59 protein-coding genes and 1 pseudogene (2 of these 60 running past the window's edge) are annotated in these 54,667 nt (G+C 70.1%); 26 read left to right on the top strand and 34 right to left on the bottom strand.

Annotated features, from left to right (window positions below):
• From AMYBE_RS0129275 to AMYBE_RS0129300, 6 genes are all read right to left on the bottom strand, one after another.
• Positions 1–280: the start of a sugar phosphate isomerase/epimerase family protein gene (locus AMYBE_RS0129275; protein ID WP_020662955.1), read on the bottom strand. Its footprint begins 524 nt before the window's first position; the window shows 280 of its 804 coding nt (coding positions 1–280); the start codon lies at positions 278–280; its stop codon lies off the left edge, out of view.
• Between the two features lie 34 nt (positions 281–314).
• Entirely contained in the window at positions 315–2,078 is a 1,764-nt protein-coding gene (locus tag AMYBE_RS45505; protein ID WP_027928138.1) for a hypothetical protein, read from the bottom strand.
• Positions 2,079–2,226: 148 nt separating this feature from the next.
• Positions 2,227–3,210 carry a Ppx/GppA family phosphatase gene (locus AMYBE_RS0129285; RefSeq protein WP_027928139.1) on the bottom strand — a complete coding sequence of 328 codons (984 nt, stop codon included), beginning with the start codon at positions 3,208–3,210 and terminating at the stop codon, positions 2,227–2,229.
• Positions 3,211–3,485: 275 nt separating this feature from the next.
• On the bottom strand, positions 3,486–4,175 hold the full coding sequence (locus AMYBE_RS0129290; protein ID WP_020662957.1) for a response regulator transcription factor: 690 nt from the start codon (positions 4,173–4,175) through the stop codon (positions 3,486–3,488).
• Positions 4,172–5,410, bottom strand: a complete 1,239-nt coding sequence (locus AMYBE_RS0129295; RefSeq protein ID WP_020662958.1) for a sensor histidine kinase — start codon at positions 5,408–5,410, stop codon at positions 4,172–4,174. Before AMYBE_RS0129295 ends, AMYBE_RS0129290 begins: the two co-directional genes overlap by 4 nt.
• 352 nt (positions 5,411–5,762) lie before the next feature.
• Entirely contained in the window at positions 5,763–6,620 is an 858-nt protein-coding gene (locus AMYBE_RS0129300) for an aldo/keto reductase (RefSeq protein WP_020662959.1), read from the bottom strand.
• 75 nt (positions 6,621–6,695) lie between these two features.
• Between AMYBE_RS0129300 and AMYBE_RS0129305 the strand changes: the two genes are divergently transcribed.
• Both AMYBE_RS0129305 and AMYBE_RS0129310 read left to right on the top strand, forming a co-directional pair.
• Positions 6,696–7,322, top strand: a complete 627-nt coding sequence (locus AMYBE_RS0129305) for a response regulator transcription factor (protein WP_020662960.1) — start codon at positions 6,696–6,698, stop codon at positions 7,320–7,322.
• A 116-nt stretch (positions 7,323–7,438) separates the two neighbouring features.
• Entirely contained in the window at positions 7,439–8,242 is an 804-nt protein-coding gene (locus tag AMYBE_RS0129310; RefSeq protein WP_020662961.1) for a hypothetical protein, read from the top strand.
• Between the two features lie 69 nt (positions 8,243–8,311).
• On the opposite strand, the gene AMYBE_RS0129315 is transcribed toward AMYBE_RS0129310, so the two are convergent.
• The 7 genes from AMYBE_RS0129315 to AMYBE_RS0129345 form a co-directional block, all read right to left on the bottom strand.
• A complete protein-coding gene (locus tag AMYBE_RS0129315; protein ID WP_034289358.1) occupies positions 8,312–9,070 on the bottom strand; it encodes a phosphoglyceromutase in 759 nt (252 codons plus the stop codon).
• Between the two features lie 422 nt (positions 9,071–9,492).
• A complete protein-coding gene (locus AMYBE_RS0129320; RefSeq protein ID WP_027928141.1) occupies positions 9,493–10,335 on the bottom strand; it encodes a DUF4349 domain-containing protein in 843 nt (280 codons plus the stop codon).
• A 64-nt stretch (positions 10,336–10,399) separates the two neighbouring features.
• Entirely contained in the window at positions 10,400–10,912 is a 513-nt protein-coding gene (locus tag AMYBE_RS0129325; RefSeq protein ID WP_020662964.1) for a type III secretion system chaperone family protein, read from the bottom strand.
• Positions 10,909–12,162: a D-inositol-3-phosphate glycosyltransferase gene (gene mshA, locus AMYBE_RS0129330; protein WP_034289360.1), complete on the bottom strand. Its 1,254-nt coding sequence runs from the start codon at positions 12,160–12,162 to the stop codon at positions 10,909–10,911. The genes AMYBE_RS0129325 and mshA overlap by 4 nt, the downstream gene beginning before the upstream one ends.
• Before the next feature lie 50 nt (positions 12,163–12,212).
• Positions 12,213–13,043: an alpha/beta fold hydrolase gene (locus tag AMYBE_RS0129335; RefSeq protein WP_020662966.1), complete on the bottom strand. Its 831-nt coding sequence runs from the start codon at positions 13,041–13,043 to the stop codon at positions 12,213–12,215.
• A 29-nt stretch (positions 13,044–13,072) separates the two neighbouring features.
• Positions 13,073–14,260 carry a L,D-transpeptidase gene (locus AMYBE_RS0129340; RefSeq protein WP_020662967.1) on the bottom strand — a complete coding sequence of 396 codons (1,188 nt, stop codon included), beginning with the start codon at positions 14,258–14,260 and terminating at the stop codon, positions 13,073–13,075.
• A gap of 165 nt (positions 14,261–14,425) precedes the next feature.
• Positions 14,426–15,481 (bottom strand): UDP-N-acetylmuramate dehydrogenase, encoded by a 1,056-nt coding sequence (locus AMYBE_RS0129345; protein WP_020662968.1) that lies wholly within the window; start codon positions 15,479–15,481, stop codon positions 14,426–14,428.
• Between the two features lie 145 nt (positions 15,482–15,626).
• Between AMYBE_RS0129345 and AMYBE_RS0129350 the strand changes: the two genes are divergently transcribed.
• The 6 genes and pseudogenes from AMYBE_RS0129350 (at position 15,627) to AMYBE_RS0129375 (ending at position 19,460) form a co-directional block, all read left to right on the top strand.
• Entirely contained in the window at positions 15,627–16,127 is a 501-nt protein-coding gene (locus tag AMYBE_RS0129350; protein ID WP_020662969.1) for a DUF2505 domain-containing protein, read from the top strand.
• Positions 16,106–16,906 carry a hypothetical protein gene (locus AMYBE_RS0129355; RefSeq protein WP_020662970.1) on the top strand — a complete coding sequence of 267 codons (801 nt, stop codon included), beginning with the start codon at positions 16,106–16,108 and terminating at the stop codon, positions 16,904–16,906. Before AMYBE_RS0129350 ends, AMYBE_RS0129355 begins: the two co-directional genes overlap by 22 nt.
• A 69-nt stretch (positions 16,907–16,975) precedes the next feature.
• A complete protein-coding gene (locus AMYBE_RS42485; protein ID WP_020662971.1) occupies positions 16,976–17,773 on the top strand; it encodes a DedA family protein in 798 nt (265 codons plus the stop codon).
• Positions 17,706–18,281 (top strand): annotated as a pseudogene (locus tag AMYBE_RS0129365) (maleylpyruvate isomerase family mycothiol-dependent enzyme); the annotation flags it as partial. The gene AMYBE_RS42485 and the pseudogene AMYBE_RS0129365, both read left to right, overlap by 68 nt.
• 16 nt (positions 18,282–18,297) lie before the next feature.
• Positions 18,298–19,179 carry a formyltetrahydrofolate deformylase gene (gene purU, locus AMYBE_RS0129370; protein ID WP_020662973.1) on the top strand — a complete coding sequence of 294 codons (882 nt, stop codon included), beginning with the start codon at positions 18,298–18,300 and terminating at the stop codon, positions 19,177–19,179.
• Complete coding sequence (locus AMYBE_RS0129375; RefSeq protein ID WP_020662974.1) at positions 19,179–19,460, top strand: hypothetical protein; 282 nt, start codon at positions 19,179–19,181, stop codon at positions 19,458–19,460. Before purU ends, AMYBE_RS0129375 begins: the two co-directional genes overlap by 1 nt.
• 42 nt (positions 19,461–19,502) lie before the next feature.
• Here the strand turns inward: AMYBE_RS0129375 and AMYBE_RS0129380 are convergent, their stop codons facing one another.
• Positions 19,503–20,552 (bottom strand): NAD(P)-dependent alcohol dehydrogenase, encoded by a 1,050-nt coding sequence (locus tag AMYBE_RS0129380; RefSeq protein ID WP_020662975.1) that lies wholly within the window; start codon positions 20,550–20,552, stop codon positions 19,503–19,505.
• 107 nt (positions 20,553–20,659) lie between these two features.
• On the opposite strand from AMYBE_RS0129380, the gene AMYBE_RS0129385 reads away from it, so the two are divergent.
• Complete coding sequence (locus tag AMYBE_RS0129385) at positions 20,660–21,277, top strand: TetR/AcrR family transcriptional regulator (RefSeq protein ID WP_020662976.1); 618 nt, start codon at positions 20,660–20,662, stop codon at positions 21,275–21,277.
• 264 nt (positions 21,278–21,541) lie between these two features.
• Positions 21,542–22,198 carry a haloacid dehalogenase type II gene (locus tag AMYBE_RS0129390; protein WP_020662977.1) on the top strand — a complete coding sequence of 219 codons (657 nt, stop codon included), beginning with the start codon at positions 21,542–21,544 and terminating at the stop codon, positions 22,196–22,198.
• On the opposite strand, the gene AMYBE_RS0129395 is transcribed toward AMYBE_RS0129390, so the two are convergent.
• The 3 genes from AMYBE_RS0129395 to AMYBE_RS0129405 form a co-directional block, all read right to left on the bottom strand.
• The gene (locus tag AMYBE_RS0129395) at positions 22,188–23,204 is read right to left on the bottom strand and encodes an NADP-dependent oxidoreductase (RefSeq protein WP_020662978.1); all 1,017 of its coding nucleotides are present in this window, start codon (positions 23,202–23,204) and stop codon (positions 22,188–22,190) included. The two genes, AMYBE_RS0129390 and AMYBE_RS0129395, sit on opposite strands and share 11 nt — an antisense overlap.
• A gap of 128 nt (positions 23,205–23,332) precedes the next feature.
• The gene (locus tag AMYBE_RS0129400; RefSeq protein ID WP_020662979.1) at positions 23,333–23,767 is read right to left on the bottom strand and encodes an SRPBCC family protein; all 435 of its coding nucleotides are present in this window, start codon (positions 23,765–23,767) and stop codon (positions 23,333–23,335) included.
• Positions 23,768–23,865: 98 nt separating this feature from the next.
• The gene (locus AMYBE_RS0129405; protein WP_020662980.1) at positions 23,866–24,783 is read right to left on the bottom strand and encodes an ABC transporter substrate-binding protein; all 918 of its coding nucleotides are present in this window, start codon (positions 24,781–24,783) and stop codon (positions 23,866–23,868) included.
• A gap of 141 nt (positions 24,784–24,924) precedes the next feature.
• On the opposite strand from AMYBE_RS0129405, the gene AMYBE_RS0129410 reads away from it, so the two are divergent.
• Both AMYBE_RS0129410 and AMYBE_RS0129415 read left to right on the top strand, forming a co-directional pair.
• Positions 24,925–25,617, top strand: coding sequence for an ABC transporter permease (locus AMYBE_RS0129410; protein WP_020662981.1), 693 nt, complete (start codon positions 24,925–24,927; stop codon positions 25,615–25,617).
• Positions 25,614–26,327: an ABC transporter permease gene (locus AMYBE_RS0129415; RefSeq protein ID WP_020662982.1), complete on the top strand. Its 714-nt coding sequence runs from the start codon at positions 25,614–25,616 to the stop codon at positions 26,325–26,327. The genes AMYBE_RS0129410 and AMYBE_RS0129415 overlap by 4 nt, the downstream gene beginning before the upstream one ends.
• Here the strand turns inward: AMYBE_RS0129415 and AMYBE_RS0129420 are convergent.
• The 5 genes from AMYBE_RS0129420 to AMYBE_RS0129440 all read right to left on the bottom strand — a co-directional run bounded on the left by AMYBE_RS0129420 (position 26,281) and on the right by AMYBE_RS0129440 (position 29,929).
• On the bottom strand, positions 26,281–27,666 hold the full coding sequence (locus AMYBE_RS0129420; RefSeq protein ID WP_245573264.1) for an aromatic amino acid lyase: 1,386 nt from the start codon (positions 27,664–27,666) through the stop codon (positions 26,281–26,283). The two genes, AMYBE_RS0129415 and AMYBE_RS0129420, sit on opposite strands and share 47 nt — an antisense overlap.
• A gap of 10 nt (positions 27,667–27,676) precedes the next feature.
• A complete protein-coding gene (locus tag AMYBE_RS0129425; RefSeq protein ID WP_020662984.1) occupies positions 27,677–28,222 on the bottom strand; it encodes a YbaK/EbsC family protein in 546 nt (181 codons plus the stop codon).
• Positions 28,223–28,253: 31 nt separating this feature from the next.
• Positions 28,254–28,547 carry a DUF2516 family protein gene (locus AMYBE_RS0129430; RefSeq protein WP_020662985.1) on the bottom strand — a complete coding sequence of 98 codons (294 nt, stop codon included), beginning with the start codon at positions 28,545–28,547 and terminating at the stop codon, positions 28,254–28,256.
• 288 nt (positions 28,548–28,835) lie between these two features.
• Positions 28,836–29,528, bottom strand: coding sequence for a hypothetical protein (locus AMYBE_RS0129435; RefSeq protein WP_020662986.1), 693 nt, complete (start codon positions 29,526–29,528; stop codon positions 28,836–28,838).
• Positions 29,525–29,929, bottom strand: coding sequence for a helix-turn-helix domain-containing protein (locus AMYBE_RS0129440; RefSeq protein WP_020662987.1), 405 nt, complete (start codon positions 29,927–29,929; stop codon positions 29,525–29,527). The genes AMYBE_RS0129435 and AMYBE_RS0129440 overlap by 4 nt, the downstream gene beginning before the upstream one ends.
• Before the next feature lie 140 nt (positions 29,930–30,069).
• On the opposite strand from AMYBE_RS0129440, the gene AMYBE_RS42490 reads away from it, so the two are divergent.
• Entirely contained in the window at positions 30,070–31,215 is a 1,146-nt protein-coding gene (locus AMYBE_RS42490; protein WP_034287356.1) for a methyltransferase domain-containing protein, read from the top strand.
• Between the two features lie 211 nt (positions 31,216–31,426).
• Here AMYBE_RS42490 and AMYBE_RS0129450 read toward each other — a convergent pair whose 3' ends face one another.
• Genes AMYBE_RS0129450 through AMYBE_RS0129460 form a run of 3 tightly spaced genes read right to left on the bottom strand, consistent with a single transcriptional unit; the run spans position 31,427 to position 32,807 of the window.
• The gene (locus AMYBE_RS0129450; protein ID WP_027928145.1) at positions 31,427–32,047 is read right to left on the bottom strand and encodes an AAA family ATPase; all 621 of its coding nucleotides are present in this window, start codon (positions 32,045–32,047) and stop codon (positions 31,427–31,429) included.
• Positions 32,048–32,063: 16 nt separating this feature from the next.
• On the bottom strand, positions 32,064–32,423 hold the full coding sequence (locus tag AMYBE_RS0129455; protein ID WP_084470178.1) for a TFIIB-type zinc ribbon-containing protein: 360 nt from the start codon (positions 32,421–32,423) through the stop codon (positions 32,064–32,066).
• A 15-nt stretch (positions 32,424–32,438) separates the two neighbouring features.
• Entirely contained in the window at positions 32,439–32,807 is a 369-nt protein-coding gene (locus AMYBE_RS0129460) for a VOC family protein (protein ID WP_020662991.1), read from the bottom strand.
• A gap of 91 nt (positions 32,808–32,898) precedes the next feature.
• On the opposite strand from AMYBE_RS0129460, the gene AMYBE_RS0129465 reads away from it, so the two are divergent.
• The gene (locus AMYBE_RS0129465) at positions 32,899–33,366 is read left to right on the top strand and encodes a CGNR zinc finger domain-containing protein (protein ID WP_020662992.1); all 468 of its coding nucleotides are present in this window, start codon (positions 32,899–32,901) and stop codon (positions 33,364–33,366) included.
• A gap of 365 nt (positions 33,367–33,731) precedes the next feature.
• Here the strand turns inward: AMYBE_RS0129465 and AMYBE_RS0129470 are convergent, their stop codons facing one another.
• Positions 33,732–35,030 carry a DUF445 domain-containing protein gene (locus tag AMYBE_RS0129470; RefSeq protein WP_020662993.1) on the bottom strand — a complete coding sequence of 433 codons (1,299 nt, stop codon included), beginning with the start codon at positions 35,028–35,030 and terminating at the stop codon, positions 33,732–33,734.
• Positions 35,031–35,059: 29 nt separating this feature from the next.
• Between AMYBE_RS0129470 and AMYBE_RS0129475 the strand changes: the two genes are divergently transcribed.
• Complete coding sequence (locus tag AMYBE_RS0129475; RefSeq protein WP_020662994.1) at positions 35,060–36,226, top strand: pyridoxal phosphate-dependent aminotransferase; 1,167 nt, start codon at positions 35,060–35,062, stop codon at positions 36,224–36,226.
• 355 nt (positions 36,227–36,581) lie between these two features.
• Complete coding sequence (locus tag AMYBE_RS43490; protein WP_020662995.1) at positions 36,582–38,078, top strand: hypothetical protein; 1,497 nt, start codon at positions 36,582–36,584, stop codon at positions 38,076–38,078.
• 417 nt (positions 38,079–38,495) lie between these two features.
• Here the strand turns inward: AMYBE_RS43490 and yczR are convergent, their stop codons facing one another.
• Entirely contained in the window at positions 38,496–39,935 is a 1,440-nt protein-coding gene (gene yczR, locus AMYBE_RS0129485) for a MocR-like transcription factor YczR (RefSeq protein WP_027928147.1), read from the bottom strand.
• 61 nt (positions 39,936–39,996) lie between these two features.
• On the opposite strand from yczR, the gene yczE reads away from it, so the two are divergent.
• A complete protein-coding gene (yczE, locus tag AMYBE_RS0129490; RefSeq protein ID WP_027928148.1) occupies positions 39,997–40,647 on the top strand; it encodes a membrane protein YczE in 651 nt (216 codons plus the stop codon).
• On the opposite strand, the gene AMYBE_RS0129495 is transcribed toward yczE, so the two are convergent.
• Both AMYBE_RS0129495 and AMYBE_RS0129500 read right to left on the bottom strand, forming a co-directional pair.
• On the bottom strand, positions 40,626–41,159 hold the full coding sequence (locus AMYBE_RS0129495) for a Clp protease N-terminal domain-containing protein (RefSeq protein ID WP_020662998.1): 534 nt from the start codon (positions 41,157–41,159) through the stop codon (positions 40,626–40,628). The genes yczE and AMYBE_RS0129495 overlap by 22 nt on opposite strands.
• Positions 41,160–41,369, bottom strand: coding sequence for an RNA polymerase sigma factor sigma-70 region 4 domain-containing protein (locus tag AMYBE_RS0129500; protein WP_020662999.1), 210 nt, complete (start codon positions 41,367–41,369; stop codon positions 41,160–41,162).
• Between the two features lie 145 nt (positions 41,370–41,514).
• Here AMYBE_RS0129500 and AMYBE_RS0129505 point away from each other — a divergent pair, with 145 nt between their 5' ends.
• On the top strand, positions 41,515–42,279 hold the full coding sequence (locus AMYBE_RS0129505; RefSeq protein WP_020663000.1) for a protein phosphatase 2C domain-containing protein: 765 nt from the start codon (positions 41,515–41,517) through the stop codon (positions 42,277–42,279).
• Positions 42,280–42,513: 234 nt separating this feature from the next.
• The gene (locus tag AMYBE_RS0129510) at positions 42,514–43,197 is read left to right on the top strand and encodes a DUF998 domain-containing protein (RefSeq protein ID WP_034287359.1); all 684 of its coding nucleotides are present in this window, start codon (positions 42,514–42,516) and stop codon (positions 43,195–43,197) included.
• On the opposite strand, the gene AMYBE_RS0129515 is transcribed toward AMYBE_RS0129510, so the two are convergent.
• Entirely contained in the window at positions 43,175–44,203 is a 1,029-nt protein-coding gene (locus AMYBE_RS0129515; RefSeq protein WP_020663002.1) for a D-cysteine desulfhydrase family protein, read from the bottom strand. The genes AMYBE_RS0129510 and AMYBE_RS0129515 overlap by 23 nt on opposite strands.
• A 102-nt stretch (positions 44,204–44,305) precedes the next feature.
• Here AMYBE_RS0129515 and AMYBE_RS0129520 point away from each other — a divergent pair, with 102 nt between their 5' ends.
• From AMYBE_RS0129520 to AMYBE_RS0129530, 3 genes are read left to right on the top strand one after another with little or no spacing between them, the layout of a single operon-like run.
• A complete protein-coding gene (locus AMYBE_RS0129520) occupies positions 44,306–45,682 on the top strand; it encodes an amidase (RefSeq protein WP_020663003.1) in 1,377 nt (458 codons plus the stop codon).
• Entirely contained in the window at positions 45,649–46,227 is a 579-nt protein-coding gene (locus AMYBE_RS0129525) for a TetR/AcrR family transcriptional regulator (RefSeq protein ID WP_020663004.1), read from the top strand. The genes AMYBE_RS0129520 and AMYBE_RS0129525 overlap by 34 nt, the downstream gene beginning before the upstream one ends.
• 1 nt (position 46,228) lies before the next feature.
• The gene (locus AMYBE_RS0129530; protein ID WP_020663005.1) at positions 46,229–47,080 is read left to right on the top strand and encodes an oxygenase MpaB family protein; all 852 of its coding nucleotides are present in this window, start codon (positions 46,229–46,231) and stop codon (positions 47,078–47,080) included.
• Here the strand turns inward: AMYBE_RS0129530 and AMYBE_RS0129535 are convergent.
• On the bottom strand, positions 47,056–47,586 hold the full coding sequence (locus AMYBE_RS0129535) for a CGNR zinc finger domain-containing protein (protein ID WP_027928150.1): 531 nt from the start codon (positions 47,584–47,586) through the stop codon (positions 47,056–47,058). The genes AMYBE_RS0129530 and AMYBE_RS0129535 overlap by 25 nt on opposite strands.
• A gap of 152 nt (positions 47,587–47,738) precedes the next feature.
• On the opposite strand from AMYBE_RS0129535, the gene AMYBE_RS0129540 reads away from it, so the two are divergent.
• Positions 47,739–48,551, top strand: coding sequence for an alpha/beta fold hydrolase (locus AMYBE_RS0129540; protein WP_020663007.1), 813 nt, complete (start codon positions 47,739–47,741; stop codon positions 48,549–48,551).
• Between the two features lie 316 nt (positions 48,552–48,867).
• Here AMYBE_RS0129540 and AMYBE_RS0129545 read toward each other — a convergent pair whose 3' ends face one another.
• The gene (locus tag AMYBE_RS0129545; RefSeq protein ID WP_020663008.1) at positions 48,868–49,128 is read right to left on the bottom strand and encodes a DUF397 domain-containing protein; all 261 of its coding nucleotides are present in this window, start codon (positions 49,126–49,128) and stop codon (positions 48,868–48,870) included.
• Between the two features lie 482 nt (positions 49,129–49,610).
• Between AMYBE_RS0129545 and AMYBE_RS0129550 the strand changes: the two genes are divergently transcribed.
• A complete protein-coding gene (locus AMYBE_RS0129550; RefSeq protein ID WP_020663009.1) occupies positions 49,611–49,844 on the top strand; it encodes a hypothetical protein in 234 nt (77 codons plus the stop codon).
• A gap of 783 nt (positions 49,845–50,627) precedes the next feature.
• On the opposite strand, the gene AMYBE_RS0129555 is transcribed toward AMYBE_RS0129550, so the two are convergent.
• Positions 50,628–51,476 (bottom strand): SAM-dependent methyltransferase, encoded by an 849-nt coding sequence (locus AMYBE_RS0129555; RefSeq protein ID WP_020663010.1) that lies wholly within the window; start codon positions 51,474–51,476, stop codon positions 50,628–50,630.
• 120 nt (positions 51,477–51,596) lie between these two features.
• Between AMYBE_RS0129555 and AMYBE_RS0129560 the strand changes: the two genes are divergently transcribed.
• Positions 51,597–52,742 (top strand): glycosyltransferase, encoded by a 1,146-nt coding sequence (locus tag AMYBE_RS0129560; protein ID WP_020663011.1) that lies wholly within the window; start codon positions 51,597–51,599, stop codon positions 52,740–52,742.
• On the opposite strand, the gene AMYBE_RS0129565 is transcribed toward AMYBE_RS0129560, so the two are convergent.
• Positions 52,702–53,556, bottom strand: coding sequence for a helix-turn-helix domain-containing protein (locus tag AMYBE_RS0129565; protein WP_020663012.1), 855 nt, complete (start codon positions 53,554–53,556; stop codon positions 52,702–52,704). The two genes, AMYBE_RS0129560 and AMYBE_RS0129565, sit on opposite strands and share 41 nt — an antisense overlap.
• Positions 53,557–53,853: 297 nt before the next feature.
• On the opposite strand from AMYBE_RS0129565, the gene AMYBE_RS0129570 reads away from it, so the two are divergent.
• Positions 53,854–54,667, top strand: the 5' portion of a protein-coding gene (locus tag AMYBE_RS0129570) for an MBL fold metallo-hydrolase (RefSeq protein WP_027928152.1). It continues 104 nt past the right edge of the window; 814 of the gene's 918 nt are visible here — the first part of the coding sequence; its start codon is at positions 53,854–53,856; its stop codon lies off the right edge, out of view.

The following is a 54,667-nucleotide window of genomic DNA, read 5'->3' on the forward strand; positions in this document are numbered from 1 at the left end:
GCGCGGCGTCCACCGACCGCCGCAGCCGGACCTCCGGGTCCGGCGACCAGATCCGCTGGGTGATCAGCAGCGACGGCGAATGCACGGACAGCACCGGCATTCCGGTCCGTCGCGACCAGCGCCGGACCGCCGAGACGTCCTGGCTGATCGGATCAGCCCAGACCATGACCTCGACCCCGTCATAGCCGAGGTCGGCCGCTATCTCGAACGCCGCGCCAGCGCGCAGCGGCCACACCGACGCGGTACTCAGTCCGACGGGGACAGACGCGCTTTCAGTCACGCGATCATCCTGCCCCAGCCGTGCCCGACCGCGGCTACTTGGCTACCAGCAGCAAGGCCGCCGGCGACACGGTGACCACCAGGCCGACCAGGATCGCCAGCAAGGTGGTCTGCAGGTCCTCGGCGCGCCGGATCTTTCGCACGATCCACACCAGCGCGACGATCACCAGCAGCGCGCCCACGAGCGCGGCCGGCGCGAGGTTGACCCACAGCCAGTTGAAGCCGAGCCACACGCCGGCTCCGCCGACCACGCCCAGCGCCAGCTGGCCGGCCAGGGTCAGCCACTGCTTGCCCGCCGAGGCCGCCGGGGCCTCCTCGGCCGCCGGGGCTTCGTCGGCGACGGCTTCCTCGGGGTAGTCGTCGTACTCGTCGCCCTGCTCGTAGCCGTCGCCCTGGTCGTAGCTGCCGTCGTGTTCGTAGCCCTCGGCGTGCTCGTACCCGTAGCCGTCGTCGCCCTCGAAGTCCGGCGAGCCCGCGGGGTATCCGCCCGGCTCGGCGAACTCGCGCTCGTACTCGGACAGATCGTCGGCGGCCGGTGCCTGCTTGCCGCCCGGCGCGAACGGCATCGGGGCCGGGTAGCCCTGGGTCGGCGGGCCGGCGTCGTACTGCGCGGCGGGCTGCTGCGGCGGGTACTCGTCCTCGTACCCGTCCTCGGCGTAGTCGTCGTCCTCGTATCCGTCGTCCACGTAGTCCCCGGCCGGGCCGGGCTCGGCAGCGGCGGGCACCGCCGGCATCACGCCGACCTCGGTGTCCTCCAGTTGTTCCTGCTGACGACGCTGCCGCCAGCCGGCCAGACCGGCGGGTTTGCCCTCCTCTGGCTGGCCGTCGACCGGGACGAACTCCTGGGTGCTCGGTTCGGCCTTCGGGGCCGGGCGACGGGCGGGCGCCCGGCGCGGACGGCCCGGCGCGGCGCCGGGTGCCGGGAACGCGCCGCTCGCCATCGGCGCGGCGGGCGGTTCCGCGGCTTCTCCGTCGACGCCGTCGAGACCGTCCAGCCGGGCGGACAGGCTGTCCTGCCCACCCGGCCCGGACGCGGGCGCGGCGGGCGGCTGCGGGGCCGGGCGGCGGCGGACCGGCTGCGCCTGGGCGCGGGTCTCCTCGCCGGGCTGCGGGCGACGGCCCGGCACCGGCATCTGACCGGACGGCTGCGGCGGCACCGGCATCTGACCGGAAGGCTGCGGGGCAGGCGGACGCGCGTAACCGGTGTCCTGCGGGGCGGCCGGGCGCAGGAAGCCGGTTCCCTGCGGACCGGCCGCGGGCGGTGCGGGACGGGCGAACTGGCCCGATTCCTGCGGCGGGGCAGGCGGACGCTGGTATCCGGTGTCCTGCGGGCCGCCGGGCCGCGGGTACTGCCCGGACTCCTGCGGCGCGCGCACGTAACCGGACTCCTGCTGCCCGTTCACCGGGTACTGGCCGGAGTCCTGCGGCGGAGCCGGCGGGCGCACGTAGCCCGGGTCCTGCGGGCCGTTGACCGGGTACTGCCCGGACGGCTGCGGCGCGCCGTACTGGCCGGAGTCCTGCTGGCCCGGACGAGGCGGACGCGGCGGCACCGGGTCCGGACGGCGGCGGCCGCCGCCCGGCGGACGCGACGGGGGCGGCGGAGTGCCGCCCTCGGCGGCCACCCGGTCGATGATCGCCTGCGGGCCGGTGTCGGTGAGTCCGGAACGGCGCGGGGCCTCGTCCTCGTCGTCGGAGGCCCTGCGCCTGCGTCGCCGTCCGCCGTCGACCTGCTGCCCATGCTGGGCGAGCAGTTCGGCCACGGTCTTCTGGGGCTGGTCGCCGCCGGTCTGGTCCGTCATACCGTGCTGTCCAAAGCGCGCTCGGGGTTGGTTGTGGTCACTCGGGCACGCACGCCCTCGGCGCCGCGCGCGATCGACCCCGTGCTGTGCATGTCCGTCACCTCTTCACCGTGCCTGGTCCTCGTCCGCCAAGTCCAGTCCGCTGCTGTCACCGGTCCTCCCCGTTCGCCGAAACGCCGACGAGCGCGGCCCCAGCTTCGTCCGATCCGCCGGTGTGGTCCAGCCGGCGCAGGATGACGCCCTCTCGCAGCGCCCAAGGGCAGATCTCCAGCTCGGTGAGAGAGAGTGCCCGCATCGCGGCCTGTGCCACGAGCGCCCCCGCCACGAGCTGGTGCGACCGGCTCGCGCCGACGCCTTCGAGCTGCGCCAGGTCCGCGGCGGTCATCCGCGAAATGAAGGCGATGAGCTGACGCAGGGCGGTGTCGGTGAGCGTACGGCGCACGCGGGGTCCGGCCGCCGACGGGGCCGCCCCGGTCAGCCGGGCCAGCGAGCGGAACGTCTTGGAAGTGGCCACCACGCGGTCCGGCGGACCCTGCGCGACGACCTTCTTCGCCAGCCCGGCGAGCTGGTCCTCAAGCCACGCGGAGGTCGCGACGACCTCGGAACGAGTCGGCGGGTCGTTCCGGAACCGGGTGCGGGTGGTGCGGCCCGCGCCGAGCGGAAGCGATTCGGCCAGCTCGGGCTCCTCGTCGCGGCCCATGGCGACCTCGAACGACCCTCCGCCGATGTCCAGCACCAGCAGCTTTCCGGCCGACCAGCCAAACCAGCGGCGCACCGCGAGGAAGGTCAGCCGGGACTCGTCCGGTCCGGAGAGCACTCGCAGGTCCACGCCGGTCTCGGCACCGACCCGGGCGAGCACCTTCGCCGAGTTCTTCGCCTCGCGCACAGCGGACGTGGCGAACGCGAGGACGTCCTCGCAGCCGAGCCGAGCGGCCGCTGCTTTGGCCGACTCGACCGCTCGGACGAGGCCGTCCTCGCCGGACCGGCTGAGCTCGCCGGACCGGGTCAGCTGTTCGGCCAGCCGCAGCACGGTTTTCTCGGAGTGCATCGGGGTCGGGTGAGCGCCACGATGGGCGTCGACCACGAGCAAATGGACGGTATTGGAACCGACGTCGAGTACCCCTAGGCGCACGAGGATTCAGCGTACCGGTCCCAGCACCAGGTCTCGAAACTGTAACCAACTCCACTCGGATCAGCGTCAACTCAGCGTGCGCGTCCCGGCACGGTGTGCGCTGAAAAACGCCCCAATGCCACATTCGGTGCATGTGACGCACCCAATGTGGCATTCGGTGCGTCACATGCACCCAATGCCACATTGGGGCGCGACGGACCCGACCGACCCGACGGCCCGGAGGCATGACGGTCCGGAGAGCCCCGGCGAACCCCTCAACTCGCCGGGGACGCCGATCACGTCTCGAACTTGTAGCCGAGCCCGCGCACCGTCACCAGGTGCCGCGGCGAGCCCGGGTCCGGTTCGATCTTGGAACGGAGCCTCTTCACGTGGACGTCCAGCGTCTTGGTGTCACCGACGTAGTCCGCGCCCCACACCCGGTCGATCAGCTGGCCGCGGGTCAGCACCCGGCCGACGTTGCGCAGCAGGTATTCGAGCAAGTCGAACTCCTTGAGCGGCAGCGAGACCTCGGCGCCGTCCACGGTCACCACGTGCCGTTCGACGTCCATCCGCACCGGGCCGGCCGAGAGCACCAGCGGGGCCAGCTCGCCGTCCGTGCCCGGCTCGCCGCCGCGGCGCAGGACCGCCCGCACGCGGGCGATCAGCTCGCGTGCCGAGTACGGCTTGGTCACGTAGTCGTCGGCGCCGAGTTCGAGGCCGACCACCTTGTCGATCTCGCTGTCGCGCGCGGTCACCATGATGACCGGCACCGCGGACCGCTGGCGCAGCTGCTTGCAGACGTCGGTGCCGCTCATCCCGGGCAGCATCAGGTCGAGCAGCACGATGTCCGCTCCGTTGCGGTCGAATTCCTCGAGCGCCTGCTGGCCGGTGACGGCCACCGCCGCGGTGAAGCCCTCCTTGCGCAGCAGGAAGGCGAGCGGGTCGGCGAAGGACTCTTCGTCCTCGACAATGAGAACCCTCGTCACAGGTTTCCTCCATGGTCTGGGCTGGAGAGCTCCTGCCCGGTTGCCACGAGCCGGGGTGTCCGCTCGGGGGTCATGTCCGGCCGCGCCGGGGCGGCCTTGCGCGCGAGGTCGGCCGGTTCGGTGCGCACGTGCGCGGGGATGCGCAGCGTGAACGTCGAACCGGTGCCGGGACGGCTCCAGAGGCCGACCGAACCGCCGTGGTTGGCCGCGACGTGCTTGACGATCGCCAGGCCGAGCCCGGTGCCGCCGGTGGCGCGGGAGCGTGCTTTGTCCGCGCGGTAGAAGCGCTCGAACACCCGCTGCTGTTCGTCCTCGGCGATGCCGATGCCGCGGTCGGTCACCGCGATCTCGACCATCCCGTCGGCGAGCCGGCGGGAGATCGACACCGGACTGCCCGCCGACGAGTACGCGACCGCGTTCTCCAGCAAGTTCGACAGCGCGGTGACCAGCAGCGTCCGGTCGCCCTCGATGAGCAGGCTGCTGGGAGCGTCGGTGGTGATGGTGATGGCGGCGGATTCCGCGGACAGGGTCGTGCGGCCCAGCGCTTCCCGCACCACGGCGTCGACCTCGACCACGTTGAGGTCGGGCAGCCGCTCCGCGCCCTGGAGCCGGGAAAGCGCGATCAGCTCGGTGACCAGCTGGCCGAGCCGGGTCGACTCGCGCAGGATCTTGCTGCCGAACCGCCGGACCTCCTCGACGTCCTCGGCGGCGTCCAGCACGGCCTCGGTGAGCAGCGCGATCGCGCCGACCGGGGTCTTGAGCTCGTGGCTGACGTTCGCGACGAAATCGCGCCGGACCGCCTCCAGCCGGATCGCCTCGGAGTGGTCGACGGCCTCGACCACGGTGAATCCGTCGCCGAGCGGCCGGACCTCGCCGAGCACCGCCTCGGGCTGCCGGCGTCCCCGGTTCTCCAGCGGCGAGAGGTCGACCTCCATCGGCTCGTCCGTCTCGACCACCTGCTCGGCCGCCTTGCGCGCCCGGGGGTCGGCCTGGTTGACGCGGACCAAACCCAAGTCGTACGCACGCGGATTGTGCAGCACCAGGTCGCCGAAGCGGTTGAGCACGACGATGCCGTTGTTGCTCGAACGGATGAGCCGTTCGAGCAGTTCGGCGACGGTCGGTCCAACCGGCCGCGCCGCTACGCGCCGGGCGCGCGCCCGGGCGATCAGGAAACCGGCGACCGCGCCGACGACAAGAGCGCCGATGGCCGTCAGCAAGGCAACAGGCGTGGTCACGAAGGAATCGTAAGCATCCCGGTAGCCTTCCGGCCTAGTGCCAGAAGCCCTCTCGTGAGGCGAGTGACACTTGAGGGGGACATATTCGCCTCGGAGTCAGCCCCCGTTCACCCGTTCGAGATCTTTTGACCACGAGGGCAGGCTTCCGCCCCGAGGTCAGCGGGCGGATCGGGCGGGCCGGGAGCGCGGTGGGACGGGTGAGCGGGGTCACCGGTGTTCGAGGCAACAGTCTGTCCCCCGAAGGTCCGGACCAGACGAAGAGAACGCCTGGCCGGCCGGGCGACGCTGCCGCCGCCCGACCCGTCCCGACGCGGCTCGGCCCGGCGGACCGAGAGGCAGCGGCGCGACACGGTCAGCGCGTCTCGAGAGCCGCCAGGTCCTCCTCCGACAACTCCACCGCCGCCGCGGCCACGTTCTGCTCCAGGTGCCCGACATCGCTCGTCCCGGGGATCGCCAGCACGTGCCGGCCCTGGGCCAGCGTCCAGGCCAGCCGCACCTGTGCGTCCGAAATCCGGTGCCGCCTGGCCACCTCGGCGACCCGCTCCCCGGCGTCGGACTGTCCACTCGCGACCGCGAAGAACGGCACGAACGCCACCCCCTGCTCACCGCAGATCCGCAGCAGCTCGTCGTCTTCCCGCCGCGCGGAGAGGCCGTATTGGTTCTGCACGCACACCACCGGCGCGATCGCCTGCGCTTCGGCCAGGTGCTCGACTCCGACGTTCGAAATCCCCAGCTCGCGAATGAGCCCCGCCGCCCGCAGCTCGGCCAGCGAGCCGGTGCCGCGGTCCAGCCCGGTGCCGATCCGCAGGTTGACGACATCGAGGTGGTCGCGGCCGAGTTCGCGCAGGTTCTGCTCCACCTGGCCGCGCAGCTCGTCGGGACGGGCGAACGGCAGGAACTGGCCGGACGCGTCGCGCGCCGGGCCGACCTTGGTGGTCAGCACCAACTCGTCGCCGTAGGGCGCGAGGGCGGTCTTGATCAGCTCGTTCGCCCGCCAACCGGAGCCGAAGTAGAACGCGGCGGTATCGATGTGGTTCACGCCGAGTTCGATCGCCCGGCGCAGCACCGCGACCGCGCGACCGGGGTCGGCGGACTGGTTCGGGTCGAGGGAACCACCGAGCCGCATCGCGCCGAAGCCGAGCCGGTTGACGGGGATCGAGCCGAGCTGCCAGGTGCCCGCGGCAGCGGCGGGAAGGGTCGTTTCGGTCATGTCCCCAGCGTGCTGCGCGCCGGGGCGCGCGACGGCGGTTTGGCACCAAGCTGCCAACGCTGGACACTGGACCCCGTGTCCCGAACCGAGGACGTCGCCAGCCTGCGCGACGAATACGAGCTGGTCGAGCGGGCCGGCCACCTGCTCGCCGGCGCTGACGACTTCGCTTGCGCCGCCAACGATCTGCACACCTGGTCGGCGATGCAGAAGTTCGCCGAGGAGCTGCCCAGACCGCGGAAACTGCGGGTCCGCAAGGTCTACTTGTCCCGGGTACTGCTCGACCCGGCCGGTGCCGAGCACCTGCGGATGCTGCGCGAGTTCGGCGCGGAAGTGCGGATCAGCGACCACGAGATCAACGAGACGATCCTGCTGGACAACCGGGTCGCCATCCTCGCGGCCGGTCCCGGCTACACCGTGACCACCAAGCCGGACCTGGTCCGCGGCATCGCGTCGCTGTTCGAGACCGCCTGGCGCGCGTCGACCGCGATGGCGGCGTACGAGACGCGGTTCGCCGAGCTGCGCCAGTACACGCCGCAGCTGCTGCATCTGCTGTCGTCCGGGTCAACCGACGAAAAGGCAGCCCGCGAGATGGGGGTGGGGCTGCGCACGTACCGTCGGCGCGTGGCCGAACTGATGGAAGTACTGGGGGCGACCTCGCGGTTCCAGGCGGGCGCGCTCGCCCGAGATGCGGGTTTGCTGTGAGGCGGGCGTTCATCGCCGCGGCCTTGCTGACAGCCGGCTGCAGCGGTGGTAGCGCCCTCTCGCAGCCAGGCCCGTCGCCAGCGCCGTCCTCGCCGCCGCCGGCGAATCTGGCGTACGTGGACGCGCAAGCGACCAGCGATGCGGCAGCCGGGGTGAAGCAGGCCGTCGAGGGCGCGTTCAGCTACGACTCCACCAAACCGGACGATGTCGCGAAGGCCGAGCAGCAGTACCTCACCGGCTCGGCCCGGGCGCAGTTCGACAAGACGTTCGCCGAGGTCCGCGACAGCGCGGTGACGACGAAAACGCAGGTCATCGAGACTGGCGTGGCGGAGCTGACCGCGAACGGCGCGCGGGTGCTGATCACCGCCGAGCAGCACAGCAAGCGGTCGGACGGGGCCTCGAACCAGGCCGCCGCGCTGATGCTGGTCACGGCGGCCAAGTCGAACGGCCACTGGCAGCTGTCGGACTTGAGCTTCGACCCGCGCGGCGCGATCGCCCAGGCATCCGGCTCGGCGCAGGGCACGGGAGCGGCTCGCGACGCGGCGGTCGACTCCGCCAAGCGGGACGGCGCCGTCCTGATGACCGTCGACCCGGCGACTATCGACACCGCCTACGACACCTGGGAAAAGATCACCGCGGAGCCGCTGCTGACCCAGTTCCGCACCGACCGCGCGCAGACGATCGCGCACCTCAAGCAGTCCGCGACCAAGGCGACCTGCGCACCGGACTCGCCGGCCGCGCTGACGTCGCTGAGCGCGGACGGCAAGCAGGCGTCGGCGCTGCTGGCGGCACGGGTGGCCACCGCCGGCGGGCAGCAGCAGCCGGCGGAACGCCAGCTGCCGATCCACCTCGATCTGGTCTGGCAGGGCAACGAGTGGAAGGTGTCCGCCATCAAACCGGTGACCGCACCCGGTTCCTGAACCCGGACAACGAAACAGCCTCGCGGGCGCCCGGTTCGGGCACGCGCGAGGCTGTTCGGCGGAAAAGGCTCAGCGGCCCTGGTTCGCGACCGCGGCCGCGGCGTCCTTCGCGGCTTCCGGATCGAGGTATTCGCCGCCCGGCTTGACCGGGGTCAGGTCGGCCAGGTTCAGGTCGTAGCGCAGCGGGATTCCGGTCGGGATGTTCAGGCCGGCGATGTCCTCGTCGGAGATTCCGTCCAGGTGCTTCACCAGCGCGCGCAGCGAGTTGCCGTGCGCGGCGACCAGTACCGTGCGGCCCGCGCGCAGGTCGGGGACGATCGACGACTCCCAGTACGGCAGCAGCCGCTCCACGACGTCCTTCAGGCACTCGGTCAGCGGAGCCTGGTCGCCCAGGTTCGCGTAGCGCGCGTCGCCCGCTTGGCTGAACTCGTCTTTCGGGTCGATGGCGGGCGGCGGGGTGTCATAGGACCGGCGCCAGAGCATGAACTGCTCCTCGCCGAACTCCTCCAGCGTCTGCTTCTTGTTCTTGCCCTGCAGCGCGCCGTAGTGGCGCTCGTTGAGCCGCCAGTCGCGCTTGACCGGGATCCAGTGCCGGTCGGCGGCGTCCAGTGCGATGTTCGCGGTGCTGATCGCGCGGCGCAGCAGCGACGTGTGCACCACGTCCGGCAGCAGACCCGCTTCGGCCAGCAGCTGCCCGCCCTGGCGGGCTTCGCGCTCGCCGGTTTCCGACAGCGGAACGTCCACCCAGCCGGTGAACAGGTTTTCCGCGTTCCACGTGCTCTGCCCGTGCCGCAGCAGCACCAACGTCCCAAGCTCGAGTTCGGCCATGGCCACCAGCCTGCCAGAGCGCACCAGCGAAGCCACCGGTGCGTCCTGCCGTCTACACAGAGTGCGTTACCGATTGGTAGCGACGTCACTCTCAGAGCACGCGGATGGTCAACAAGACGACAAAAGAGTGCAAGCTGCTGCGCACCGTTATCGACGTTGCTAAAGTTCACCCAAACGGAGTAACCAGTAGTCTTGTGATTACTGGTGGATATCTGACAGGTTGAGCATGTCCCGATCAGCCGGATTCCACGCACTCCCCGGCTGAGTCGCGGGCAATGACCGCGGCTCGTCTCCCCCCTGCCGAGCCGCGGCCCGCCGGCCCCGTTGGCATCCCCCTCGTCACCGGGTCTTCGTAGGCGGGACCTGCAGCGGGACGGCTCGAGATCGCGACTCCCCCTCCCTCGAGCCGTTCCGCCAGTCCCTCATTCGGCGAGCCGGGCCTTGCGCCGCCGCCGCAACCACCAGGCCAGCGCGCCGGCCGGCACCCCGAACACCACCACGAACGGCAGCACCACGCCGAGCACACGCACCAGCCCGCCGCAGAAGTCCAGGAACGCGCTCCACCCGGCCGCCAGACCGGAAAGGAAGCCGCCGGACTCCGCGGGCGGCGCGGAGGCGGAGACCGCGAGCGTGACAGTCGCCATCGCGACCTGCCCGGCAAGCGATTTCTGCTGCTGCTCCAACGACTCGAGCGTGGCTTCCCGGCTGGTCAGTTCGCCTTCGACGGTCGCGATCTCGGACACTGTCTGCGCCTTCGCCAGCAACGCGCGCATCCGATCGACGCTCGCGCGCTGGGTCGCCAGCCGCGCGTCCACGTCGATCACCTGCGCCGTCACGTCGTCCGCGCTGACTTCCCGTCGCGTCACCTTGCCCAGCCCGGCGAGCTGGTCGAGCACGCTGTCGAGTTTCTCCGCGGGCACCGACAAGGTCAGCGTCGCCGAGTCCGCGGAAGTGCTTTCCTGCCCGGGATATCCGCCCGCGGCGGTCGCGATCGAGCGCGCGTGCGGCACGACCTCGTCCAGCTTCGCCGCGGTCAGCGACAACCGCGCGCTGCGCGCCAGCTTGCGATCGGTCACCCCTGGCGCGGGTACCGGGGCCGGCACCGCACTCTTGCCCGCGCCGTAGTCCGTGCTCTGCCGCGGGGCCGACCCCGGCACCGGCGCGACCGCGGACTGCGCCCCCGACGACGATTCCGAGTTGCCGCTGCAACCGGCCAGCGCCAGCACCAACCCACAGGCCAGCGCGTATCTCCACCGAATCCGCATTTCCGGTCTCCCTCCAGTCGGCGGGGAGACGGGAGCGGCGTTCAGCGCCGTTGCACGGGTTCGGTCACGACTCGGTCAACCCCGGTTCGTGGTCCGCGGCGGGTTCGGCGAGATGCTTGAACGCCTGCAGGTTCGCCAGCGATTCGCCGCGGGAGACCCGCCAGTCCCACTCCCGCCTGATCGAGCTCGCGAAGCCGATTTCCAGCAGCGAATTGAAATCGCCGTCCGCCGCCTCCAGCACCTGGCCGAGGATCTTGTCCAGTTCGGACTCGGTCACGGTCTCCTTGCCGAACCGGCCGACCAGGTAGATGTCGCCCATGCTGTCCACTGTGTAGTGCACGCCGTAGAGCCGGGCGTTGCGCTGCAACAGGAATCGGTAGACGTCCTCGTGCCGCTCGTCCGGACGACGGCATACGAACGCCTCCACCGAGAACGCGTGGTCGCCGTCCACCAGCCAGCAATTCGTCTGCAGCTTCTTGGTTCCGGGCAGCGTCACGAAGTACTTGCCCTCGCCGCGCCGATCGTACTTGAGCCCGCTCGCGTCCAAAGTAGACTTGATAACCGCGTCCAGGCTCACACCGCCACCTCCGCACGAAGTTCCAGCGCCTGCCGGAACGCTCTGGTCGCCTGAGCATAGATGTCCAGCAACGAATCCGTGGTGCGCCGCCAGGAGAACCGCTGCGCGTGCTGGACCGCGTTGGCGGCCAGTTCCGCCTGCCGGTCCGGCCGCAGCGCGACCGAGGCGAGCGCGTCCGCCCAGTCCGTCGCGCGGTGCGAGGGGACCAGCAGCCCGGAAACCCCGTGCGGAACCGCGACCGGCAGCCCGCCGACCTCCGCGGCCACCACCGGGGTGCCGCATGCCTGCGCTTCGAGCGCCACCAAGCCGAACGACTCGTTGTAGCTGGGCACCGCGACCACATCGGCCGCGCAGAACACCGTGCGCAGCTTCCGTCCCGGCTGCGGCGGCAAGAACCGCACCTGCTCGGTGATGCCCAGCTGCGCGGCCAGCTCGCGCAGCATCTGCGGTTGTTCCAGCCCAGTCCCGGACGGTCCGCCGACCACCAGCACGATCAGCCGCGACGCCAGTTCCGGCCGCCGCCGCAGCATCTCCGCCGCGGCGTGCAGCAGGACGTCCGGTGCCTTCAGCGGCTGGATCCGCCCGGCGAAGGCGAGGACCACCGCGTCCGTCGGCAGCCGCAGCTCGCGCCGCGCGTCCAGCTTCGAACCCGGTGTGAAGCGTTCGAGGTCGACACCCGGCGGCACGGCGTGCACCGCGTGCGGAGCCGCGCCGTACAGGTCGACCAGTTGCCGCGCCTCGACCTGAGTGTTCGCGACCAGGCAGTCCGCCTCGGCGACCACCTGCTCCTCGCCCATCACGCGGGTGCGCGGCTCAGGCTTGTCGCCCTCGGCGAGCAGCGAGTTCTTCACCTTCGCCAGGGTGTGCGCGGTGTGCACGAGCGGCACGCCCCACCGGTCCCGAGCCAACCAGCCGACCTGGCCGGACAGCCAGTAGTGCGAATGGATCAGGTCGTAGTAGCCCGGCTCGTGGAACGCCTCCGCACGCAGCACGCCCGAGGTGAAGGCGCACAGCTGTGCGGGCAGCTCGTCACGCGCCAGCGGCTCGAACGGCCCGGCCGGCACGTGCCGCACCGTCACGCCGGGCGCGAGCTCGGCCAGCGGCGGCTGCTCCGACGAAGTCGCCCGGGTGAACACCTCTACCTCGATGCCGCGTCGCGCCATCTCCTGCGCGGTCTGGCTCACGTAGACGTTCAAGCCGCCCGCGTCGCCGGTGCCCGGCTGCTCGAGCGGGGAGGTGTGCACGGACATGACCGCGATCCGGCGCGGCTCAGCGATGAATCCCTCGAGGGTCACCTTGGTCACTCCTGCTGGTCGGCTGTGTTCCCGGCGAACCGCCGCAGCACGGAGCCGAACTCCTCCGGCTCCTCGACGAACGGCAGATGCCCGGCCCCAACGAACCAACGCAGAACCGCCCCCGGAATCTTCCCGGCGGAAAATTCGGCAGCGCAAGGATCGACCACGCCGTCCGCCGAGCCGTGCACGACCAGCGTCGGCTTGTCGATCGCGGCCAGCACGTCTTCGCTGCCGATCTCGCGGCGGAACAGCGCGCCGCGCACCGACGGCGGCACCGAAAGCGAGCTGCCGAGCATCGCCTGCGCGTACCCGCCGGGCACCTTTTCGCTGGCCTGCGCCCGGGTGAACTCGACCAGCGCCGGGATCGCCGTTTCGGCGTCCTCGGCCAGCGCGGCGGGCAACGCGGCCCGCATCACCGGTCCCGTCTTGCCGCCCTCGCGCTTGCGGCCGATCTCGGTGATCGCGCCCACGAGCACGATGCCGCCCAGCCGTGCGGTGCCGTGCACGCGCAGATAGTCCGCGATCACCAGGCCGCCGTAGGACCAGCCGACCAGGATCGCGTCCGGCCCCGCGAAGTCCAGGACCGCGGCGAGGTCGCCCGCCCACTGCTCCGGGTCGTCGTAGCCGTCGGCGGGCACGTCCGAACAGCCGTGCCCGCGCAGGTCCATGGCGACCAGACGGAAGTTCTCCGCCAGCGCCGGGTCTGCGAACTGACGCGACCAGGCAGCCGCGGACTGAGCCCAGCCGTGCACGAAAACGATCGGACGCGCGTCTTCGGGGCCAGCGACGCGCAGCGCGATGCGCACGCCGCCGGCGCCGGTTACTTCGGTGTTCACGCCTTACTTCGTAGCAGACGGCCAGTGGATCACTTCGCGGCCGAGAGCGACTTCCAGGAGGACCAGTCGTAGAACCAGTCCTTGACGTCCGAACTCGTCGGGCTGCCCAGGTTCGAACCAGTGACCTCGACCGGGTCGCCGATCATCGCCGAGTCGAAGTACGCCTTGGCGTCCGCTTCGAGCAGGTTCACGCAGCCGTGCGAGTTGTTCGTCTTGCCGATCGCGGCCGCATTGTCCTGGTTCTCGTGGATGAACTCGCCGTGGTTGGAGAACCGGCAGGCCCACTTCTTGTTGACGTTGGTGTAGCCGTAGCGCGCGTTGTCGAACACCGCGTGCGGCTCCTTGGACATGATGATGAAGGTGCCGTTCGGGGTGTTGCGGTCGGTCACCGAGTCCAGCCCGTTGGAGCACGGGTAGCTCGCGCTCTCCGCGCCGCCGCGGTAGACCTTCATCACATGGTCCGGGGTGTGGATCTTGACCACCTGGTTGCGGCCGACCTTGAACTTGGTGGTGACGTCGGACTTGCCGTACACGCCGCCGCCGAGGTGCACGCCGTACAGATTGGCCTCGACCTCGACGGTGATGTTGGCCGGCCAGTACTCCTTGGGCCGCCAGTCCACCTGGGTCGGCGAGATCCAGCCCCAGGCCCCCTCGACGTCCTTGCTGGTCTTGATCTTCAGCGCCTTCTCCACCGCGGCCCGGTCCTTCGGGGCGCCGCCCTGGAACTTCACGCTGACCGGCATCGCGACGCCGACCTCGGCGTCGTCGCCCGGGTTGAGCGTGGCGCGCATCTGCTTGGCCGGGCTGATGGTCGCGAACGAGCCCTTGAACTCGGCTTCCCGCTGGTCGGTGCCGGTGGCCTTGGCCGCGTAGGTGTAGTTCTTGCCGTAGCCGAGCGGCTCCGAACTGGTCCACGACAGGCCGTCGGCGGACAGTTCGCCCTTGATCGCGTCGCCGCCCTCGTTGGTGACCTTGACCTCGGTGAGCTTGCCTTCGGTGACCTTGACCACGACCGGCTCTCGCACGTCCGCGTCCTTGGCCCCGGCAGCCGGGGTGGCGGTGATCTTCGCCACCGGTGCGACCGGGGCACCGCCCTTGTCGCCGCCTGCCCCCTGCGGCGTCGCAGTCCCCTCGTTGCTGCTGCTTGAGCACGCGGCGGCCAGCGCCGCCGCGCTCACCGCTGCCACGGCCTTGAACACCGTACGGCGCTCGATCACGGTCCTACCTCCAGTTGTCCCCCGCACCGGCTTCTTCCCACATCACCGCCGGTGAGCGACTCGACGTTACCTGCGAACCGGAAAAATCACTCCTCCCCGGGAGACGTTTCACCCCGGATCCGGTTGCCGCCCGTTTCCTGTCGGTTTGCTGTCAGCTGGGCTGGTTCACAGCGAGCAGTTGACGAGCAGCGGTTCCGGATGCAGCCGCACGCCGAACCGGGCCTCGACCCCGTCGCGGACCTCACGGGCGAGCGCGAGCAGGTCGGCGGTGCTGGCCGCGCCGCGGTTGGTGAGCGCGAGGGTGTGCTTGGTCGACAGCGAGACGCGCTCGCCCGGCCCGGGGTAACCCTTGCCGAAGCCGGCGCGCTCGATCAGCCAGGCGGCGGAGAGCTTCACGCCGCCGTCGGCCGGGTACTGCGGGATCCTGCCCTCGGTGGTTTCGGCGATCTTCTCGATGGTGGCGGCCGCGTCGGACTCCGAGACGATCGGGTTGGTGAAGAACGACCCGGCACTCCAGGTGTCGTGGTCAGCAGGGTCGAGCACCATGCCCTTGCCGCGACGCAGCCCGAGCACCGCCTCGCGAGCCCGCGCGGCGGGGACCTTCGCGTCAGTCTCGACGCCGAGCGTGCGCGCGAGTTCGGCGTACCGGATGGGCGCGGACTGGCCGCTCGGGTCGATCCGGAACCGCACGCTGAGCACGACGCCGCGGTCGGTGCCCTTGAGGATGCTGGTGCGGTAGGCGAAGCCGAGTTCGTCGGCCTTGACGGTGCGGATTTCCTTGGCGGCCCGGTCGTAGAGCTCGACGGAGACGATCGACCCCGCTACCTCGCAGCCGTACGCGCCGACGTTCTGGATCGGCGTCGCGCCGACCGAACCGGGGATGCCGGAGAGGCATTCGAGCCCGCCGAGGCCGCGGTCGACCAGCGCGGCGACGAACGAGTCCCACTCTTGCCCGGCGGCCGCCTCGACGAGGTCGCCCTCGCGGGTCCAGCCGGTGTTGGCGATCCGGATGAGGGTGCCGTCGAAGCCGTCGTCGCCGACGACGAGGTTGGATCCGCCGCCGAGGAGCAGGACGGGCTCACCGGCTTCGTCGGCGGCCCGCACCGCGGCGACCAGTTCGTCCGAGGTGGTCGCGGTGACGAGCCGCCGCACCGGACCGCCGAGGCGGAGGGTGGTGTAGTCGGCGAGGCGGGCCGGGCCAGGCGTTTCAGCGGTGTCCACGAACCTTGACGGTACTGACCGTCTCGACGCCCCCGCCTGCCCGGCCGTCCGTGAAGGGGTCCTTGAGGGAATCTGAGTCCCTCAATGTTCCCTTCACGGACTTCGTGGCAGCGAAGCCCGGCACCCGCCCGGTACTGTCCGGTTCATGGGATCCCGGATCGAGCACCGCGGCCAGTTCGAAGGTTCGCTCGCGGACGTGTTCGCCGCGGTGGCCGGCGAGGAGGCGCTGCGGGCGCGGCTGGTCGCGCTGGGCGGTGACGACGCGAAGCTCCTCTCGTACTTCGCCGAAGGCGACGCAGTGCGGTACGAGCTGCAGCACGGCATCAAGGCCGCCAAGCTGCCGCAGGCCGTACGCGCACTGCACAAGGGCGACATCATCGTGCGCCGCAAGCAGAGCTGGCGGCGAGCGGGCGACGATTACGCCGGGAAGACCGAGGTCGGCGTCGGCGGAGTGCCCGGTGAGATCGGGGCGTCGACGTTCCTCTCGATCATCGACGAAAGGGTCACTTTCCGCACTTCCGGCGAGGTCGTGGTGCGGATTCCGCTGTTCGGCGGACGGATCGAGGAGTTCGTCTCCGAGCAGGTCGTCAACCTGCTGCGGAGCGAGGACGAGTTCACCGCACAGTGGCTGGCCGAGCACGCCTGACCCCGGTGGGCGCCCCGACCCGGGGCACCACCAACCCCAACCGGTTGCGCCGGGTCGATCGCTGGCTGGCCGGCGACCCGTCGGTCACCCGGCTGCTGCGGCGCGGCGACAGTCCGCTGGTCGTCGATCTCGGTTACGGGGCGTCCCCGGTCACCACCGTCGAGCTGGCCCGCTGGCTGGCCCGGGTGCGGCCGGACGTCCGCGTGCTCGGGCTCGAACTCGACCCGGTACGCGTCGCCGCCGCCGAGCGCGCGGCGGATCCGCCCCGGCTGGACTTCCGGCGCGGCGGTTTCGAGCTCGCCGGGACCCGGCCGGTGCTGGTGCGCGCGTTCAACGTGCTCCGGCAGTACGCCGAGGACGAGGTTCCGGGCGCGTGGCAGCTGATGCTCGACGCGATGCCGCCGGACGGCCTGCTGGTCGAGGGCACCTGCGACGAGATCGGCCGGCTGTCCGCCTGGGTGCTTGTCGGGGCCGCCGGGCCGGTCTCGCTGACTCTGTCCGTCCGGCTCGCCGAACTCGACCAACCGTCCACAGTGGCCGAACGCTTGCCGAAGGTTCTCATTCACCGCAACGTTCCTGGCGAGCGTGTGCACGCTCTTCTGTCCACTTTGGACGAATGCTGGGCGGCCGCCGCCCCGCACCGTTCGTTCGGGGTGCGCGCCCGGTGGACCACCGCCGTCGCCATGCTCGCCGCCCGCGGCTGGCCGCTTTCCGGCAACCCGGCTCGGTGGCGGCTCGGCGAGCTGACCGTGCCCTGGGCGAGCGTCGCGCCGCGCTGAACCCTCCTGTTCACCACCCGCACCCCGCTGGGTCACCCTCCGGTGACCTTCGGTGATGACGATGAGCGGGTGGAACTGCTTGAGCACGTCACCGCGCTGATCCGGGGCACCCTCGGCTCGCCCTGGCTGTGGCTGCTCGTGTTCGCGATCGCCGGACTGGACGCGCTGCTGCCGTTCATGCCGAGCGAAACGACCGTCGTGACCGTCGCCGTGCTGGTCGGCCCGGACGCCGGCCGGCTCGCGTTACTGGTCGCCGTCTCCGCTGCCGGGGCCTGGGCCGGCGACTGTCTCGGGTACGCGGTGGGCCGCGCCGCCGGGCCGCGCGCGGTCGGCTGGCTGGAGCGCGGACCGTCCGGGCGGCAACGCTACGAATGGGCTCGCGACCAGGTGCGCCGGCAGGCTCCGCTGCTGATCATCGCCGCGCGATACCTGCCGGGCGGCCGGGTCGCGAGCGCACTGGCCAACGGCAGCCTCGGCTATCCACTGCGCCGGTTCATGCCGCTCGACGCGGCCGGGGCGACGCTCTGGTCGGTGTACAGCGTGCTGATCGGGCTCGCCGGCGGTGCCGCCTTCGCCGACCGTCCGGCGTACGGCTTGCTGCTGTCGTTCCTGCTCGGGCTGGCACTGGTCACCCTGATCGAGTTCGCCCGCCGCGTACGGGCGCGCAGGCTACGGTCGGTTCATGGACGCACCCCGCCTGCTGGAGGCGATCGACATCCACGCCGACCGGATCAAGCTGGCGGTCCTGGCCGCCGGCCCGGACGCATCGGTCCCGAACTGTCCGAAGTGGACAGTACGGGATCTGGTGATACACCTGACGGCGGTGCTCTCCTACACGGTCGCGGCGATCACCGACCGGAACGCTGAGCCGCGGCAGCCCGCCGACTGGGCCGACCTGCTCGGCTGCTGGGACGGCCAGCGGATGGCGGTACGCGAAGCCTTGCGCCGGCCCGCCGACCTCCCGCTGCGCTCGCCGTTCCCGCAGGGCGGCCCGGTCACCGTCGGCGACTGGACCCGCCGGCTCGCGCACGAGTTCGCCATCCACCGGCTCGACGCGGAAAGCGCCCTGCCTGCCCCACCGGCCACCCGTTACACGCCGGCCTTCGCCGAGGACGGCATCGACGAGTTCCTCGCCTTCCTCACCCCTCGCCGCGTCCGGCCCGCCGGCCGCACCGGGGTCGTCCAGGCGAGCACCGGCACCCGCGGCTGGACCGTCCTGCTGCACGCCGACCAGCCGCCCACCCTCGGCGAGGGCACGCCGGACCTCACCCTGACCGGACCGGCCGACGACGTATACCGCGCGTTGTGGGGCCGCCCGAACACCGCCGAAACCGTCGGCGACGCCACCCTTCTGGAACCCCTGACCGCGCCCTGACCAGCGGACGGCGAGAATGGTCGGCGTGTCAGATCCTCAGCGTTACGTGCTCACCTTCGGCTGTCCCGACCGCACCGGCATCATCGCCCGGATCTCGGGCTTCCTCGCCGACCACGGCGGCATGATCGCCGAGGCCGCCTATCACACCGATCCCGACTCGGGCTGGTTCTTCACCCGCCAGGTCGTGAACGCCGATTCGCTGCCGTTCGACGCCGCCGGGCTGCGCGAACGCTTCGCCTCGGTCGCCGACGAACTGTCCGCCGAGTCGAGCTGGCAGGTTCTCGACACCGGGGAGCGCCCGCGCGCGGTGGTGCTGGTCTCGAAGGCCGGACACTGCCTGTACGACCTGCTCGGCCGGGTCGCGTCCGGAGAACTGGACGTCGACATCGCCGCCGTGATCGGCAACCACGATTCGCTCGCGGACATCACCCGCGCGCACGGGATCCCGTTCCATCACGTGCCGTTCCCGGCCGGCGATCCCGAGGGCAAGGCGGCCGCCTTCGCCGAGGTAGCGAAGCTGGTCGACGAACACGACCCGAACGCGATCGTGCTGGCGCGCTTCATGCAGGTGCTGCCCGCCGAACTGTGCGCCGCGTGGGCCGGGCGCGCGCTGAACATCCACCACAGCTTCCTGCCGTCGTTCATCGGCGCGAAGCCGTATCACCAGGCGCACACCCGCGGCGTCAAGCTGGTCGGCGCGACCTGCCATTACGTGACCGCGGACCTGGACGCCGGGCCGATCATCGAACAGGACGTGATCCGGGTCGACCACGGCGATTCGGTGGCCGACCTGGTGCGCAAGGGCCGTGACATCGAAAAGGTCACCCTGGCCCGCGGCCTGCGCTGGCACCTCGAAGGCCGCGTTCTGGTGCACGGCAACAAAACGATGGTGTTCTGATGACCTGGGACCGGATCAAGTTCTGGGGAATGCTTGTCGTGTTCGCCGGTTTGCTGGTCCTCAGCATCGTCTCGCTGAACACGTCCGGCGTGACCTGCGGTGGCCAAGACATGCACGCCGGGGACACCTGCATTACCAGCGGCACCGTCCGCGGCCAGGACGAGCAGGCGTCGGAGAACGGCGGCCGCGACTGGATCGGCGTCGCTATCGGCGGCGTCGGCGTGCTCGGCTACGCGGTGTACGGCGCGTTCCAACTGCGCGACCGGCGCAAGAAGGCGTGAGTGCCGTGGTTCCGGGTTCGCCCCGGAACCACGGCTCGTTTCTCACGCGCCGATCGTCGAAACGTCGATCACGAACCGGTACCGCACGTCGCTGCCCTCGACCCGCGAGTACGCCTCGTTCACCTGGTCCGCGGTGATCTTCTCGATCTCCGCGCCGACCCCGTGCTCGGCGCAGAAGTCCAGCATCTCCTGTGTTTCGGCGATCCCGCCGATCATCGAACCCGCCAGCACGCGGTTGCCGCCGAGCAGGGAGAACACGTTGTACTCCAACGGTTCCCCCGGCGCGCCGACGTTCACCATCGCGCCGCCGACGCGCAGCAGGCTGAGGTAGGCATCGACCGGAAGCTTCGCCGAGACGGTGTTGAGGATGACGTCGAACCGGCCGGCGAGGGTCTGGAAAGTCGACTCGTCGCTGGTCGCGTAGTAGTCCTTCGCACCGAGACGGAGGCCGTCTTCCTGCTTCTTCAAGCTCTGGCTGAGCACCGTGACCTCGGCGCCCATCGCGACCGCCAGCTTCACGGCCATGTGCCCGAGCCCGCCCAGCCCGACGACGGCGACCTTCTTGCCCGGGCCGGCGCCCCACCGGCGCAGCGGAGAGTAGGTCGTGATGCCCGCGCACAGCAGCGGCGCGGCGATGTCCAGGTCGATGCCCTCCGGGATGCGGCAGACGAACGCGTCCTTCACGACGATCTGCTGGCTGTAGCCGCCGTAGGTGTTCTCGCCGTCGAACCCGACTCCGTTGTAGGTCTGCACGTTGCCCTTGACGCAGAACTGCTCGGAGCCCGCCCGGCAGTACTCGCACTCGCCGCAGGAATCGACCATGCAGCCGACCCCGACCCGGTCTCCGACCTGGTACTTGGTGACCGCCGAGCCGACCGCGGCGACCACGCCGGCGATCTCGTGGCCCGGCACCATCGGGAAGATCGCGGTGCCCCAGTCCTGGTTTACCTGGTGCAGGTCGCTGTGGCAGATCCCGGCGTATGCGATGTCGATCAGCACGTCGTCCGGCCGCAGGTCACGGCGCTCGATGGTGGTCGGCGCGAGCGGACCGCCCGGCTGCGCGGCGGCGATGGCGGACGTAGTGGTGGTCATGAATGCCCTCCTGGCACCTCGGAACCGATGTAAGAACCCTCTTACATCGACTAGCGTGGGCCCTGACTTATTCCACCGGGAGACCACGATCGGATGTGACGCGAGCCATGCCGGGCCAGTACCACCACCGCAACCTGCGCGCGGAACTCGTGCGGGTGTCCCTCGAGCTGATCGCGGCGAACGGAGTAGCCGGCTTCTCGGTCGCGGAAGCCGCACGGCGGGCGAAAGTCTCCGCGGCCGCTCCGTACCGGCATTTCCCGGACCGCTCGGCGCTGCTCGCCGCGGTCGCCGCCACCGCCGCGATCCGGCTGCGCGAACTCATCGAGGATGCGGTCACCGGCGAAACCGACGACGGGGCCGCGCTCGCGGTCGTGGCCGCCCTGCACACCCGGTTCCTCATCGACACCCGGATCGGCTTGGACGTCTTCTTCGCCGCCGAACTGGCGGACGCGAAATACGCCGAGCTGCACGACGCCCGGCGCGCGCTGACCGACGTGTCTTTGGTCCGCTGCCTCACCATCGCGCCAGACCCGCTACTGGCGCTGGAGTTGATGGAACAGCTCAACACCCAGGCGCATGGCTACGGCGAATTCTTTCTCAACGGCGTCTACCAGCGGCTCGGCTACCCGGCCGAGCAGGTCGTCGCGAAGTCGCGGCGAGCGGCGCGGATCGTGATCGAGGCATACCGCGCGGGCAGCCCGGCGATCAGCCCGGTGCAGTGGTGACCGCCGAAACCGACGCATGGAGTCCGCGGGCCTCTTGCGGTACTTAGATGCCCTTGCCCCAATGCCACATTGGGTGCATCTGACGCACCCAATGTGGCATTCGGTGCATCTGACGCACCCAATGTGGCATTGGGGGGCGGGGGCCGTTCAGGGAATCGATAGGAGTGGCGCGCGCTTCACCGACGCGGCAGAACTGATCACCGGGCTTGCCTAGCCCGCGGGAAGCGCGCGACGCTGGACCGCGAACCCCCAGCGGGAGGCGTGATGCTCTGCGTGTTCGACGTCAACGAGACCCTGCTCGACCTGTCCGCGCTGGACCGGCTGTTCACCCAGCTCACCGGCACCCCGACGGCCCGGCGAGAGTGGTTCTCGCTGGCGATCCACACCGCGCTCACGGTGACCGCGACCGGCGGCTACCGCGATTTCGCGCAGATCGCCGGTCAAGCCGCGGCTGCAGTCTGCGCGCGGCACGGCCACGAACTCACCGACGCCGAACTGGCGAAGGTCGGCGACGGCCTGCGTTCACTGCCTGCGCACGCGGACGTGGTACCCGGGCTGGACCGGCTGCGCCAGGCCGGGCAGCGGGTCGTCGCGCTCACCAATTCGCCGCTCGCCACCGCCGAGGCGCAGCTGCAGAACGCCGGTCTGGCAACGAAATTCGACCGGATCTTCTCCGCGCAGCAAGTCAGCCGGCTCAAGCCGGCACCGGAGCCGTACCGGCAAGTGCTGCACGCGTACGGAAATCCGGACGCCGCGGTGATGATCGCCGCGCATGATTGGGACATCGCTGGGGCACACGCGGCAGGACTCCGGACCGCGCTGCTCGCGCGTCCCGGAGTCCATCCGCTGCCGGGCGCTCCCGCCGCGACCTACACCGCCGCGACGCTGCCCGAATTGGCCGAGAAAATCGTCAGGAGCTGATCCGGACCAGCATCTTCCCGGTGTTGGCCCCGCTCAGCAGGCCCAGGAACGCCTCCGGCGCGTTGCGGATGCCGTCCACCACGGTCTCCGAGTACTTGATCTCGCCTGCCGCCACCTTCGGGGCGAACTCGGCGACGAAGTCCTTCATCAGGTGCCAGTGGTCGAGCACCAGCAGGCCGCGAATGGTGATCCGCTTCGCGATGATCTGCACCAGGTTGCGCGGCGCGGGCGTCGGCTCGGTGGCGTTGTACTGGGAGATCATCCCGCACACCGCGATCCGGCCGTGCACGTTCATCGAGGCGATCGCGGCTTCCAGGTGCTCGCCGCCGACGTTGTCGAAGTACACGTCGATGCCCTCGGGCGCGGCCGCGGCCAGCTGCTCGGCGACCGGGCCGTCCTTGTAGTTGAACGCCGCGTCGAAGCCGAGCTCCTCGGTCAGGTAGCGGACCTTCTCCGCCGAACCCGCGCTGCCGATCACGCGCTTCGCGCCCTTGAGCCGAGCCAGCTGCCCGACCAGCGAGCCGACCGCTCCGGCCGCGCCGGACACGAAGACGGTGTCGCCCTCCTTGAACTCCGCGCTCACCAGCAGACCGGCGTACGCGGTCAGGCCGGGCATGCCGAGAACCCCGAGGTAGGTCGAAAGCGGCGCGAGCGAACCGTCCACCTTGACCGCGCGGTTGGCGTCGACCACCGCGTGCGTGCGCCAGCCGAGCTGGTGCAGTACGTGATCCCCCGGCTTGAACTGGTCCACGGTGGACTCGACGACCTCGCCGACCGCCCCGCCCTCCATGGCCTCGCCGACCACGAACGGCGCCACGTAGGACTTGGAGTCGTTCATCCGGCCGCGCATCGCCGGGTCGACGCTCATCACCAGATTCCGCACCAGCAGCTGCCCGGGGCCGGGCGTGGGCACCTCGGTGTCGACGACGTCGAAGGTGTCCTGCGTCGGGACGCCGTGCGGGCGGGCGGCGAGCCGGATCTCGGTCGCCGAGGTTGGTGCGTTCACCGTCGAACTCCGTTCGTTCTGAGCTGGATACAACCGGGGCGCACGCCCCGATATCCCGGCCAACGGAGAAACCGGGGCGATGATTCCGATTGTGCCCGGCGGTGTGGCAAGCGCTACAGCGAGATCCCTCAGACGATATCGGCGAGCTTGCCGAGCACCCCGTCGTAGATCTTCTTCAAGCCGCCCGGGGCGAAGGTCTTCTCGAAGAAACCGCCGATGCCGCCCGCGCCGTCCCAGCTGGTCTCGATGCGCACCACGGAACGCTCGCCTGCCGCGACGACCGACCAGGTGGTGACCATGCTGGAGTTCGCGTCGGTCTCGACCAGAGTGCCCGGCGACGGCTCGGTGACCGTGGCCGCGACATCGCGCACCCGCTTGGACGTGGCCTGCAGCTTCCAGCTGGCCTTCGTCCCGGCACCTACGCCGCCTTCGCTGACCTGGTAGTCGCGGTAGTGCTCGGTGAGCAGTTTCGGCCGGGTCTCGGCGTAGTCCGCGACCAGCTCACGCACGCGTTCCACCGGCGCGTCGATCGTGCGCTCCGCGGTGGCCGTGACCTTTCCCATGTCCGTTTCCTCTGCTCTCCTCGGGTTCCGCCGAAGTCACCTTCGCACACCCGGGAGGCGTCCGTGAGTGGCGGTGTGCACCGCCACTCACGGCGGCCTCAGGCGAGGCCCTGCTGCTTCAGCCAGTCCTTCGCGACATCCGCCGCCGGATCGCCGTCCGCGTCCACCCGCTTGTTCAGCTCGCGCATCCCCTCCGTGGTGAGCTTCGCGCTGACCGCGTTGACCACCGCCGCGAAGTCCGCGCCGCGTTCGTCGAGCACCTTCTTGTTCACCGCGGGCACCACGTTCTCGGTGGGCACGATGGTCAGGTCGTCCTTGAGCGCCACGTACTGCGGGTCCCCGACCAGCGGGCTGACCGAGTCGACCGGGATCACCGTGACCGCTCCGGAGTTGAGCTGCTGCACCCGCGGCCCAGCCTCCTGCACGGTCTGGAAGGTGGCGTTCGTCAGCTTGTAGACATCCTTGAAGCCCTGGAAGCACGGCAGCCGCTTCTCGCACTCCGGCGGGCCGGCCATGACGACCTTGTCGAGCTTCTTCAGGTCGCTGATCGACGCGAGGCCCTTCGACTTCGCGAGGTCGGCCTTCACCAGGTAGGTGTTCTTGTCCTCGGCCGCCGCGTAGTTCAGCAGCCCGACGCCCTCGGGCGCGAACAGCTTCGCCAGCTGGTCGTGCTCGCCCTTGGCGTCCTTGACGGCTTCCTTGCCGAAGCCGGTGGTGATCGCCGCGCCCTGGTACTCCGGCAGGAACTGCAGCTCGCCGGACTTGAGCGACGGGTATACCAGCTCCCGCGAGCCGAGGTTCAGCTTGCGGGTGACCGGATAGCCCTTGGCCTCCAGAGCGCCCGCGTAGATTTCGGCCAGGATCTGGCTGTCGGTGAAGTTGAACGACGCGACGACGATCGGCGCGCCGCCTTTGCTCGAAGCGGCTGCCTGGCCGCTTCCCCCACCGCACGCGGTCAGGCCGAGCGCGGCCGTCGCCACCAGCGCGGCCACTCGGATGTTCCGGGTCCAGCGCACGAGTCCCCACACTCCTCAGTTCACTCGATCAGAGGTGTTGGACCCTAACCGCGACCCCCGACAGAAACCACTCGTGAGCAATCCTCGCCACGGAATCCCGAGCACCGGAATAATGCCGCTCGATCGGGGTAGCCTCGTGCGGTGCACGCGTCCGGAGCGACCCCGCTGCTAGCTGACAGCAGCCGTCCCCTTTTCGAATGGCGCTGGGTCGAACGCAACGCGGACGCGATCGTGCAGCGACTGGGCGAGCACATCGCGCTCACCGCCACCGCGCTCGGCATCGGCCTGGTGTTGTCGCTGGTACTGGCCACCCTGTGCCTGCGCTATAGCTGGTTCTATCCGTTCGTCGTGGGCACCGCCGGCGCGCTGTATGTGATCCCGAGCCTCGGCGCGTTCGCGTTGCTGGTCCCGCTGCTCGGCTTCTCCTTCGCCACGGCGGTGATCCCGCTGGCGACGTACACGCTGCTGATCCTGATCCGCAACATCGTGACCGGCGTGCAGCAAGTGCCCGCCGAAGTGCGCGAAGCCGCGATCGGCATGGGCTTCACGCCGCGACGGCTGTTGTGGCAGGTGGAACTGCCGCTCGCGCTGCCGGTGGTGATCGCCGGCCTGCGAGTGGCCGCGGTGACGACGATCGGCCTGGTCACCGTCACCTCGCTGCTCGGCATGGGCGGGCTCGGCTACTTCATCCGCGCCGGGATCCAGACGACGATCCCGAACCCGAGCCCGATCATCGTCGGCGTGGTGCTGTCGATCGCGCTGGCCGTGCTGGTCGATTTGCTGCTGTGGCTGGGCGAACGCGCGCTGGCCCCATGGGCGCGGAGGGTCCGATGAGCTTTTTCGCGCAGCTGAGCCAATGGCTGGCCGACCCGAACCGATGGAGCTGGACAGATCCGGCCGGGATCCCCTTCCGGACCGTCCAGCACCTGTGGTTTTCCGCACTGTCGCTGGTGATCGCGATGGCACTGACGGTGCCGCTGGCGCTCTGGCTCGCGCACTACCGGCGCGGCCAGTTCCTGGCCAGCAGCGCGGTGAACATCGGCCGCGCGATCCCGAGCTTCGGGCTGATCATCCTGTTCTGGTTCCTGGCCAGCCGCTGGGGCGCGAACACGGACTTCTGGCCGCTGCTGCTCGCCCTCGTCGCGCTGGCGCTGCCGCCGCTGTTCACCAACACCTATGCCGGCGTGGTGCAGCTGGAGCAGGAAGTGGTCGACGCGGCGCGCGGCACCGGGTACCGCGAATGGCAGATCATGCTGCGTGTGGAGCTGCCGCTGGCGTCGCCGGTGATCGTGGCCGCCGCGCGCGTCGCTTTCCTGCAACTGGTGGCGACCGTCGCGATCGGCGCGATCGTGAATGACGGCGGCGGTCTGGGCCGCTACATCGTGGACGGTTTCGCCCTCGGCGAGCAGGGCCACGGCGAGATTTTCGGCGGCGGGCTGGCGGTGGTGATCCTGGCACTGGTCTGCGAAGGGGTGTTCGCCCTGTTGACCAAGCTGGCTACGCCTCGTGGCCTGGCGTTGCAGCAGGCCCGCCGGAGCTCGTGACTCGCGAGGCTGACGAGAACCGGCCTGGCCAGTCACGACATGCCGCGGCCAGCCTCTCGATTTCCGGCCCCAGCGACCGGTCGACCACCGCTGGTTCGATCCGGTCGGCGAGCCAGCCGTAGACGTCGGCGAGCCTCGGCGCGCCTGTGCCTTTGAGGTAGCGCGCCTGCCGCGCCGCGATCAACTCGCTCGCCGTGATCGCGAAGAACCGGTCGATCGTCTCCTCCAGCTCAACGCCGGCTCGGCTGGCAAACGCTTGCACGTCCTCCTGACCAGCCGAAGTGTCCAGCGAGCCGAGCGTCGCGGGCGCGGCCAGCCGACGCATCGCGTGCAACTCGCCCGCCGCTCGTTTGTGCAGGGGGGTCAGCCCGGCCTGCGGGCCCGGATCCACCGCGAGCTGCGCGGGCAGCCCGCTGAATTGCGGGTCGAGCAGCCGGTGCAGCCGCTGTACGGAGACCTCCGCCGCGTGGATGAGCGCGGCCTTGGCCGCGTCCATCCGCAGCCCGAGTTCGACCGCGTGATAGCCGGTAGTCGGGACGAAGCGCCCGTCGAGGAAGGCGGGAGAGTCCGACGGCGTCGCTTCGGACTCCCGCAACGTTTCTTCCAGCTCGCCGGCGGTCTTGGCCAGGTAATCGAGCACCCTCGGCCCCACCCGCAGCGAAATCGGCGCCTGGGTGATTCCGGGTCGTTCGGCGGCCCCCTGGACGAGCTCCCCGATCCGGGTCGATGCGTAAATTGCTTGCGGCGCACCGAAAACGTCCACGCTGACGGCCGCGCACACGGTCTGCCACTCCACCAGCCGACCCAGCCGCTCACCGCAGACCGAGGCGTACGCCTCGGCCAACGGCGAACCTTGGATCAGGCTCGCGCCTTCCTTGGGTCCCAGTACGAACGGCACCACGCCGCGGCTCGCCAACGCCTCCGCCGCCGGGATTTCGACGCCGTCCTCCAGAACAGTGCCAATCCCGAGAAAGGTCTGAAATGCGTGCGCCAGCGGGATAATTTCGCCCGCACTGCCGAGGCTGTCGCGCGGAACCGCCGGAAGGAACCCGTCGTCGAGCCGGTCCTGGAGAAATTCGATCAGTTCCGGGCTGACCGCCGCGTCACCCCGGCGAAACCCACGCACCCGCGCCCGGAGCAACGCACGGGTCAGCTCCGCCGACAACCACGGCGGCCCGCCGACGGCCCGCCCGATCAGCAGATTGCGCTGGTGGCTGGCCTGCTGTTCCGGGGTGAGGACGGTCTGCGCGAGCCGCCCCATCCCGGTGTTGACGCCATACACCGGCCCGCCCGTCCCGAGCGCGGCCAGCATCTCCTCCCGCCGCCGCCTCAAGTCCACTTTGGACGCCTCAACGCGCGAGCCCGTCGATGACCTCGGCCTGCGGCAGTTCCGCGAGCGCCTTGCCGGAAATCAGCAGCTTGCTGCCGCGAATCCCGCTGCCGATGACCAGTTCCGGCGCATCCGCGACGGCTTGGTCGATGAGGATCGGCCACTGCGCGGGCAGCCCGACCGGAGTGATCCCGCCGTACTCCATGCCGGTGAGTGCGACGGCTTCGTCCATCGGAGCGAACGATGCCTTGCGGACGTCCAGCCGCCGTTTGATGACGCCGTTGACATCCGCGCGAGTCGTCGCGAGCACGAGAGCCGCCGCGAACCGCACCTCCCCGGCCCGCTTGCCGGCGACCACGACACAGTTCGCGGACGCCGTGAGCGGAGACCCGTACGCCTCGCAGAACGCGGCAGTGTCGGCGAGTTCCGGGTCGATCTCGGTGACGCCGAGCCCGTCCGGGTCCGCCATCGCGGCGAGAGCCTTGGCGACCGGTTCGGCCAGAAGATCAGTGCGAGTCGGCGCGGGAACGACGCTGAGGCTGCCCGCGATAGTCCAGGTAGTCACGATGGCAAAGGTAATCCGCCGGACCGGGCGGTCACCAGTTGCGGTGCCCTCGCTGCACCTCGATGAGCCTCGGCCGCACATCCACGATGTAGACCAGCGCCGCGGCCATCGCCGGCACCCAGAAAATGAACCCCGGGTCGCCGATCTGGAACAGGACCAGCGCGAGCGTGGACCCGCCGGTGATGAGCATCCAGATGGGCTTCGTCTTGCGATCGGCCGCCGAGAACGCGTCGGACCGCTGCAGCAGCGCGTGAACAAAGGCGAAAAGCCCGACCAAGGCGCTGCCCCAGTGGATGACCCTGAGGATCCATTCGGCAACCAGCACGGACTCAGCTTACGGCAAACCGCCCACTACGCCCGCGCCCGTCAACCCGCGCCCGTCCGCGCTGGCCAGCTCCGCCTCCCAGCTTCGCCAGGTCCGTGAAGGGCCCCTTGAGGGACTTGGATTCCGGCAAGGGGCCCTTCACGGGCATCCAGCCGAACGCAAAAAAGCGCACGGCGACCGAGCGAACGCCCGGCCGCCGTGCGACCCCTCGTTGTTCTCTTCTCGCCTCCGCCGGCTGAACCGCGCACGGAGGCCACGGGCCGAACCGCCGGCCCGCCGTTCACCCCGTCAGCTGTCCGCCTTCGGCGCGGCCGGCTTCTTGGCGTTGGCCGCGGTTCCGGTCGTCCGACGGGTGGTCGAAGCCGCCTTCGGAGCCGCCTTCGGCGCGGTCCGGTTGGCCGCCTTGCGGGCCACCGAGCGGGTCTCGTGCGCGACGCTCTCGCCGAGCTCCTCGACCGCGTCGGCGGTCTCGCTGGCGACCTCGGTCACCTTGCGGGCGGCCTTCTCGCCGGCCGAGCGGGTCCGCTTGGTCACCTTCGCCAGCACCCCGTCGACCCGCTCGCGGGTCTCCTCGGTCAGCCCGTCGACGCGCTCCTGCGCCGCGGACAGAGCGTCTTCCAGCTGTTCGATGGCCTTCTTGACCTGCGGCTGCGCGGCGATCTTGTCCCACGCCTGCTCGCCGGACTCGGCCAGCTTGTTGTACAGCTTCAGCGCGGCCTCGGTGTACTCGTCGATGGCCTTGCGCAGTTCGGCCGGGTCGAGCTTCTCGCGGAGGCTCTCGACGTCGGTCGGCAGCTCCTCGATGCCCTTGCGGGCGGCCTCGGTGTTCTTGGTGACGTTGGCGCGGGCCTTGGCGACCGCGTCGGTCACGGCCTGGCTGGCCAGGTTGCCGGCGCCGAGCGCGGCGAGCAGCGGGGTGCGGACCTGGTCGAGCGCGGTGGCGACGGCCTTGCGGACATCCTCGGTCTTGGGCGTGGTCATGCTGACTCCTCGATGGCGTCTTCGGTGGTCTTGGGCGTGGTGGTCTGGGGAGCCCCGGCGGCGTTCTCTCGCCGGAAGGACTCGTAGACGTCGAGCAGGACCTGCTTCTGCCGTTCGGTCAGCTCGGCGTCGGCGCGGATCGCGTCACCGACCGGGCCGCCGGTCGGCAGGTCGAGAATTCCGGCCTGCACGTACAGCGCCTCGGCCGAGATCCGCAGCCCCTTGGCGATCTGCTGGAGGATCTCCGCGCTGGGCTTGCGAACCCCGCGCTCGATCTGGCTCAAGTACGGATTGGACACTCCGGCCAGTTTCGACAGCTGGCGCAACGAAATCTTCGCGGAGTTGCGCTGCTGGCGGATGTACTCGCCGATGTCGGAGGCGATGTCCGCGACCTTCTCCATGGAGCGCTGTGCTCCGCCGGTTTCTGTCATCCGGTCACCTCCTCGCGACCTACTCGACAGTACGCTTGCGTGCTAGCTGTTGCAAGCACCCTGCTTGCAACTATCGGGTGTGCTTCCGCTCACGTCGCTACCCTGGGGTTATGCGGGCCCAACGGTTGCGTCGCCGCCTCGTGCAGCACCTCGTGGACGAGGACGTGCTGCATGACGAGCCGTGGAAGCAGGCGTTCGCCGCCGTGCCGCGCCACGCGTTCCTGCCGAGATTCTTCGTCCCCGCCGGCGACCGCTGGGCCGCGGTCGACCGCAGCGACCCCGGCTGGCTGGACCGCGCCTATTCGCGCGACGTCCTGGTCACCCAGCTCGACGACGACCCGACGCTCTGGGACCGGGCGCGTGCCACCGGGCCTGTTTCCGGAATCCCGACGTGTTCGTCGAGCATGCCCGCGATCATGGCGATCATGCTGGAAGAGCTCCTGGTGCAAGACGGCGACCGGGTGCTGGAGATCGGAACCGGGACCGGCTACAACACCGCGATTCTTTGCCACCGCTGCGGTTCCGGCCAAGTGTCCACAGTAGACGTCGATCCGCGGCTTTCCGCCGAAGCGGCGAAGCACCTGGCCGAGTGCGGCTATGCTCCCGCGTGCGCTACCGGCGACGGCACGCTGGGCTTCCCGGCCGGGATCCTGTTCGACCGAGTGCTGTGCACCGCTTCAGTAGCCAGGATTCCCCTTGCCTGGCTGGAACAAACCGTCCCCGGCGGCCACCTCGTAACCACCCTCTACCGTCCCCTTGGCGGCGGGCTCGTCCGGCTCACCGCGGGCGAAGGCGCGGCAGGAGAAGGCCGCGTCCTGCACCGCGACGGACGGTTCATGCCGTTTCGCGCCCATCGCTTGCCGCCGCTCGCCGAGGTGCCGCCAGCCGCCGAATCGCAGTGGCGTCCGACTGAGCTCCAGATGGCTGACGTGCTGCGGCCGCGGCGACATTTCGAGTTCTTCGCATCACTGGAACTTCCCGGTGTGCGACCGGTGCACGTCGGCCCGGACGGCACTTTCGCGGTCGCTCATCCGGACGGCTCCTGGGCACGGACTCGACGCACCGGGCCGGGTTTCGAGGTGGCGCAAGGAGGTCCGCGTGCGTTGTGGGAGCTGGCCGAGGACGCGCACGCGCGCTGGGAGTCGCTGGGCCGCCCGGAACGATCCCGGTTCGGTCTGACGGTCAGTCCGGACGAGCAGACGTTCTGGCTGGACGACCCGCAGTCCGATCTCAGGTGGCCGCTGGCGCAGGGTTGAGTTCAGCCGGCGGGGTCGGGGCCTGACCAAGCGCTGGGGTTGAAGTCGGCGCGGCAACGGCCTGGGCTCGACCCAGCTCACTCGTTCCGCTCACTCGCACCAGCCCGATCGCGCCAGCCAGACCCAGCCCACTTGCACCTACCCGACCGCACCAGCCAGACCCAGCCCACTTGCACCTACCCGATCGCGCCAGCCCGACCGGCCAGACCGTTCAAACCCGGATCCCCGCCCCGATCTTGGCCCGAACCCACTCCGCGACCTCGTCCACCACGTCGTCCAATGGGGCCTTCGTGGTGTCCACCACCGGCACCTGCCCGCGGATCCACCGGTTGAACTCCAGCATTTCCTCGATTCTCGGCTCGTCCCACTCCCGCCACGCCGGCCGGGCGCGCAATCGGCGGCGGAGGGTGTCGTCGTCCGCGACCAGGGCCAGGTAGTGGACGTCCGCGAAGAAAACGCGCTCTGGCAACGGTTCCAGTTCCTCCGGCGCGACCGTCCCGCACAGCACGACGGGCTTGCCGTTCTGGTGCAGCATCGCCGCCATGCGCAGCCAAGCGCCGCGGAAGGCTGGGTGGCCGGGTTCGTCGTCACGCAGCGCACCGGTCCACAGGACGTCCTGCTCCAGGACCAGCGCCTCGCCCGTCAGCCGTTGCGCCAGTTTCGGCCCGACCGTCGACTTTCCGCCCGCGCTCGGTCCCGTCAACGCGAACAACGGCAATCGCCGGAACGGCCACTGGTGGCCACACAGCGCACAGCGCAGCAGGTCGCGGTCTGCCTGTGGACAACTTGCCCGGTCTCCGCAGGCCGGGCAGATCCGCAGGTCAAGCGCGATGGGGGTGGTGGACAACTCAGTCGAAGAGGTTCTCGAGGAAGCTGCGCTTGCGGTGCCCGCCGTACGGACGCGGCGAATCGGCATGGCCGCCCCGGTACGGGCGCGGCGAATCCGAGTGACCACCCCGGTACGGACGGGGCGAATCGGCATGGCCGCCCCGGTACGGACGAGGCGAATCCGGCCGCCTGGACGGTGCTCCATACGCCGGCGGCTGCCGGTAGAACGCGTTCTCCGCTCCGACGATCTGCTCCAGCTCACCGCGGTCGAGGAAGATCCCGCGGCAGCCGTCGCATTGCTCGAGGTGGACGCCGTTCTTGTCGACGGTGCGCATCATGTTCTGGCACTTCGGACAAATCACCCTTCCGACAGTACGCACATCCGGCGCTCCGTGTCAGCAGGCGCAGAGGCAGAACGGGTGGCCGGCCGGATCCGCGTACACCCGGAAGGTCTTCGGGGAATCGTCGAGCAATGTGGCGCCGAATCCAAGAACCCGCAGGTGAGCGGCCTCGAGATCGGCGACGTCAAGATCCAGGTGCGCCTGCTGCGGCCGCTCCGGGGACGGCCATTCCGGCGCGCGGTAATCCGTCGCCCGCTGGAACTCCAGCCGCGGACCGCCACGCGGATTGACAAGGGTGGCCCAGTGCCCGTCGTCGGCGACCTTGGGCTCGTCCCACTCCAGGAGCGCCCGGTAGAAGCCGGCGAGCCCCGCCGGATCCGGACAGTCGAGCACGATGCTGCCGAACGTCGGAATTGCGCCCATTTGCCCCGCCTTTCGCTCTCGCCTAACCGGTGAAGCGATTATGACGGTTAGCAGGCCAGGTCGCAACCGATTTCGTCCGTACACTGGGTCAGTGCACACCGACGCTTCCCTGGTGGTCGCCTTTCTCAACACCGTCGATATCGAACGCGGCGACGACCTGCTGAACGATCCGGAGCTCTGGGGCCAGTGGTCCGCCGATCACGACCTGACGGCGAACGACCCGGCCGAAGCCCGCGCGGTGCGAGACAGCCTCCGCGCCGCGGTCGGCGATCCGCGACTGCCCGCCACCAGCCTGGACGTGCCGCTCCGCTTCACGCTCGCCGACACCGTCCCGACCCTGCTCACCCCGGACGCGGTCACCGCGGTCCTGGCCGCGGCCACTCGCCTGGCCATCCGCGGCGACTGGGTCCGGCTCAAAATCTGCCCCGCGGACGACTGCCTCTGGGCGTTCTACGACGAATCGCGCAACCGCTCTCGCACCTGGTGCTCGATGCGCGTCTGCGGAAACCGGGAAAAAGCCCGCTCCTGGCGCGCCCGCACCGCGGCTGTGCACAACTGACCCACTGTGGACAGGTTGTCCACAGCCCCTATATGTGCACGTGCAGATGCGCCGGATCCCCACAAGTTGTGGACAGCCGTTAGGCCATCACCGTGAATTCCTGTGGATAACCCCGGGGATAACTCAGCTTCCTGTGGACAACTCATCTGACCGGGGTACGCGTGTGGTATACGCCGGAGTGCATGAGCCCGGCACCGGTTAGCTGCGGCAGGCAGGTCGACCCGCCGCAAGCCGAGCTGCGAAGGCACCGCAAGCTGCGAGGGCACCGCGACGACCCCGACGGCAGCCGGGAAAGTGGCCAAGACGGGCTGACCCCGGCGAAGCTCGAAACCCCGCCGACCCCCGTCCAAACCCGCCGCCTGAGCTCAGAACAGCAACTGCGCCACCGTGTAGATCACCAGCCCGGCCAAGGAGCCCACCACGGTGCCGTTGATCCGGATGAACTGCAGATCCCGCCCGACCTGCAGTTCGATCTTCCGCGAAGTTTCCTCCGCGTCCCACCGCTCCACCGTGTCCGTGATGACCGTGGTGATCTCGCGCGAGTAGTGCGTCACCAGATACACCGCCGCGCTCTCGACCCAGCCGTCCACCTTCGCGGTCGTCGCCGGGTCGTCCACGAGCTTCTTGCCCAGCGACTCCAGCCCGCCGCGGACGCGTTGGCGCAGCTCGCTCGACGGGTCCTCCGCGGCGTTCAGCAGCATCTCCTTGGCCGTCGCCCACGCGTTGCCGATCAGCTTCTGCACTTCCCCGTGGTGCACGATCTGGCTCTTGACCTGCTCGGCCCGCTCCATCGTCTTCGGGTCGTTCTGCAGGTCCTGCGCGAACTCGGCGAGGAACTTGTCCAGAGCCAGCCGCATCGGGTGGTTGATGTCCGTCTTCACTGCCCAGGCGAAGGTCAGGACCTCGCCGTACACCTTGTCCGCCAGCATTTCGTCCACGAACTTCGGCGACCAGCTCGGCGCGCGGTCCGACACCACTCGCAGCATCGACTGGTGGTTGTCCCGCACCCACTCGTAGGCGCGGTCGCACATCAGATCCACCAGCTTGTGGTGCGCGCCGTCCTCGAAAACGCCGGCCAGGATCTTGCCGATCGGCGGGCCCCATGGCCGATCGATCACGCGCTTGACCACGGCTTGTTCCATGATCGCCTGCACGTCCTCGTCGCGCAGCACGGTCATCGCGCCGCGGACCACGGTCGCGAGTTCCGCGGTCACCCGTTCCGCGTTCTCCGGATGGGACAGCCAGGCACCGAGCCGGCCGGCGATGCCGACGCGGCGCAGTTTGTCGCGGATGACGTCCGGAGACAGGAAGTTCGAGCCGACGAACTCGCCGAGGCTGTTGCCGAGCTGGTCCTTTTTGTTCGGGATGATCGCGGTGTGCGGGATCCGCAGGCCGAGCGGATGCCGGAACAGCGCGGTCACCGCGAACCAGTCGGCGAGCGCGCCGACCATGCCCGCTTCGGCCGCCGCGCGCAGGTAGCCGACCCAGCCCGGCCAGTGGGCGGCCTGGGCCCAGCTCGCGAGCAGGAAGATGACCGTCGCGCCGAGCAGGAACGACAGCGCGACCAGCTTCATCTTGCGCAGGCCAGCGCGTTTCGCCTCTTCGGCGGCGGTGCCGCCGGGCGGATCAGCAGGCGTGACCTTCGCGGGGGTGAGTTGCTCCACCCCGCCATTGTCCGTGAGGATGCGTTCTCGTGCGTGAACCAGCTCTCGTCCCCCGCCTCCGCCCGTTCACCTCGACCGTCTTCGCGGAGATGACCGCGCTGGCCGTCCGGCACGACGCGGTCAATCTCGGCCAAGGTTTCCCGGACACCGACGGGCCCGCCGGAATGCTCGAGGCGGCGAAGAACTCGCTGTTCGGCGGCGACAACCAGTACCCGCCGGGGCCGGGCCGCCCGGAGCTGCGCGCGGCGATCAGCCGGCACCGCGAGCGCTACCGCACCAGCTACGACCCGGATACGGAGATCCTGGTCACCGCGGGCGCGACCGAGGCCATCGCGGCGACGCTGATCGCGCTGACCGAATCCGGCGACGAGGTCATCGTGGTCGAGCCGTATTACGACTCGTATGCCGCGGCCGTGGCGATGGCGGGCGCGCAACGCCGGGTGATCGGGCTGGTCGAAACCGAGGACGGGCGGCTCGAACTCGACCTCGACGCCCTGCGCGACGCCATCTCCCCGCGCACCCGGGCAGTGCTGCTGAACTCGCCGCACAACCCCACCGGAACCGTGTTCTCCCGCGAGCAACTGGCCGAGGTCGCGCGGCTGTGCGTCGACCACGACCTCATCGCGGTCACCGACGAGGTCTACGAACACCTCGTCTTCGACGGCGCCGAGCACTTCCCGCTCGCCACTTTTCCCGGGATGCGCGAGCGGACCGTCTCGATTTCGAGCGCGGGCAAGACGTTCAACTGCACCGGCTGGAAGATCGGCTGGGTCTGCTCGACGCCGGAACTGGTCAGCGCGGTGAAGGCGGCGAAGCAGTTCATCACTTTCGTGTCCGGCGGACCGCTGCAGCCGGCCGTCGCCTACGCGCTCGACCACGAACTGGAGTGGGTCGAAAACCTGCGCACCAGCCTGCAGGAGAAGCGCGATCGCCTTTCCGCCGGCCTGGCCGATGCGGGATTCGCCGTCCGGGCGAGTGCGGGCACCTATTTCGTGACCGCGGACGTCCGCCCGCTCGGGTTCGCCGACGCAGGCGAACTCGCGTGGGCGCTGCCGGAACGCGTCGGAGTCGCCGCCGTCCCCGTAAAGGTGTTCACGGATCACCCGGACGAGTGGAAACATCTGCTGCGGTTCGCGTTCTGCAAACGCAACGAAGTCATCGACGAAGCCGTGGAACGCCTGCGGAAACTCGTCTGACGACTGCCCCGGCTTCGCGGTTGTCACCCCAGGAACCGGGATACCGAGAGTGGTGCGAACGGCGAAACATCGGGTCACCCGCCCGGATCGCCCGATGCGCCGTCCGCCCGGATGGCGGCAACGGCCCCGCTTCGCGCCACGCAGGGTGATCGACTAGGGCGGATTGGCTACCGGGCCCGGTATCGCCGTTCCGCCGTACGGGGTGGATCGGACGCGAGAGAGATGAAACACTCGCGTCCGGTGCTAGAAAGAGGGCAGCCCCGGGGGACCTGCGACCTGGCCGGAAGAGAGCCCCAGCAAGATCAGTCTCGTGCGGCAGACCGCACGAGCTTCAGGCGCGGACGGTGGTGGTGGCGTGATCGGCATGACGACCGCGCGCGACCTCACCCAGCCGGACGGCTCCGCGGAACGCACCTCGGCGGCGCGCCCGGGCATCGGACCTGGCTCGCCGCTGCTGGGAATGGCCGAGCGAGCAGCCGCGAGTCCTGCTGAGCGGCCGCCGCTCGCGGCCGGGCTGTCCGGGGGACTTCTCCGTGCGGGCACGACCGGCCGACGGCCTCGGGCGTGGGCCTCGCCGATCGCGCGGCCGGCCGCGCGGATCGCGGTCGCCGGCGGGCTCGCGGTGGCCGGATGGCTGCTCGGCGCGGTGCTGTCGCAGGCCAATGCCGCCACCGACGAATCGGCGGACCGCCCCGCAGTGTCCACGCAAGACGACGGCGCACGGCAACACGCCGGAACGGCTACGTCCGGGACGCTCACCTGGGCGGTTCCCGGGACGGAAGCCGCGGCGAAGCGGTATCGCGTCGCGGTGCCGGGCAAGGGCGCGAGGGGTGCCGACTCGGGCCACGGCTTCGCGACCCGGCCGGCTGCCGCGGCGGATACCGGCCAGCACGACGGATCGCACTCGACGGGTTCGGGTGGCACGGCTTCGGCGGCTGGCTCCGATTCGGGCGTCCCCGCCGGTCAAGGCACGGCAACCGGCACCCAGCCGGAAACCACTGCCGGTCAAGTCTCAACAGCCGGCACCCAGCCGGAAACCTCCGCTGGTCAAGGCACGACCGGCGCTGAGCCGGCGCCGTCCGGCGACAAGAACCCCGCTACCGGCACCGCCAAGCCCGGCACCGAACCGGCGACTCAGCCGGCCGCGCCGAGCGAACCCGGCGCGAGCACCCCGGAACCGGAAAGCCAGAACTCCGGCCCGCTCAGTGGCCTCCTCGGCGGTGGCCACCAAGCCGGCCAGACGAGCCAGACCGGCCCGGCGGGTCTCCTCGGCGGTCTGCTCGGCCTCGTCAACGCCACCGTCGACTCGACCGTGCACACCACCCTCACCTCGGTCGACACTGTGATCGAGACGACTCCCGCCACCGTGATCGTGCCGCCGGTCGAGGACGTGCTGGAGCCGGTCGCCGCCGGCAGCGGATCCGCCAGCGGCAGCGTCACCGCGACGGTCGCGCCCAAGCCGAGCGCGATTCGGATGGCCCAGCCGGCCGTCGAGATCGCCAGCCCCGTCGCGGTCACGCGAGTGGCCACGCCGCACCTCCAGGCCGTCCAGCCAACGCCGGTCAAGACCGACCACGCCGACCGTCCCGCGCCCGTCGAGGAACGCACGCGGGCCGGTGGTGGCGGCAGCAGCGGCGGTGGCGGCGGCCTGCCCGACGCACCGGCCGCGCCCGTCGCGCCGGCTTCGACGGCTTCGGCCGGGCACGACGGTTCCGGTGGACTGCGTCAGCCGTTCGCCGTCACTGCCGACGACAACACCGTCACACAGCTCAAGCTGATCGGTGTCAGCCGCGACCGCGAGGTCGCCGGCGTGGGCCGGGACGCTGCCCTGCCCACTACCTCCCCGGACTGACCGCTCGACCGGTCTTCCGGGGAGAGCCACGTCCATCTCAAGATCAACTTCTTGATTCGCGCGCGCTTGTTCGCTGCGCCGGGCTCGCCCCTTCCGCTGTTTTTCCGTTACCCAGGGGCTGAACCATGACCACGCTTCCCGACCGGCCAACCGCGCCTGGCCGGATCGGGTCCTGGTCCCGGCGTCGCGCTGCCCCCGCGGCGCCGGGACCCATCACGGGCGAGTTTCGGAGGCTTTCGCTCACCGCGCCGAGCGAATGCCTGCGCCAACCGAAGCCCGCCTGAACCGAGGGCGCTTCCCGGCACTTCGAGGGGCTGTGCCGGGAAGCGCCTCGGACGAACAGCCGGTGCGCCGGACGTGTGACCGCCACCCTCCCTGGAGTGGCCGGAGCCGTCCGGTGCACCGGCTGTTCGACGTTTAGGTGACCGGGATCCGCTCGGCGGGCACGTCCGCGCAGCCGCGCACCGAAGCCGCCGCCACGCTCACCCGCCGGACCGCTTCCGGCAGTTGCTCCCAGGGCAATCCGAACGGCAGCCGCAACCAGCGTTCGAGCCCGCCGTGCACGCCGAAGCGCGAGCCCGGGGCGAGCTGTACCCCGTGGTTCGCCGCCGACACGGCCAGTCGCGTGCTCATCGGTTCCGGCAGCCGGCACCAGACCGAAAGCCCTCCGGCCGGCACCTCGAACGTCCACTCCGGACAGTAGGTGCGCAGCGCCGCCAGCACGGTGTCCCGCTGCTCCCGGAATTCCTCGCGTCGCCGGGCCAGCACCTGGTACCCCTCCGGCTCCAGCAGCTCAGCCAGCACCAGCTGGTCGAACACCGGCGCGCCGAGGTCCACCGCGAACCGGGACGACTGCAGCCGGTCCAGCAGGTCCGTCGACGCCCGGATCCAGCCCAGCCGCAGCCCGCCCCACTGCGATTTCGCCGCCGACCCGACGCTGAGCACCATGTCCCCGCCGAACGCGGCCAGCGGCGGCGGGCCGTCCAGCGGGTCGCCCTCGTAGTCCAATTCGACCAGCGATTCGTCGACCACGACCGGCGTCCGGGTGCGGGCGAGCAGGCTGCCGAGCCGTTCGCGGCCTTCCGCGTCCAGACGCAGACCGGTCGGGTTCTGGAAGTCCACCACCAGGTAGCCGAATCGCGGCGCGGCTTGGCGCAGGGCGGCTTCGATGCCGGGCAGATCCCAGCCGTGCACCGGGTCGAGCGCCACCGGCACCGGCAGCGCGTGGGTGGCGCGGACGGCATCGATGGCGTTCGGATACGTCGGCTGTTCGAGCAGAACCCGGTCGCCAGGCCCAGCCAGCATTCGCAGGCACAGCACGAACGCGGAGTACGCGCCGGACGTCACCAGCACCTGGTCCGGCGTGGTCGGCAGGCCGCGCGCGGTGTAGCGCTCGGCGATCCGCTCGCGCAGCCGCGGGAGGCCGCCGGTGAGGTAGCCGTTGCCGCTGACGTATTCGACCAGGTCCCGCCGCGCGGTGTCGAAGGCGGCCAGCAGCCCAGGCACCGCGGGCGGGGCGGCCCGGGCCAGGTCGAGCAGATCGTCGCGGGTCGCCTCGGCCTCGTCGCGGTGCCCCGCGCCGGCCACCCACGACCCGGCCCCGCGCCGGCTGGCGATGAGCCCGTCCGCGCGCAACCGGTCGAGCGCGGCGCCGATGAGGGTGCGGCTGACCCCGAGCGCATCGGCGAGTTCTCGCTCGGCCGGAAGCCGGGTGCCGACCGGCAGCTGCCCGTCGAGCACGTGCAACTCGACGGCGGCGGCGAGGTCGGCCGCCCCTTGCCGGGAACCGCGCTGCCGCCACTCCCCCAGCAGGATGGCCAATCTTCGTCCGGAAATACGTCCGCCGAGGGGTTCCATAAGGCCAATTATCGCGTATTGGCTCTGGTATGCCAGGCCAGTTGTCACCAATAGTGGAGAAGTGGCAGCTATCGACCTGAGTCCCCTCAACCTCCGCCGCGCCCCGGCACGCCGAGGCGTCCAGTTGTTCGCCGGACTGACCCTCTACGGCGCCAGCATGGCCATGCTCACCCGCGCTCACCTGGGCCTCGACCCGTGGGACGTGCTGCACGAAGGTCTCACGAAGCTCACCGGCCTGAGTTTCGGCACGGTCACCGCGATCGCTTCGGTGTTCGTGCTGCTGCTGTGGATTCCGCTCCGGCAGAAGCCGGGCATCGGCACCGTCGCGAACGTCGTGGTGATCGCCGTGACGGTTGACGCGGTGCGCGCGGTGCTCCCGGACCAGTCAGTGTTGATCTGGCAGATCTTGACGATGGTCGGCGGCATCGTGGCGAACGCCGTCGCGACCGCGGTCTACGTGGGCACCCGCCTCGGCCCCGGACCACGCGACGGGCTGATGACCGGATTGCACGCACGTACCGGCTGGTCGGTCCGCCTGGTCCGGACCGGCATCGAAGTGCTCGTGCTCGCCTGCGGCTGGCTGCTCGGCGGGACAGCCGGCGCCGGGACGGTGTTGTACGCGCTCAGCATCGGGCCGCTGACCCAGGCGCTCCTCCCGCTGGCGACCTGGACGCGCGAAAAGGAGCAGCATCAGCGCCTTCCGACGGCCTGACGGACCGCCGGGTAGTCGACGCCGCGCGCGGCAAGGAAGTCGGCGACTGGGCCGCGCTGTTTGACCAGGGCGAGCAGGAGGTGTTCCTGGCCGAGCTCCTTGTCGCCGAGTTCTTGCGCTTCCCGCAGGCTCATCTGGAGCGCGAGCTTGGCGTCCGGCGTGAACGGCAGGTGGTTGCGCTTCGCTCGCACACCGGATCTGGCCAGCGCGCCCGGCCCGTGCGATTCCTCGATCCGCGCGACGATCTGGTCGACGTCGATCCCGAACTCGGTCAGCGCGGCGGCGTCCAGGTCGCTGATCCCGCCCCGCCGCCGGACCCGCGCGAGCTCGGCGAACACCTCGTCGCGGGAGATGCCGAGTTCCGCCAGCACGCGCACCGCGGCACCGTCCTGGATCCGGGCGAGACCGGCGAACACCGCCTGCGCGGAGATCTCGGCCGCACCGGATTCGCGGGCCGCTTCCTGCGCTTCGACCACGGCCATCCGGGCGTCGCGGGTGAACTTCTCGAACATTCAGTGCCTCCCGTATTTCTTGTGGACGGCCTGCCGGCTGACTCCGAGCTCGGCCGCGATGTCCTGCCAGGACCAGCCGTGCAGGCGGGCGCTGCGCACCTGCACGGCCTCGAGTTGTTCCAAAAGCCGCCGCAGCGCGGCCACGGCGCGAAGACCCACGCGGGGGTCTCGGTCGCCCGCCCGGGCGGCCAGGTCTGTCGCTTCGGTCATGATGTCAATCTAGGTTGACACCCCGCCAATGTCAACTGAAGTTGACAACGAATGCCTCTTCAGCCGAGGGGAGCCCGTCGCCCTCGCCACACCGCCTCCGCCCGACCAGCTACCGCGGCCCGGCTCCCGGGTTACAGTCGACGGCGTGCCCGAGATCTCGACCGCCGAGCGGGCCGGAGTCGGTTCTGACGGCCGGCCCCGGCCGACCGAAGACCATGTCGCCCTGTTGGATCACGCGGTGCTCGTCCTGGACGGAGCCACCTCGCCGAGCCCGGATCTGCCACCAGGCGGCTGGTACGCCGGGTTGCTCGTCGATCAGCTCGCCGGCGAGTTGCACGAGCGGCCCCGGGAAGATCTCGGCGAAGCGCTGGCGGGCGCAATCAGCGCGGTCGCGCGCGAGCACCGGCTCGAGCCCGGCAATTCGCCATCCAGCACGGTTTCCGTGGTGCGCTGGGACGAGTCCGAAGTGGAGGCACTGGTGCTCGCCGACAGCCCGGTTGTCGCGTTCGGACGGTTCGGCACCGACGTCGTCTCCGACGACCGGCTGATGTCCCTGCGCGACGGCGGCTTCCTGCAGACCGGCGCGGACGTCCGGCGCCGGCGCAATGCCGAGGACGGCTTCTGGGTCGCCGAGGCCGATCCGGCGGCGGCGCACAAAGCCGTGCGGCGGAGCTGGCCGCGCGAGGACGTCGACGCGGTCCTCATCGCGACCGACGGGGTCGCCATCGGGGTCGACGAATATCACCTCTTCGGATGGCCAGAAGTGTTGCGGCTGGCCAAAACCGAGGGTCCGGACGCGGTGCTCGATGCGGTCCGCGCGGCGGAGCACGAGGATCCGCACGCGGTGCGGTGGCCGCGGGCGAAGCGGCACGACGATCAGGTGCTCGTCCTCGCGGATTTCGCCGGCTGAGGCGAGCCAAGCCCGGCTAAGGGGGTTAATCAGGCGGTGCGCGCCGAGCGGTCCGCGGGTCTGTCCGTGAAGGACCCCTTCACGGACTTGGATTCTCGCAAGGGGCCCTTCACGGACAGACCGGCAAACGGGCCTCCCAGGCATCGCGAGAGCACCCGGTGAGATCTGCACTAAGGGGTTAATCAGGGGATTTCCCTGATCACGAAACCGCCGGAACCCGACAGTCTTGGGACCATGGGGAACTCACGAGGCGTCCAGGTGTGGCGTCTGACCGCGCTCGCCGCGATCGCCTGGGGGCTGTTCACGATCGTGGTGCTGCACCTGGTCAGCTCGCACGATCCGATCCACGACACCCTTTCCAGCTACACGATCACCGATCGCGGCCAGGGAATGCTCGGGGCCAGCGTGCTCTCGGTCGCGATCGGGTCGCTCGCCGTCCTGGGCGCGCTCGTCGCCGGCGGGGTCTCGATGACGTTCAGCACCAAGGCGTTGCTCATCCTGTGGGCGCTCGGCCTCGCCACCGCGGCGGTTTTCCCGGCCAGTTATCCGCAAAGCCCGGATCCGGTCAGCGGCGAGATCCACTTGTACTCCTGCCTGATCGCGTTCGCGAGCCTGCCCGGTGCCGCGATCACCATGCTGGAACCGTTGCGCGGCACGGCAGAGCGCGTGTTCCTGGTCCGCTGGCTGCGCTTCGGTCTCGGCGCGGTCGTGCTGTTCGGGCTGAGCTTCCTGTTCGTCCGTCTCGACGAAGCCGGCATCCCGCTGTTCCACCCCCTCACCGAGGTGCTGCCGGTCGGACTCACTCAGCGGCTGACGCTGGTCGCGAACGTCGCGCTGCTGTTCGTCCTCCTCCGGGTCGCGGTGCGGACGGAGACCGCGCGCGCGGCCGTGCTCGTCACTTCCGCACCGCGGCCATGAACTCCGGCGCGTAGCCGAACAGCCCGGGGAGGCCTCCGGTGTGCACGAACACCACGGTCTCGTCGCGGGAATACCGTCCGGCGGCCGCCCATTCCACCAGGGCAGCCGCGGCTTTGCCGGTGTAGACCGGGTCCAGCACGACTCCCTCGGTCTCGCCGAACAGCCGCAACGCGGCCCAGGTTCCCGACGCGGGGATGCCGTAGCCCTCGCCGATGGTCGTGTCGTTCATCCACACATGGTCGAGCTTCGGCAGGTCGAGCCCCAGCAACTGCGCGGCACCGCCGACCAGCGACGCCAAGTTGGCCGTCGCTTCGTCGAGCGGGTGGCTGACGCAGGCGATGTCCAGGTCCAGGGAGCCCAGCGAGGCGGTCCCCAGTGCCAGCCCGGCGGCAGTCGCGCCGCTGGCGTGCGGGCCGACGATCCTGGCCTGCTCCACCCCCAGCTCAGCCAGCTGGAGTGCGAGTTCGCGGGTGGCGTCCACATAGCCGAGCACGCCCAGCGGGTCGGACCCACCGACGGGGATGGACCGGACTTCGCGGCCATCCGCAGCCGCGTCCGCCACCAGTTCTTCGTGCTTCGCCACCGCATCCTCGGCAGTCGCGCAGATGTGTACGCCAGCACCGAAAAGCAGGTCGAGCGGGATGTTTCCGGAGCGTTCGTACGCCTCGCCCGAGCGCGGCACCGCCGCGGTCAGCACCAGTTCGCAGCGGAGTCCGAGCCGCGCGCACGCGGCGGCGGTCTGCCGGCCGTGGTTGGTCTGCAGGGCACCGAAGGTGATCACCGTGTCCACCCCCTCGGCCAGCGCCGCACCGAGGTGGAAATCGAGTTTGCGCAGCTTGTTGCCGCCGACGCCGAGCGGATGGACGTCGTCGCGCTTCAGCAGCAGCCGGGGGATGCCGAGCGCTTCGCCGAGCCGGGGGGCCGGGACCAACGGGGTCGGTCCGTGGTGCAGTCCGGCCCGCGGAAAGCCGTCGAGAGCGGGAAACCGGGCGAAGTCGAACGTCATCGATCCTCCGTGCGGTGGCCGGGCCAGAACGTTCTCAAGGTAACCGGGAGGCTCTCCGCTGTGCTACGTTCGTTCGAACGAACGAGAGAATCGGAGCCGCCGATGTCTTCCGCGCTGACGGAGTTCACCACTCTTGCCGACCAGGCGGCCGCGCTCGACGCGGGCGAGGTCACGGCGGTGCAGCTCGCCGAACAGGCGCTGAAGCGCGCCCACGCGAGCCAGCCGCTGCTCAACGCGTTCCGGGTGCTGCGCGACGAAGCCGCGCTCGCGGAGGCAGCGGAGGCGGACCGAAGGCGGGCCGACGGCGATCGAGCCCCGCTGCTGGGCGTGCCGGTGGCGATCAAGGACGACGTGGACCTGGCCGGGCTGCCCACCGCGTTCGGCTGCCCGGGCGAGTTCCCGGCCGCGACCGCCGACGCGCCCGCGGTGACCAAGCTCAAGCGGGCCGGCGCGGTGATCATCGGCAAGACCAACACCCCTGAGCTGGGCCAGTGGCCGTTCACCGAAGGCACCGCGTTCGGCGCGACGCGCAATCCGTGGCAGCCGGCCCACACGCCCGGCGGGTCTTCGGGAGGTTCGGCTGCGGCGGTGGCGGCCGGAGTGGTGGCCGCGGCGCTCGGCTCGGACGGCGCCGGTTCGGTGCGCATCCCGGCGGCGTGGACCGGTCTCGTCGGCATCAAGACCCAGCGCGGCCGGATACCCACCGGCGGCGAACTGTTCCACGGTCTCACCGTGCTCGGCCCGCTCGCCCGGACGGTCGCCGACGCGGCCGCACTGCTCGACGTCGTCGCGGGCACCGGCAGGGTGTTCCAGACCGCCGCCAGCCGCGAGCCCGGGCGGCTGCGGATCGGGCTGTCCACCCGGATTCCCTTCACCGCCACCAAAACCAAGCTGGACCCGATCGTCGAAAGCGCGGTGCGGCAGACCGCCGAAACGCTGGCCGGGCTCGGGCACGAGATCGTGCCGATCGAACCCGGTTACGGCTTGATCGGCCTCACCTTCCTGCCCCGGTCGCTCACCGGCGTGCGCGACTGGGCGCGGCGCGTTCCCGAGCCGTCCGCGCTGGACCCGCGCACCCGCAGCAACGCGCAGCAGGGCGGGCTGCTCGCCGGACCGGCGCTCAAGCTCGCTCGTGCGGCCGAACCGGTGCTGCGCCGCCGGATCGGCGCGGTGTTCGGCGACGTCGACCTGCTGCTGACCCCGACCACCGCGACGCCGCCGCCCGCCATCGGCAGCTTCGACGGGTTGTCCGGCTGGCAGACCGACCAGTCGATGATCGCCGCTTGCCCGTACGCTTGGCCGTGGAACGTGCTGGGCTGGCCCGGGGTGAACGTGCCTGCCGGCCTGACCGCGGACGGGTTGCCGCTCGGCGCCCAGCTGCTCGGCCCATCGCATTCCGAGGAGCGGCTGATTTCCGTTGCCGCGCAACTGGAAGAGGTGCTGCGATGGCCGGATCGGCGGCCCAGCCCGGCGTACTGAGCACGCGCGACGCGATCCTGCGCGCCACCCTCAAGGTGGTCGGCGAGCAGGGCGTGGGCGGCCTCACCAACCGGCGGATCGTGGCCGCGGCCGGGGTTTCCCTCGGCACGCTCACCTACCACTTCCCCAGCCAGACCGAGCTGCTCCGCGAGGCGATGCTGCTGTTCGCCGAAGAGGAAACGACGAAGCTGGCGGCGATCGTCGAAGCGCACCGGACGCAAGGGCTCAGCCTCGAACAGGCCGCGACCGTGGTCGAGCACGTGATCAAGCAGCTGCCATTCGGCACCGACGAACTCGCACCGCACGAGCTATACCTGCAGTCCGCACGGGACCCCGGACTGCATGAGGCGTCCGCGAAATGCTTTGCGGCGTATGACGAATTGGCGGTCACCATTCTCACCGCGCTCGGCCTGCCGGATCCGCGACGGGCGGCCGGTCCGGTGGTCGCGTTGATCGCCGGACTACAGCTGCGCCGCCTCGCCACCGGCGCGGACGTTCCGGCCGCCGAGCCGTTGATGATGCTGCTGCACGGCGCGCGGGGCTGACGTGGCGCCGCCGATCGTCCGCGGTACCGCGGCCTGGCGCTTCTTCGGCGATTTCCGCGCGTTGCTGCTCGCCGGGCAGGTACTCGTGCTGCAGGTCGCGCACCCGGTGGTGGCGGCCGGGGTCCGCGATCATTCGGACTACCAGGAAGATCCGTGGACCAGGCTGATGCGCACCGGCGCCTCGCTGGCCATCTACGTTTACGGTGGGACGAAAGGCGCGCAGACCGAAGCCGAACGGCTGCGCAAGCTGCATCGCGAGTTCACCGGTATCGCCAACGGGCGCCGCTACAGCGCGCTCGACCCGCGCGCCTATGCCTGGGTGCACGCATCACTGGTGATGGCTCCCGTTGACGCGCAACGGTTCTTCGGCCGCCCGTTGTCCGCTTCGGAGCTTGACGAGTACTACGCGCAGATGTGCGGCATCGGCCGGATCCTCGGGTTGCGGGAGCGCGACCTGCCGCCAACCTGGCCGGACTTCGAGCGGTACTACCGGGAGATGGTCGCCGGGTTCGGTCCTAACGAGACGATCAGCGCCCTCTTCGAGACGATCGACACGGTGCGCAAGCCGTTCGACTGGCTGCCCGCGGGCTGGTGGGCATGGCTCCAAAAAGGACATTCAAACGCGCAGATGTTCTTGATCCGCGCGACCTTGCCAGTCGAACTGCGTGATCGACTCGGTCTGCAGTGGACGGAAGCGGACGCGCGCAAGTTCGCGCGGTTCCGCCGAGCCACCCGAGCGCTCGGCGCAGTGCTGCCGCCTTCGGCGCGCACTGTCCACATGAGAGGGATCGGCAAGCTCAACGTGTGGCTGCGCGGACATCCCTGGGCTTATCGGTTTTTCGTACGTTCGTAGTGCGCGCGGGCCTTGGCGCGATTCCCGCAGCGGGCCATCGAACACCACTGCCTAGTCCGCCGAGGCGACGTGTCGACAAAACGCAGCCCGCAGTCGTCCGCGGCGCAAATCCGGACTTCTTCCGCGCCGGTGCCGAGGTCGACCGCGTCCGCGGCCAGCACCGCTAACGCCGCCGCCACCGTAAACTTGGGGACCTCCCGGCGGAGCGCACCATTTTCCATGGCCAGGCGAGGCGGTGCCGGAACGGCCGCGAGCGCTTCGTTGACCAGGCGGACGTCGTCGGCCAGCGGCTCGCCAGTCAGCAACCGGTTCACCGCTTCCCGGAGCGATCGAGCCGTCGCCAGCTCGCCCGCGGTCACCGGCAGCAGGCCGAAACCGGCCAGATCCAGCCACTCCGCCAGCGCGTCCGGGCTGGTGAGCAGCTCCATGCCGACCGGCAGATGACGCGAGCGGAGCGTGTTCACCAGGTGCAGGCACGGCCGTCCGGCATCGAACACCCAATCCATCCTGCCATTCTAACCCTTGAAGCCGGTTATACCGGCCGCTACCGTCTAACCCCATGAGCCGGTTAGAGCAGCATTCTTCCGCTTCGCAACCCGCACCGGAGGGGCTTCACCGCGCCCCAACTCCCCATACCGCCCAGGTCGGCACGCTCCGGATGCACTACCTCCGCGGCGGCGACGGCCCGCCGCTGTTCCTCCTGCACGGCTGGCCGCAGACGTCGCACTGCTGGCGCCGCGTCGCCGGACCGCTCGCCGAGACGCACACCGTCATCGCGCCCGACCTGCGCGGATACGGCCGCACCGACAAGCCGCGGACCGGCTACGACAAACGCACGATGGCCGCCGATCTCGCGAAGCTCGCCGAACAGCTCGGGTTCGACCGGGTCGCGGTCGCCGGACACGACCGCGGCGGGCGCGTCGCGCACCGATGGGCACTCGACCGGCCAGACCAGGTGGAACGGCTGGCCGTCCTGGACATCGCGCCCACCCGGGAAATGTGGCTACGGCTCGACCGAGATCTCGGAAAGGCCTACTGGCACTGGCTTTTCCACCTGCAGCCCGACCTGCCGGAGCTGCTCGCCGGACGCGATGTCGCCGGTTACCTCGGGTATTTCTTCGAGCGCTGGACGTTCCAGCGGCACGGCTTGGCCGCCGACGATGTCGCCGAGTACGTCCGTGCTTTCGAAGCGCCCGGCGCCTTGCGCGCCGGTTTCGACGATTACCGCGCCTCTTTCCCGGACGACGCCGAGCTGGACGACGCCGACTACGCCGCCGGCAAACGGCTGACGCAGCCGGTGCTCGCGATGTGGGGCAAAGCCGGACTGCTGGGCAGCCTGCCGACGCTGGAGATCTGGCGCGATTACGCGGACGACGTCACCGGGGTCGGACTGGACGAATGCGGGCACTTCCTGCCCGAGGAACAGCCGGCGCGGGTCGTCGCGCATCTGCGGGAGTTCCTGGCCGGCTGATCCGGCCGGTGAGTCGCGGGACTCGAGGCGCTGAGCCGGGGTGCGGCCCGGTCTTGACCGGAGCGCCGGGGCCGGGCTTGCCCGGGGTGCCGGGTCTGGCTTGCGCGAGCATTGGGGCGGCTAGCCCCGGGTGACCGGGCCGGGTTTGTCAGCGCCCGGGGCAAGTTCAGTCCCCTAGGACAAGATCACCGGAGTGGCGCAAGCCCGCATTCCGGACCCACTCTCAGTACGTACGGTCACGACGCCCCGCGCCAGCGCCACTCGATCGAGTGATGCGGCCGAAATCCCCTCACTGCGGTGCGGAGCGCGTGCTGGACTACTCGCGCGGCGGCAGGTCGAACTGGCCCGCCTTGACCGCGACGAGGAAGGCGTCCCATTCGCCCCGGTCGAAGACCAGCACCGGACTCGCGGAGAGCTTCGTGTCGCGCACGCCGATCAGGCCGGGGCGGGAGAGGTTGACCTCGACGCAGTTGCCGCCATTGGGCTCGCTCGCGAACGACTTCGCCCAGGTTGCGGCCGGAAACAGCGACTCGGCCGTGTCCGGGTCGTAATCCTGGGGCGACGGATAATCCGTCATGGGTCGTCCACCTCCGAGCCTTGTGCAGGGCGGGCGGCCAGCTGCCCGTCCCCGGCTTCTTTGCGTCACCACGGAGCAAACCGCAGGGCCAAGCGGGTGATCAACTCGACCCGATCTCGACATGAAGATTATTCCAGGAGTAGGATTAATCGCAGCGATCGGGGCGTCAGTGGTGGGTGGATGGCTTACGCCATTCGGACCAACACCGGCAGCACCGGCCCGGGCCCCCGGCCCGGGCGGCGGAACAGCCGCGAGAACACGGGGAGGAGTGCGGATGCGTGCCGACCAGTTCGGCCCGGCCCAGGGCCCATCCGCACCGCTCGCCAGGTTCGGCGCTGGTCCAGGTGTTGCTGCAACCCTGCGAGGACACCGCAACGAAGCGATTCCCTCGCCGTCCGGCGCACTCCTGCCGGACGCCTGCCTCGATCCGGCCGGTGCCGACCCGCACCGGTCACCGTCATCCGAACTGGGGGTGTGATCCCATGGCCGTACGGCTCACCACGCTTTTCCGCCGTGAGGACGAACACACTCACGGCCGACGTGGGATCAATCACGAATTGCGCAGCCGGTTCGGCTTCAGTCTGATCCAGGCCCCGCTGCGCACCCCGATGGTCGTGGACACCGAAATCGAAGTACCGGCCCCGCGGCACGCGGACGCCGGCCACGCGACGCACCGGAACGAGACACGAGTACCGCTGCTGCACGGACTCGGCTGACCGACCGCGATCCGGAACATTCACGCTCCCTGGAACACTGCACCGGGGAGCGTTTTTGCGTCCAGGGCAAGGGAATTCTGCTTCCGACGATGCCTGCGCGCCAGGTCCGGGACGAGCGCCGGCCTGGGGTGCGGCAGGTAGCCGAATGAGGTCTAGACCATACAGCGAGCTAGACCTCTTTAGTCAGATCAGACCAGCGGCCATTCCGGAACAATCGTGACTGCGTGAACGGCGACAGCGGCACACCTGGCTGGCACGCCAACCGAAACGCCAGGATTCGGTGGCCGGTTGTCCGTGACGGGCCCTTGCGGGACTGAGCTTCCCTGCCCCAATGCCACATTGGGTGCATCTGACGCAGCCAATGTGGCATTGGGTGCATCTGACGCAGCCAATGTGGCATTGGGGCGGCAGGGGCCCTTTGCCAACTCGGCGGACAAGCCAGGTCTGCCGTTCCGGTGACCCGGAATTTCGCGGAAGGAGTGCACGCAAGGGTTCTGTTGCGCGGCCCGCGCGTGTGAAATTCGACCGCGGACAGGTGAGCCAGGACAGGCGGCCCGTGTACGCGAAATCGACCACGCCCGGCGAGGCGGCCCGTGCGGGCGAAATACGACGGCTCCCCGACACCCCGGCCAGCGCAGCCGGTCCGTGCACCAGACGCCCGCGAAGAGCGGCTCCTTTCCCGGGCGATCTTCCGCCGTCAGCTCGACCGACGAGCGGCTCCTTCCCAGGGCGATCTTTCAGCCGCAGCTCGACGGATGACCACCGGCGGGAAGCCGACTGAGATCAGGGCTTGCGGCCCAGTGCGCAGATCCCGCCGCTGAACGACGGGTCGTCCGCCATCCGGTCGGCCGCCGCCGATTCGCCGGCCTCGCGGTGCCAATCCGCCACCCAGGCGATGCCCGGTTCCACCAGCTCCAGCCCGGCGAAGAACTCGGCGAACTCCGCGCGCGACCGATAGTGGAACGGCGTGCTCGACTGCTGGTACTGCTGGTGGATCGCCTCCCGGCGGTCGTCGTCGGCGGCCTGCACGCCGTCGTTCGTCAGGTGCGACGACAGGAAATACGAGCCGGCCGGCAGCAGCGACAGGTACTTCCGCACGATCTCCAGCGCCGGTTCGTCGCGGCCGATGAAGTACAGCACTCCGACCATGATCAGGCCGATCGGGCGTTTCGGGTCGAGCACGCCGGTGTCGAGGGCGCGCGGCCAGACGTCGGCCGGGTTGCGCAGGTCTCCGTGCAGGACCGCGTGCCGGTCGGCGACCCCGTCTCGTTCCAGCAGAACCTGCGAGTGCGCGACGGCCACCGGCTCGTTGTCGACATAGACGCAGCGCGCGTTCGGGTTGACGGACGTCGCGATCTCGTGCACGTTGCCGACCGTCGGCACGCCGGAGCCGATGTCCAGGAACTGGTCGATGCCCTGCTCCGCCATGTACCGGACGCCGCGGCCGAGGAATTCACGGCCGGCCCGGGCGACCGTCTTGATCATCGGGAAGGTCTGGACCGCTCGCTCGCCGAACTCGCGGTCGATCGCCCAGTTCGCGGTGCCGCCGAGGAACCAGTCGTAGATCCGGGCCGCGTTGGGCCGATCGAGGTCGACGCCCTCCGGAGCTTCGGGATCCGGTGCCTGAGTCATCAGCTTCCCCTTCCGTCCGGGTACCCAGTGTGCCCATCCGCGCCGACCCGCCCGGAACAGGTCCGCGATGCCCGAGAAATTTCTACGACCGGACCGCGCCGCGACGCTAGATTGCCGAGAATGCGCATCCTTTTCTCATTCGTCGGCGGGCGTGGCCACTTCGATCCGATGGCACCGGTCGCCCGGGCGCTCATCGCACGCGGCCACACCGTAGCGGTAGCCGGCGGCGGGTCGCACGTGCCCTCGCTCGCCAAAGCCGGTTTCGCCACCTTCGCCACCAGCGAACCGCGGGAAACCGAGGACTCCCGCCAGCCGATGCCGCCGGTCGATCCGGCGCGCGACGACTGGGAGATCAGCGAACTGTTCGTCCGGCGGGCGACCCGGGCACGCGTACCGGTGCTGCTCGACCTCGTCCGCGACTGGCGGCCGGACCTGATCGTCCGCGACGAGGTGGATTTCGCGGGCGCGATCGTCGCGGAGAAATCGCGGGTGCCCTGCGCGACCGTTCTGGTACTTGCGGCCGGAACGTTGCTGCGCAGCGAAATTGTCGCCGCACCTCTCGCCGAGGCCCGCACCGCCAACGGGCTTCCGGCGGTTCCGGAAACCGACGGCCAGGTACTGGCCCCGTTCCCGCCGTCCTTTCGCGACCCGGGATCGCCGCTGCCGCCGGGCACTTTCTCGTTCCGGCAAGGAGATCCGGTTGCGCCGAGGCCGCGGCAGGAGAAACCACATCTCTACTTCACCCTCGGCACCAATTTCAACCTGGAGTCCGGCGACCTGATCGAACGCACGCTCGCCGGTCTCGGCCAGCTGACCAGCGCCGACGTCACCGCGACCGTCGGCACCCAGATCGACCCGGCCGAGTTCGGTCCGCAGCCGGCCCACGTCCGGGTGGAACGCTTTGTCCCGCAAGCGGAACTGCTGCCGCACCTCGACCTGATGGTGTCGCACGCCGGCTCCGGCAGTGTGCTCGGCGCGCTCTCGCACGGCCTGCCGTCGCTGCTCTTCCCGATGGGCGCGGACCAGCCCGGCAACGCCCGCCGCTGCGCCGCACTCGGCGTCGGCCGCGCGCTCGACCCGGAAACCGCCACCCCGGACGAAATTCGCCGGGCTGCCGAAGAAATTCTCGAAACCCCGAGCTACCGGGAACACGCACACCGGGTACAGCGAGAAATCAACCAGCTGCCCGCCGCCGACGAGGCCGTGCCGTTGCTGGAAGCGCTGGTCAGCTCATCTGCGCGCGGAAGCTTTCCGCCAGTTCCTTGAGGAACTGCCGGGTCTCGCCGCGCTCCAGCGCCGCACCGCGCAGGCGGTCCCAGGAGTCCACGAAAATGTTGAAGTCCTTGACGTCGTCCAGGTACAGCCCGCCCGCGGAGTGCTCGATGTAGACGAAGTCGCGGGTGCGGTCCGGAAACCGCATGATGGTGAAGTCGTTGGGCACCGAGGCGAGTTTCGCGCCGAACGGCAGCACGTGCACGTACACCCGGGGATGGCGGTCCAGCGCGAGCAGGTGCTCCACCTGGTCCAGCATCACCGCGGGGGCGGACCCGCCGGGCGCGCGGCGCAGCGCGCCCTCGCTGATGATGAACCGGTAGTACGGCGGCTGCTGCTGGTCGAACACCGCCTTGCGGTCGAGCCGGTTGCGGACCAGGGAGGTGACGTCGGTGGCGCCCGCTTCGGTGAACTGCTTGAGCATGTAGTGCTCGGACTGCAGCGGGCCGGGGATGCGCTCGCCGTGCCAGGTGAGGATCTCCGCGGCGGCCGGTTCGAGGTCGGTGAAGGTGCGGAACCAGTGCGGCACCACCGACCGGTAGCCCGACCAGTGGCCGCGCTGACCTGCCGCCGCCCGGGCCAGGTTCATCAAGGTGTCGGCTTCTTCGCCGTTGATCCCGAACGCGTTCAGCATGGTCCGCACATCTCCGAGCTTGACCCCCACCGCACCGGATTCGATCTTGTTGACCTTGCCCTGGGTGCAGCCGAGAACCTCGGCGACTTGCTGCTGAGTCATCTTCGCGGCGTTGCGAGCGTGCCGGAGCTCGTTCCCGAGCTGCTTGCGGCGCGAGGTGACGGTGCTCGCCATCTCCCCTTGCTCTCCCGACCCACTACTGCCGGCGGGCTCTCCGCCGGACCGCGAACTCCGAACCACCCAGGCCGTGCCGGCTGCGCGCCGGCGACCCAACGGGGTTCGATGATGACACCCCGCAGCGTTTCAGGAAATGCACCAGAACGCCAGTCACCCCGCATGTCACTCGCCCGGAGCAACCGTTCCGAAACGCTCCGGCATCGGCGACTGCTCCATTCGGATCAATCGGGGACTTACGGGCAAAGCTCGCCGGAGACCGGCCCGACCTGGGGTTCCACCCGGCATAGTGGCGTCGTGATCGATCGCTCCCCCAGCGCGGCCAGCGTCAAACCGCTGGCAGACGGCGCATACGGCTACGTCCAGCCGGACGGGTCCTGGTTCATCAACAACTGCGGCATCGTGGACGCCGACGGGCACGCTGTGCTCATCGACACATGCGCGACCGAGACTCGCACGCGCGCGCTGCTGTCGGCAGTTGGCGACACCGTCGGCCCGGTGACCACCCTCGTCAACACCCACCACCACAGCGACCACACCAACGGCAACTACCTGGTCGGCGGGGCCACCGTGATCGGCCACCGCAAGACCCGCGAGACGCTGCTGGCCGAGGGCATCCAGCGGTACGAGGGTGTCTTCCCCGGCAACGACTGGGGCACCCTCGAACTGCGCGTGCCCGACGTCGTCTTCGACGACCGGCTCACCGTCTACGCCGGGCAGACCCGGATCGACCTGATCCACCCCGGCACCGCCGCGCACACCACCAACGACGTGCTCGCCTGGCTGCCCGAACAGCGCTTGCTCTATGCCGGCGACCTGGTGTTCAACGGCGGCAGCCCGTTCGCGCTGATGGGTTCGGTGGCCGGCTGGCGGCGCGCACTGGACGTGATCCGGGAGCTCGACCCGGCGGTCATCCTGCCCGGCCACGGCCCGGTGTGCGGGCTCGAGACGGTGGACAAAGTGGACTCCTACCTGCAGTTCGTCCAGCGCGCCGCGGAGAACGGCAAAGCGGCCGGCCGGACGCCGCTGGAGCAGGCGAAAGCGACCGACCTCGGCGAGTTCGCCGAGCTGACCGAGCAGGAGCGGCTGGCCGGGAACCTGCACCGGGCGT

Source organism: Amycolatopsis benzoatilytica AK 16/65 (assembly GCF_000383915.1).
GTDB classification, from domain to species: domain Bacteria; phylum Actinomycetota; class Actinomycetes; order Mycobacteriales; family Pseudonocardiaceae; genus Amycolatopsis; species Amycolatopsis benzoatilytica.

What these genes read in the sequence shown, in the direction of transcription:
- AMYBE_RS0129510 (WP_034287359.1), top strand. Translation starts at nt 42,514, where the DNA reads ATGGGGAACTCACGAGGCGTCCAGGTGTGGCGTCTGACCGCGCTCGCC.
- AMYBE_RS0129320 (WP_027928141.1), bottom strand. Translation starts at nt 10,335, where the DNA reads ATGCGGATTCGGTGGAGATACGCGCTGGCCTGTGGGTTGGTGCTGGCG.
- AMYBE_RS0129440 (WP_020662987.1), bottom strand. Translation starts at nt 29,929, where the DNA reads ATGGAGAAGGTCGCGGACATCGCCTCCGACATCGGCGAGTACATCCGC.
- AMYBE_RS0129545 (WP_020663008.1), bottom strand. Translation starts at nt 49,128, where the DNA reads ATGACGGATTATCCGTCGCCCCAGGATTACGACCCGGACACGGCCGAG.
- AMYBE_RS0129350 (WP_020662969.1), top strand. Translation starts at nt 15,627, where the DNA reads ATGGGATCCCGGATCGAGCACCGCGGCCAGTTCGAAGGTTCGCTCGCG.
- AMYBE_RS0129515 (WP_020663002.1), bottom strand. Translation starts at nt 44,203, where the DNA reads ATGACGTTCGACTTCGCCCGGTTTCCCGCTCTCGACGGCTTTCCGCGG.
- AMYBE_RS42490 (WP_034287356.1), top strand. Translation starts at nt 30,070, where the DNA reads ATGCGGGCCCAACGGTTGCGTCGCCGCCTCGTGCAGCACCTCGTGGAC.
- AMYBE_RS0129415 (WP_020662982.1), top strand. Translation starts at nt 25,614, where the DNA reads ATGAGCTTTTTCGCGCAGCTGAGCCAATGGCTGGCCGACCCGAACCGA.
- yczR (WP_027928147.1), bottom strand. Translation starts at nt 39,935, where the DNA reads ATGGAACCCCTCGGCGGACGTATTTCCGGACGAAGATTGGCCATCCTG.
- AMYBE_RS0129460 (WP_020662991.1), bottom strand. Translation starts at nt 32,807, where the DNA reads ATGGGCGCAATTCCGACGTTCGGCAGCATCGTGCTCGACTGTCCGGAT.
- AMYBE_RS0129555 (WP_020663010.1), bottom strand. Translation starts at nt 51,476, where the DNA reads ATGACTCAGGCACCGGATCCCGAAGCTCCGGAGGGCGTCGACCTCGAT.
- AMYBE_RS0129550 (WP_020663009.1), top strand. Translation starts at nt 49,611, where the DNA reads ATGGCCGTACGGCTCACCACGCTTTTCCGCCGTGAGGACGAACACACT.
- AMYBE_RS45505 (WP_027928138.1), bottom strand. Translation starts at nt 2,078, where the DNA reads ATGACGGACCAGACCGGCGGCGACCAGCCCCAGAAGACCGTGGCCGAA.
- AMYBE_RS0129380 (WP_020662975.1), bottom strand. Translation starts at nt 20,552, where the DNA reads ATGACCACCACTACGTCCGCCATCGCCGCCGCGCAGCCGGGCGGTCCG.
- AMYBE_RS0129560 (WP_020663011.1), top strand. Translation starts at nt 51,597, where the DNA reads ATGCGCATCCTTTTCTCATTCGTCGGCGGGCGTGGCCACTTCGATCCG.
- AMYBE_RS0129375 (WP_020662974.1), top strand. Translation starts at nt 19,179, where the DNA reads ATGACCTGGGACCGGATCAAGTTCTGGGGAATGCTTGTCGTGTTCGCC.
- AMYBE_RS0129540 (WP_020663007.1), top strand. Translation starts at nt 47,739, where the DNA reads ATGCACTACCTCCGCGGCGGCGACGGCCCGCCGCTGTTCCTCCTGCAC.
- AMYBE_RS0129565 (WP_020663012.1), bottom strand. Translation starts at nt 53,556, where the DNA reads ATGGCGAGCACCGTCACCTCGCGCCGCAAGCAGCTCGGGAACGAGCTC.
- AMYBE_RS0129315 (WP_034289358.1), bottom strand. Translation starts at nt 9,070, where the DNA reads ATGGCCGAACTCGAGCTTGGGACGTTGGTGCTGCTGCGGCACGGGCAG.
- AMYBE_RS0129535 (WP_027928150.1), bottom strand. Translation starts at nt 47,586, where the DNA reads ATGGATTGGGTGTTCGATGCCGGACGGCCGTGCCTGCACCTGGTGAAC.
- purU (WP_020662973.1), top strand. Translation starts at nt 18,298, where the DNA reads ATGGTCGGCGTGTCAGATCCTCAGCGTTACGTGCTCACCTTCGGCTGT.
- AMYBE_RS0129525 (WP_020663004.1), top strand. Translation starts at nt 45,649, where the DNA reads ATGGCCGGATCGGCGGCCCAGCCCGGCGTACTGAGCACGCGCGACGCG.
- AMYBE_RS0129385 (WP_020662976.1), top strand. Translation starts at nt 20,660, where the DNA reads ATGCCGGGCCAGTACCACCACCGCAACCTGCGCGCGGAACTCGTGCGG.
- AMYBE_RS0129390 (WP_020662977.1), top strand. Translation starts at nt 21,542, where the DNA reads ATGCTCTGCGTGTTCGACGTCAACGAGACCCTGCTCGACCTGTCCGCG.
- AMYBE_RS0129435 (WP_020662986.1), bottom strand. Translation starts at nt 29,528, where the DNA reads ATGACCACGCCCAAGACCGAGGATGTCCGCAAGGCCGTCGCCACCGCG.
- AMYBE_RS0129500 (WP_020662999.1), bottom strand. Translation starts at nt 41,369, where the DNA reads ATGACCGAAGCGACAGACCTGGCCGCCCGGGCGGGCGACCGAGACCCC.
- AMYBE_RS0129495 (WP_020662998.1), bottom strand. Translation starts at nt 41,159, where the DNA reads ATGTTCGAGAAGTTCACCCGCGACGCCCGGATGGCCGTGGTCGAAGCG.
- mshA (WP_034289360.1), bottom strand. Translation starts at nt 12,162, where the DNA reads ATGTCCGTGCACACCTCCCCGCTCGAGCAGCCGGGCACCGGCGACGCG.
- AMYBE_RS0129300 (WP_020662959.1), bottom strand. Translation starts at nt 6,620, where the DNA reads ATGACCGAAACGACCCTTCCCGCCGCTGCCGCGGGCACCTGGCAGCTC.
- AMYBE_RS0129520 (WP_020663003.1), top strand. Translation starts at nt 44,306, where the DNA reads ATGTCTTCCGCGCTGACGGAGTTCACCACTCTTGCCGACCAGGCGGCC.
- AMYBE_RS0129400 (WP_020662979.1), bottom strand. Translation starts at nt 23,767, where the DNA reads ATGGGAAAGGTCACGGCCACCGCGGAGCGCACGATCGACGCGCCGGTG.